Origin of the sequence: Thermoactinospora rubra (assembly GCF_002093975.1) — a bacterium.
Classification (GTDB): Bacteria; Actinomycetota; Actinomycetes; order Streptosporangiales; family Streptosporangiaceae; genus Nonomuraea; species Nonomuraea rubra_A.
Genome location: NZ_KZ084338.1, coordinates 1 through 55,082, shown reverse-complemented (window position 1 = coordinate 55,082; position 55,082 = coordinate 1). Strand labels below are relative to the sequence as shown.

General features: G+C 73.2%; 60 protein-coding genes and 1 pseudogene (1 of these 61 running past the window's edge). 33 read left to right on the top strand and 28 right to left on the bottom strand.

The window, feature by feature from the left end; translation table 11 throughout:
* From BSB02_RS16280 to BSB02_RS16270, 3 genes are all read right to left on the bottom strand, one after another.
* Positions 1–55, bottom strand: the 5' end (the start) of a protein-coding gene (locus BSB02_RS16280; RefSeq protein ID WP_084959726.1) for a prenyltransferase/squalene oxidase repeat-containing protein. 1,481 nt of this gene lie to the left of the window's left edge; 55 of the gene's 1,536 nt are visible here — the first part of the coding sequence; it begins with the start codon at positions 53–55; the stop codon falls past the left edge of the window.
* A 62-nt stretch (positions 56–117) separates the two neighbouring features.
* Entirely contained in the window at positions 118–963 is an 846-nt protein-coding gene (locus BSB02_RS16275) for a terpene synthase family protein (RefSeq protein ID WP_084959724.1), read from the bottom strand.
* Positions 960–2,339, bottom strand: coding sequence for a cytochrome P450 (locus BSB02_RS16270; protein ID WP_143590750.1), 1,380 nt, complete (start codon positions 2,337–2,339; stop codon positions 960–962). Before BSB02_RS16270 ends, BSB02_RS16275 begins: the two co-directional genes overlap by 4 nt.
* 317 nt (positions 2,340–2,656) lie before the next feature.
* Here BSB02_RS16270 and BSB02_RS16265 point away from each other — a divergent pair, with 317 nt between their 5' ends.
* Positions 2,657–3,301 carry a TetR/AcrR family transcriptional regulator gene (locus BSB02_RS16265; RefSeq protein WP_158088648.1) on the top strand — a complete coding sequence of 215 codons (645 nt, stop codon included), beginning with the start codon at positions 2,657–2,659 and terminating at the stop codon, positions 3,299–3,301.
* Positions 3,302–3,305: 4 nt separating this feature from the next.
* On the opposite strand, the gene BSB02_RS16260 is transcribed toward BSB02_RS16265, so the two are convergent.
* Positions 3,306–3,734: a hypothetical protein gene (locus BSB02_RS16260; RefSeq protein WP_084959718.1), complete on the bottom strand. Its 429-nt coding sequence runs from the start codon at positions 3,732–3,734 to the stop codon at positions 3,306–3,308.
* A 99-nt stretch (positions 3,735–3,833) separates the two neighbouring features.
* Between BSB02_RS16260 and BSB02_RS16255 the strand changes: the two genes are divergently transcribed.
* Entirely contained in the window at positions 3,834–4,799 is a 966-nt protein-coding gene (locus BSB02_RS16255) for a GlxA family transcriptional regulator (protein WP_084959716.1), read from the top strand.
* Positions 4,800–4,816: 17 nt separating this feature from the next.
* On the opposite strand, the gene BSB02_RS16250 is transcribed toward BSB02_RS16255, so the two are convergent.
* From BSB02_RS16250 to BSB02_RS16240, 3 genes are read right to left on the bottom strand one after another with little or no spacing between them, the layout of a single operon-like run.
* Positions 4,817–5,587 carry an ABC transporter permease gene (locus tag BSB02_RS16250; RefSeq protein WP_084959714.1) on the bottom strand — a complete coding sequence of 257 codons (771 nt, stop codon included), beginning with the start codon at positions 5,585–5,587 and terminating at the stop codon, positions 4,817–4,819.
* Positions 5,584–7,161, bottom strand: a complete 1,578-nt coding sequence (locus BSB02_RS16245; protein ID WP_084959712.1) for a DUF1349 domain-containing protein — start codon at positions 7,159–7,161, stop codon at positions 5,584–5,586. Before BSB02_RS16245 ends, BSB02_RS16250 begins: the two co-directional genes overlap by 4 nt.
* Entirely contained in the window at positions 7,158–8,087 is a 930-nt protein-coding gene (locus tag BSB02_RS16240; RefSeq protein ID WP_084959710.1) for an ATP-binding cassette domain-containing protein, read from the bottom strand. Before BSB02_RS16240 ends, BSB02_RS16245 begins: the two co-directional genes overlap by 4 nt.
* A 140-nt stretch (positions 8,088–8,227) precedes the next feature.
* On the opposite strand from BSB02_RS16240, the gene BSB02_RS16235 reads away from it, so the two are divergent.
* From BSB02_RS16235 to BSB02_RS16215, 5 genes are all read left to right on the top strand, one after another.
* Positions 8,228–9,406, top strand: a complete 1,179-nt coding sequence (locus tag BSB02_RS16235) for a sensor histidine kinase (RefSeq protein ID WP_206184727.1) — start codon at positions 8,228–8,230, stop codon at positions 9,404–9,406.
* Between the two features lie 141 nt (positions 9,407–9,547).
* A complete protein-coding gene (locus BSB02_RS16230; RefSeq protein ID WP_084959708.1) occupies positions 9,548–10,213 on the top strand; it encodes a response regulator in 666 nt (221 codons plus the stop codon).
* A 112-nt stretch (positions 10,214–10,325) separates the two neighbouring features.
* On the top strand, positions 10,326–10,994 hold the full coding sequence (locus BSB02_RS16225) for a DedA family protein (RefSeq protein ID WP_084959706.1): 669 nt from the start codon (positions 10,326–10,328) through the stop codon (positions 10,992–10,994).
* A complete protein-coding gene (locus BSB02_RS16220; RefSeq protein ID WP_084959776.1) occupies positions 10,978–12,078 on the top strand; it encodes a sensor histidine kinase in 1,101 nt (366 codons plus the stop codon). Before BSB02_RS16225 ends, BSB02_RS16220 begins: the two co-directional genes overlap by 17 nt.
* Positions 12,069–12,713 (top strand): response regulator, encoded by a 645-nt coding sequence (locus tag BSB02_RS16215; RefSeq protein WP_084959704.1) that lies wholly within the window; start codon positions 12,069–12,071, stop codon positions 12,711–12,713. The genes BSB02_RS16220 and BSB02_RS16215 overlap by 10 nt, the downstream gene beginning before the upstream one ends.
* Positions 12,714–12,741: 28 nt before the next feature.
* On the opposite strand, the gene BSB02_RS16210 is transcribed toward BSB02_RS16215, so the two are convergent.
* Positions 12,742–13,059, bottom strand: coding sequence for an oxidoreductase (locus tag BSB02_RS16210; protein ID WP_143590746.1), 318 nt, complete (start codon positions 13,057–13,059; stop codon positions 12,742–12,744).
* On the opposite strand from BSB02_RS16210, the gene BSB02_RS16205 reads away from it, so the two are divergent.
* Positions 13,036–13,284, top strand: coding sequence for a hypothetical protein (locus BSB02_RS16205; protein ID WP_084959700.1), 249 nt, complete (start codon positions 13,036–13,038; stop codon positions 13,282–13,284). The two genes, BSB02_RS16210 and BSB02_RS16205, sit on opposite strands and share 24 nt — an antisense overlap.
* Before the next feature lie 9 nt (positions 13,285–13,293).
* On the opposite strand, the gene BSB02_RS16200 is transcribed toward BSB02_RS16205, so the two are convergent.
* A complete protein-coding gene (locus tag BSB02_RS16200) occupies positions 13,294–13,614 on the bottom strand; it encodes a GYD domain-containing protein (RefSeq protein WP_084959774.1) in 321 nt (106 codons plus the stop codon).
* Between the two features lie 252 nt (positions 13,615–13,866).
* On the opposite strand from BSB02_RS16200, the gene BSB02_RS16195 reads away from it, so the two are divergent.
* Positions 13,867–14,661, top strand: coding sequence for a winged helix DNA-binding domain-containing protein (locus tag BSB02_RS16195; protein WP_240506459.1), 795 nt, complete (start codon positions 13,867–13,869; stop codon positions 14,659–14,661).
* Positions 14,658–15,098, top strand: coding sequence for an SRPBCC family protein (locus tag BSB02_RS16190; protein WP_206184725.1), 441 nt, complete (start codon positions 14,658–14,660; stop codon positions 15,096–15,098). The genes BSB02_RS16195 and BSB02_RS16190 overlap by 4 nt, the downstream gene beginning before the upstream one ends.
* Here BSB02_RS16190 and BSB02_RS16185 read toward each other — a convergent pair.
* A complete protein-coding gene (locus BSB02_RS16185; protein ID WP_143590744.1) occupies positions 15,095–16,141 on the bottom strand; it encodes a CE1 family esterase in 1,047 nt (348 codons plus the stop codon). The two genes, BSB02_RS16190 and BSB02_RS16185, sit on opposite strands and share 4 nt — an antisense overlap.
* 236 nt (positions 16,142–16,377) lie before the next feature.
* On the opposite strand from BSB02_RS16185, the gene BSB02_RS16180 reads away from it, so the two are divergent.
* Both BSB02_RS16180 and recD2 read left to right on the top strand, forming a co-directional pair.
* The gene (locus tag BSB02_RS16180) at positions 16,378–17,037 is read left to right on the top strand and encodes a hypothetical protein (RefSeq protein WP_240506458.1); all 660 of its coding nucleotides are present in this window, start codon (positions 16,378–16,380) and stop codon (positions 17,035–17,037) included.
* Between the two features lie 144 nt (positions 17,038–17,181).
* Positions 17,182–19,350 (top strand): SF1B family DNA helicase RecD2, encoded by a 2,169-nt coding sequence (gene recD2 / locus BSB02_RS16175; protein WP_338064343.1) that lies wholly within the window; start codon positions 17,182–17,184, stop codon positions 19,348–19,350.
* A 41-nt stretch (positions 19,351–19,391) separates the two neighbouring features.
* Here the strand turns inward: recD2 and BSB02_RS16170 are convergent, their stop codons facing one another.
* Genes BSB02_RS16170 through BSB02_RS16150 form a run of 5 tightly spaced genes read right to left on the bottom strand, consistent with a single transcriptional unit; the run spans position 19,392 to position 23,036 of the window.
* Positions 19,392–19,877 (bottom strand): S26 family signal peptidase, encoded by a 486-nt coding sequence (locus BSB02_RS16170; protein ID WP_084959694.1) that lies wholly within the window; start codon positions 19,875–19,877, stop codon positions 19,392–19,394.
* Positions 19,874–21,694: an ABC transporter ATP-binding protein gene (locus BSB02_RS16165; RefSeq protein ID WP_169729397.1), complete on the bottom strand. Its 1,821-nt coding sequence runs from the start codon at positions 21,692–21,694 to the stop codon at positions 19,874–19,876. The genes BSB02_RS16170 and BSB02_RS16165 overlap by 4 nt, the downstream gene beginning before the upstream one ends.
* Positions 21,695–21,703: 9 nt before the next feature.
* Entirely contained in the window at positions 21,704–22,288 is a 585-nt protein-coding gene (locus tag BSB02_RS16160) for a TlpA family protein disulfide reductase (protein ID WP_143590742.1), read from the bottom strand.
* Positions 22,197–22,838 (bottom strand): MauE/DoxX family redox-associated membrane protein, encoded by a 642-nt coding sequence (locus tag BSB02_RS16155; protein ID WP_084959692.1) that lies wholly within the window; start codon positions 22,836–22,838, stop codon positions 22,197–22,199. Before BSB02_RS16155 ends, BSB02_RS16160 begins: the two co-directional genes overlap by 92 nt.
* The gene (locus BSB02_RS16150) at positions 22,839–23,036 is read right to left on the bottom strand and encodes a hypothetical protein (protein WP_084959690.1); all 198 of its coding nucleotides are present in this window, start codon (positions 23,034–23,036) and stop codon (positions 22,839–22,841) included.
* A gap of 168 nt (positions 23,037–23,204) precedes the next feature.
* On the opposite strand from BSB02_RS16150, the gene BSB02_RS16145 reads away from it, so the two are divergent.
* The 3 genes from BSB02_RS16145 to BSB02_RS16135 all read left to right on the top strand — a co-directional run bounded on the left by BSB02_RS16145 (position 23,205) and on the right by BSB02_RS16135 (position 29,145).
* Positions 23,205–25,853 carry an ATP-binding protein gene (locus BSB02_RS16145; protein WP_158088647.1) on the top strand — a complete coding sequence of 883 codons (2,649 nt, stop codon included), beginning with the start codon at positions 23,205–23,207 and terminating at the stop codon, positions 25,851–25,853.
* 204 nt (positions 25,854–26,057) lie between these two features.
* On the top strand, positions 26,058–27,713 hold the full coding sequence (locus BSB02_RS41490; protein WP_206184724.1) for a VldE C-terminal domain-containing protein: 1,656 nt from the start codon (positions 26,058–26,060) through the stop codon (positions 27,711–27,713).
* A gap of 244 nt (positions 27,714–27,957) precedes the next feature.
* On the top strand, positions 27,958–29,145 hold the full coding sequence (locus BSB02_RS16135; protein WP_240506457.1) for a L,D-transpeptidase: 1,188 nt from the start codon (positions 27,958–27,960) through the stop codon (positions 29,143–29,145).
* A gap of 111 nt (positions 29,146–29,256) precedes the next feature.
* On the opposite strand, the gene BSB02_RS16130 is transcribed toward BSB02_RS16135, so the two are convergent.
* A complete protein-coding gene (locus tag BSB02_RS16130) occupies positions 29,257–29,766 on the bottom strand; it encodes a GNAT family N-acetyltransferase (protein ID WP_206184723.1) in 510 nt (169 codons plus the stop codon).
* Positions 29,767–29,798: 32 nt separating this feature from the next.
* On the bottom strand, positions 29,799–30,755 hold the full coding sequence (locus tag BSB02_RS16125) for a radical SAM protein (RefSeq protein ID WP_240506456.1): 957 nt from the start codon (positions 30,753–30,755) through the stop codon (positions 29,799–29,801).
* A 175-nt stretch (positions 30,756–30,930) separates the two neighbouring features.
* Between BSB02_RS16125 and BSB02_RS16120 the strand changes: the two genes are divergently transcribed.
* Genes BSB02_RS16120 through BSB02_RS16100 form a run of 6 tightly spaced genes read left to right on the top strand, consistent with a single transcriptional unit; the run spans position 30,931 to position 33,913 of the window.
* Positions 30,931–31,254 carry a DMT family transporter gene (locus tag BSB02_RS16120; protein WP_084959685.1) on the top strand — a complete coding sequence of 108 codons (324 nt, stop codon included), beginning with the start codon at positions 30,931–30,933 and terminating at the stop codon, positions 31,252–31,254.
* Positions 31,251–31,844, top strand: coding sequence for a TetR/AcrR family transcriptional regulator (locus tag BSB02_RS16115; RefSeq protein ID WP_084959683.1), 594 nt, complete (start codon positions 31,251–31,253; stop codon positions 31,842–31,844). Before BSB02_RS16120 ends, BSB02_RS16115 begins: the two co-directional genes overlap by 4 nt.
* Before the next feature lie 9 nt (positions 31,845–31,853).
* Positions 31,854–32,408 carry a GNAT family N-acetyltransferase gene (locus BSB02_RS16110; protein ID WP_084959681.1) on the top strand — a complete coding sequence of 185 codons (555 nt, stop codon included), beginning with the start codon at positions 31,854–31,856 and terminating at the stop codon, positions 32,406–32,408.
* Positions 32,409–32,418: 10 nt separating this feature from the next.
* Complete coding sequence (locus tag BSB02_RS40605; protein ID WP_158088646.1) at positions 32,419–32,595, top strand: hypothetical protein; 177 nt, start codon at positions 32,419–32,421, stop codon at positions 32,593–32,595.
* Positions 32,592–33,617, top strand: a complete 1,026-nt coding sequence (locus BSB02_RS16105) for an aminotransferase class V-fold PLP-dependent enzyme (RefSeq protein ID WP_240506455.1) — start codon at positions 32,592–32,594, stop codon at positions 33,615–33,617. Before BSB02_RS40605 ends, BSB02_RS16105 begins: the two co-directional genes overlap by 4 nt.
* Entirely contained in the window at positions 33,614–33,913 is a 300-nt protein-coding gene (locus tag BSB02_RS16100; RefSeq protein ID WP_084959680.1) for a DUF952 domain-containing protein, read from the top strand. The genes BSB02_RS16105 and BSB02_RS16100 overlap by 4 nt, the downstream gene beginning before the upstream one ends.
* Positions 33,914–33,963: 50 nt before the next feature.
* Here the strand turns inward: BSB02_RS16100 and BSB02_RS16095 are convergent, their stop codons facing one another.
* Together BSB02_RS16095 and BSB02_RS40600 are read right to left on the bottom strand one after the other, a co-directional pair.
* Positions 33,964–34,755, bottom strand: coding sequence for a MerR family transcriptional regulator (locus BSB02_RS16095; protein ID WP_240506454.1), 792 nt, complete (start codon positions 34,753–34,755; stop codon positions 33,964–33,966).
* A gap of 85 nt (positions 34,756–34,840) precedes the next feature.
* Positions 34,841–34,981 carry a hypothetical protein gene (locus tag BSB02_RS40600; protein ID WP_158088645.1) on the bottom strand — a complete coding sequence of 47 codons (141 nt, stop codon included), beginning with the start codon at positions 34,979–34,981 and terminating at the stop codon, positions 34,841–34,843.
* 187 nt (positions 34,982–35,168) lie between these two features.
* Between BSB02_RS40600 and BSB02_RS16090 the strand changes: the two genes are divergently transcribed.
* Positions 35,169–35,525, top strand: coding sequence for a response regulator (locus tag BSB02_RS16090; protein WP_240506453.1), 357 nt, complete (start codon positions 35,169–35,171; stop codon positions 35,523–35,525).
* Here the strand turns inward: BSB02_RS16090 and BSB02_RS16085 are convergent.
* Complete coding sequence (locus BSB02_RS16085) at positions 35,503–36,147, bottom strand: response regulator (protein WP_206184729.1); 645 nt, start codon at positions 36,145–36,147, stop codon at positions 35,503–35,505. The genes BSB02_RS16090 and BSB02_RS16085 overlap by 23 nt on opposite strands.
* A gap of 95 nt (positions 36,148–36,242) precedes the next feature.
* Here BSB02_RS16085 and BSB02_RS43000 point away from each other — a divergent pair, with 95 nt between their 5' ends.
* The 3 genes and pseudogenes from BSB02_RS43000 to BSB02_RS43300 form a co-directional block, all read left to right on the top strand.
* Positions 36,243–37,676 (top strand): CHASE3 domain-containing protein, encoded by a 1,434-nt coding sequence (locus BSB02_RS43000; protein ID WP_084959676.1) that lies wholly within the window; start codon positions 36,243–36,245, stop codon positions 37,674–37,676.
* A gap of 167 nt (positions 37,677–37,843) precedes the next feature.
* Positions 37,844–38,806: a PrsW family intramembrane metalloprotease gene (locus BSB02_RS16075; RefSeq protein ID WP_206184722.1), complete on the top strand. Its 963-nt coding sequence runs from the start codon at positions 37,844–37,846 to the stop codon at positions 38,804–38,806.
* A 112-nt stretch (positions 38,807–38,918) separates the two neighbouring features.
* Positions 38,919–39,206, top strand: a pseudogene (locus tag BSB02_RS43300) (MFS transporter); the annotation flags it as partial.
* A 233-nt stretch (positions 39,207–39,439) separates the two neighbouring features.
* On the opposite strand, the gene BSB02_RS42260 reads toward BSB02_RS43300, so the two are convergent.
* Genes BSB02_RS42260 through BSB02_RS16055 form a run of 3 tightly spaced genes read right to left on the bottom strand, consistent with a single transcriptional unit; the run spans position 39,440 to position 41,997 of the window.
* Positions 39,440–40,255 (bottom strand): ABC transporter permease, encoded by an 816-nt coding sequence (locus BSB02_RS42260; RefSeq protein ID WP_084959675.1) that lies wholly within the window; start codon positions 40,253–40,255, stop codon positions 39,440–39,442.
* A 39-nt stretch (positions 40,256–40,294) separates the two neighbouring features.
* Positions 40,295–41,074 carry an ABC transporter permease gene (locus BSB02_RS16060; RefSeq protein WP_084959673.1) on the bottom strand — a complete coding sequence of 260 codons (780 nt, stop codon included), beginning with the start codon at positions 41,072–41,074 and terminating at the stop codon, positions 40,295–40,297.
* A complete protein-coding gene (locus BSB02_RS16055; protein ID WP_084959671.1) occupies positions 41,074–41,997 on the bottom strand; it encodes an ABC transporter ATP-binding protein in 924 nt (307 codons plus the stop codon). Before BSB02_RS16055 ends, BSB02_RS16060 begins: the two co-directional genes overlap by 1 nt.
* 111 nt (positions 41,998–42,108) lie before the next feature.
* On the opposite strand from BSB02_RS16055, the gene BSB02_RS16050 reads away from it, so the two are divergent.
* Complete coding sequence (locus tag BSB02_RS16050; RefSeq protein ID WP_084959669.1) at positions 42,109–42,468, top strand: nuclear transport factor 2 family protein; 360 nt, start codon at positions 42,109–42,111, stop codon at positions 42,466–42,468.
* Between the two features lie 24 nt (positions 42,469–42,492).
* Here BSB02_RS16050 and BSB02_RS16045 read toward each other — a convergent pair whose 3' ends face one another.
* Complete coding sequence (locus BSB02_RS16045) at positions 42,493–42,714, bottom strand: hypothetical protein (RefSeq protein ID WP_084959667.1); 222 nt, start codon at positions 42,712–42,714, stop codon at positions 42,493–42,495.
* A gap of 758 nt (positions 42,715–43,472) precedes the next feature.
* Here BSB02_RS16045 and BSB02_RS16040 point away from each other — a divergent pair.
* Both BSB02_RS16040 and BSB02_RS16035 read left to right on the top strand, forming a co-directional pair.
* A complete protein-coding gene (locus tag BSB02_RS16040) occupies positions 43,473–44,375 on the top strand; it encodes a hypothetical protein (RefSeq protein ID WP_084959665.1) in 903 nt (300 codons plus the stop codon).
* Between the two features lie 495 nt (positions 44,376–44,870).
* A complete protein-coding gene (locus BSB02_RS16035; protein WP_084959663.1) occupies positions 44,871–45,125 on the top strand; it encodes a hypothetical protein in 255 nt (84 codons plus the stop codon).
* A gap of 1,107 nt (positions 45,126–46,232) precedes the next feature.
* Here BSB02_RS16035 and BSB02_RS43560 read toward each other — a convergent pair.
* A partial coding sequence (locus BSB02_RS43560) for an ATP-grasp domain-containing protein (protein ID WP_420855861.1) occupies positions 46,233–46,828 on the bottom strand: 596 nt, incomplete at its 3' end.
* Positions 46,829–47,221: 393 nt separating this feature from the next.
* Between BSB02_RS43560 and BSB02_RS16025 the strand changes: the two genes are divergently transcribed.
* Positions 47,222–48,748 carry a helix-turn-helix domain-containing protein gene (locus tag BSB02_RS16025; RefSeq protein WP_084959659.1) on the top strand — a complete coding sequence of 509 codons (1,527 nt, stop codon included), beginning with the start codon at positions 47,222–47,224 and terminating at the stop codon, positions 48,746–48,748.
* 15 nt (positions 48,749–48,763) lie between these two features.
* Here the strand turns inward: BSB02_RS16025 and BSB02_RS16020 are convergent, their stop codons facing one another.
* Positions 48,764–49,597: a response regulator gene (locus BSB02_RS16020; RefSeq protein WP_240506452.1), complete on the bottom strand. Its 834-nt coding sequence runs from the start codon at positions 49,595–49,597 to the stop codon at positions 48,764–48,766.
* A gap of 136 nt (positions 49,598–49,733) precedes the next feature.
* On the opposite strand from BSB02_RS16020, the gene BSB02_RS42995 reads away from it, so the two are divergent.
* Entirely contained in the window at positions 49,734–50,789 is a 1,056-nt protein-coding gene (locus tag BSB02_RS42995; protein ID WP_276206334.1) for a tyrosine-type recombinase/integrase, read from the top strand.
* Positions 50,790–50,836: 47 nt separating this feature from the next.
* On the opposite strand, the gene BSB02_RS16010 is transcribed toward BSB02_RS42995, so the two are convergent.
* Positions 50,837–51,103, bottom strand: coding sequence for a helix-turn-helix domain-containing protein (locus BSB02_RS16010; protein ID WP_084959656.1), 267 nt, complete (start codon positions 51,101–51,103; stop codon positions 50,837–50,839).
* 49 nt (positions 51,104–51,152) lie between these two features.
* Here BSB02_RS16010 and map point away from each other — a divergent pair, with 49 nt between their 5' ends.
* A complete protein-coding gene (gene map / locus BSB02_RS16005) occupies positions 51,153–51,920 on the top strand; it encodes a type I methionyl aminopeptidase (RefSeq protein WP_084959654.1) in 768 nt (255 codons plus the stop codon).
* Between the two features lie 47 nt (positions 51,921–51,967).
* The gene (locus tag BSB02_RS16000; RefSeq protein WP_084959652.1) at positions 51,968–52,741 is read left to right on the top strand and encodes a MerR family transcriptional regulator; all 774 of its coding nucleotides are present in this window, start codon (positions 51,968–51,970) and stop codon (positions 52,739–52,741) included.
* On the opposite strand, the gene BSB02_RS15995 is transcribed toward BSB02_RS16000, so the two are convergent.
* Complete coding sequence (locus BSB02_RS15995; protein WP_240506451.1) at positions 52,698–53,537, bottom strand: alpha/beta fold hydrolase; 840 nt, start codon at positions 53,535–53,537, stop codon at positions 52,698–52,700. The two genes, BSB02_RS16000 and BSB02_RS15995, sit on opposite strands and share 44 nt — an antisense overlap.
* A 125-nt stretch (positions 53,538–53,662) precedes the next feature.
* On the opposite strand from BSB02_RS15995, the gene BSB02_RS15990 reads away from it, so the two are divergent.
* Positions 53,663–55,069 (top strand): IS4 family transposase, encoded by a 1,407-nt coding sequence (locus BSB02_RS15990; protein WP_338064342.1) that lies wholly within the window; start codon positions 53,663–53,665, stop codon positions 55,067–55,069.
* The last annotated feature ends 13 nt before the right edge of the window (positions 55,070–55,082 follow it).

The window sequence follows — 55,082 nt, the reverse complement described above, 5'->3', positions numbered from 1 at the left end:
GGCGGGCGGTCTCGTAGACCGACACCGAGACCTGGCCCCACGGGCGGGCCATCATCTCCTCCAGCAGCCGGGCCGCGTGGCCGGATCGGGACGTGTCGAGGTTGGGCGGTGCGGTCGTCAGCTGGACCCCCAGTAGTCCGACCCGGCGTAGAAGCCGGTGTTGAACGCCATCTGATGTTCCAAGTAGGCGGCGGTCGCCGGGCTGCCCGCGCGGATCGGGGCCAGCAGGCCCTCGGCCCGCGCGGCGAGGTCGGCCATGGCCTCGTGCAGCTGCTCGCGGGTGATGCCGAAGCGCAGGGCGTTGGCGTCGCCCCGGCGTTCCTCGCGTTCGGCGCCGGCCAGGTCGTTGAGCAGCCGCAGGTAGCGCTGCACGTGGTCGCCGGCCTGGCGCGCCTGCTCCAGGTGGGCGAGGGTCCAGGCGTCGCCGGTGGCGATCCAGTGGCTGAGGTTGACCAGCGCCGCGCCGCAGCTGTCGGCGGCCCGCAGGTAGTCCTCCAGGGTGAGCCGGGCCTGCTCGGCGCGCCATTGCTGCTGGCGGGCCATGGCGGTCAGCGTGCGTTCCAGCTGGTCCTGCCAGGCCTCGGCGTGGCCGGGGAAGGCGGGCCGCGCGGCCAGGCCGGCGCGCAGGTCGGCGAGCATGACGGCCACGGGCGAGGCCGGCTGCCCGCCCGCCGCGGCCCGCAGGCAGTCCTCGATCACCGGCTCGGGGCGGGTGGTCTCGACGGCGTGGTCGACGGCGAACACCCACAGCGCCGCCCGGCTGACCGTCTCCAGGTCCTCCACGGTGGCGTGCGGCGATCCCGTGGCGCACACCAGGCCGAGCGCGGTGAGCATGCCGCCGTCGAAGGCGGCGCCGGGCAGGGCGGCGGCGTGGGCGCGTGCCCAGCCCGCCAGGCGGCGCCCGCATTCCACGCCGACGGCGCACATCCGGCCGAGCCGGGCGTGGGCGGTGAGCGCGCTCACGTCCGCTCGCGGGGGATCAGCGTCATCGTCAGGCCCTTGCGCGGCCGCAGCGAGGAGGCCAGCTGCGGGGTGAGCGGGCCGTCGGCGTGCACGACGGCCCGGTAGCGGCTGACGATGGCGGCGATGAGCAGCTGCGCCTCCATGAGGAACAGGTGGGAGCCCAGGCACTGGTGGGGGCCGCCGCCGAAGGGGAAGTAGGCGTAGCGGTGGCGGCGCTCCTCGCGCTCGCCGGTGAAGCGGTCGGGGTCGAAGCGCAGCGGGTCCTCCCAGAACCGGGGCAGCCGGTGCGACAGGAACGGGCTGATCACCACCGTCGCCCCGGCGGGGACGCGCACCCCGTCGATCACGTCGTCTTCCAGGGCGAGCCTGGGCAGCATCCAGCCCGGCGGGTACAGCCGCAGCAGCTCGCTGACCACCCGCGACAGGTAGCGCAGCTCGGGCAGGTGCTCGGGACCGACCGGGTCGCCGCCCACCACCCGGTCGACCTCCGCGTACAGCCGTTCGGCGACCTGGGGGTGCTGCTGCAGGATGGGCCAGATCCAGCTCAGCGCGGTCGCCGTCGTCTCGGTGCTGGCGCCGTGCATGGACACCAGGTTGTCGCGCAGCCAGCGCTCCTCGTCCTGCCACGGCTGGTCGGCGTCGCTCCGGCTGTCGGCCTCCAGCGCCCTGCACAGGGCCGACAGCACGTCGGTCCCGTCCTGGCCGGTGCTTCTGGCGGCCCGGATCCGGGGGTAGACGACGCCGTCGATGGTGGCGATCGCCCGCCGGAACCTGCGGTCGCCCGGCAGGGGGAAGCCCTGCGGCACGAAGGGCAGCACCAGGCGGATGGAGGTGGCGGTCACCCCGTCGTGGTAGGCGGGCATCAGGCGGGCGATGTCCGCGTGGGTGATCTTGTCGCCGAAGAAGAGCCGCACGATGACCGGGTGGACGATGCGGGACATGCCGTCGAGGACGTCGAAGGGCCGGCCGGGCCGTACCGTCGCCTCGATCAGCTCGGTGACCAGGCCGGCCATCCGGCCGGCCAGGGAGGCGATGTGGCGGGCGGTGAACAGCGGCTGCAGGATGCGCCGGCTGGCCGCCCACACGGGGCCGTCGGACAGGATGGCCTCGCCCAGCAGGGGCGCCAGCGGGTCCCAGAACATGCCTTGGCGCACGTAGTTGGCCTGGTTGGCGCGCAGGACGTGCTGGACGTGGTCGGGGTGGGTCACCAGGTAGGGGCGGAAGGGGCCCATGCCGAGCCTGACGAGCTCTCCGTCGGCCTGCCGGCCGGCTGTCTCGAAGGCGCGGACGGCGGCGCGGGGGTGGCGGGCCAGCAGGCGCATGAACGGGATCACGCGGGCGCCTCGGCTCGGGGCCGCCTGCACGCCGATCGACACGGAAGCCTCCACGGGCTCAGAGGTCACAAAGAGCGCTGAGCGGAGTATCACATGATCGGACAATGCCTCTCAAGATCGCCCAATTGGGGAATTGCGGTCATGAGGCGCGGAACCACCGGGTGAGGTGGCCGCGCACGGGCCCTTGGCCGCGCTCGACGACGGTGACCGGGCACCCCGGCCCGGGGCAGGACGTTGGGACCGGCGCCGGCGATGAGGACGTCCGTCGGGGTGCGCACGGCGGCCCTCCCAGCTTTGCTATCCGCTCGTATAACAAAGTTGTCCGGCCGGATAGCATGAGGCACCGAGGGAGGGCACCGATGACAGATGCGGGCAACCCCCCGCGGGGACGCCGCCCGGCGGCGGTCGCCGAGACGACGCGCCGGAGCATCCTGGAGGCGGCGCTGACGTCGTTCGCCGAGCGCGGCTATGAGGCGGTGAGCCTGCGGGACATCGCCGAGCGCGCCGGCATCGCGCACGGGCTGATCCGCCACCACTTCGGCGGCAAGGACGCCCTGTGGCGGGCGGTCGTGGACCTGGCCGACGGCCGCTTCGCCGCCCTGGCGGGCCCGGCCCTGGAAGAAGCGGCCGCCGAGCCCGATCCGGTGGCGGCGCTGGGCCACGCGGTGGAGGGGCTGGTCACCGCCTCCGCCCGGCATCCGCAGCTCGTGCGGCTGCTGCTGACCGAGTCCACGCGCGGGGGTCCCCGCCTGGAGCAGATCCTGGAGCGGATGGCGCCGCTGCGCTCGGCGCTGGCGGGGCTGCTGGCGCGGCTGCAGGGCGAAGGGCTTGTGCGCGACCAGCCGCCGGAGTGGTTCTTCCTGCACGTCCTGCTCGCGGGGGCGGCGCCGTTCGCGCTCGCGCCGCTGACCGCCGCCGTGACCGGCGCCGACCCGCTCACCGAGGAGTACGGCAGGCGGCAGGCCGAGCTGCTGATGCGCACGCTGGTCCCCGGCCGGGGGTGACCGCTCAGTGGTGGGCGTGGGCGTACTCGTCGCGGCGCCAGAGCATGGCCGCCAGCATGAGCGGGAACATCGCCACGTGCGCCACCATCATCACGGTCATCCCGTCGATCACGTCCAGCCACAGCAGCGGGAACAACGGCACGATCGGGGCGAACATGACGCCGCACATCTCCAGCGTCGGGGCCCAGCCGTGGCCGCGCAGGCGCATCCAGGCCGCCATGCCCACCGACATGTTGAACGCCATCAGCAGGTAGGCCAGCTCGGGGTCGCGGTCATAGGAGAGGTCGACCCCGAAGGCCGACCACAGCAGGTCGAGCGCGAACATCCCGACGAACATGGCGATGATCATCTCGACGTAGTGCAGGGCGAACCGTCCCCAGCGCCGGGCACCGGCCTGCGGGGTGTGCGTCGTGTCAGGCGTCGTCTGGGTCATGGCGCCAACTGTCCCAGCGGCCCGGCGAGCGCGCCAGGAAAGGAGCCGGGACAGGTCCGGAAACTTGGGCCCCCCGTCTTTCTGCCATACAGTCGCCTCATGACGACCCAACGGCGCGTGGTCGTGGTCGGCTACTACGGGGCCGAGCTGCTGGACATCGCGTGCGTGACGACGAGCCTGATCGCGGCGAACCTGCACGGCGCCGCCCCACCCTACGACGTGTGCCTGGCCACCCCCTCGGGCCTGCCCGTGACCTGCGGCAGCGGGCTGAAGGTGCAGGGACAGCAGGCCCTGGAACGCCTCACCGGGCCGCTGGACACGCTCATCGTGTCCGGCGGGATCGGGCACGAGGACGCGGCCGCCAACCGGGTGATCGTCGGCCACGTCCGCCGCCTGGCGCGCGAAAGCCGCCGCGTCGCGTCGGTGTGCACGGGCGCCACGGTGCTGGCCGCCGCCGGCCTGCTGGACGGGCGGCGCGCGACCACGCACTGGCAGTACGCCCACGACCTGGCCGCCTGCTATCCGGCCGTCATCGTCGACACCGACCCGATCTTCATCCGCGACGGCAACGTCGCCACGGCCGCCGGCGTCACCAGCGCCCTGGATTTGACCCTGGCCTTCGTCGAGGAGGACCACGGCGCGGCCGTCGCCCGAAAGACCGCCCGCTACCTGGTGACCTACCTGCAGCGGCCCGGCAACCAGGCACAGATGAGCATGTTCACCGAGGGCCCGCCGCCGGGCAACAGCCTGGTCAAGCGCGTCGTCGACCACGTCACCGCCCACCTGGACGCCGACTTGAGCACCGCCGCGCTGGCGGCACGGGCCGGGGTGAGCGAGCGCCACCTGACCCGGCTGTTCCTGAAGGACCTGGGCCAGACCCCGGGCCGGTTCGTGCGCCGGGCCCGCACCGAGGCCGCCGCCCACCTGCTGGCCTCCACGTCCCTGCCCATGGCCGCCGTCGCGGCGCGGTGCGGCTTCGGCACGGCCGAGACCCTCCGCCAGGCCTTCGTCGACCGCTACGGCATCCCGCCCTCGCGTTACCGCCTGACCCAGGCCACCGCGTAGTCCCCGGCTGGAGCGCCTCACGCATCGCGCCGGGTGAGCGCCACAGCGCCGGCCGCCAGCGCGGCCGCCGCCCACGCGGCCGGCACGCCGAGCCCCTGCCAGGGTCCCAGCGGCAGCTGGGCCAGGTCGCGGGTGGCCTGCACGGCCAGCCCGGCGTTCATCGGGGAGATCCGCCACAGCAGCCGCTGCCAGTCCGGGTCGCCCACCAGGTACGGCAGGGCGGCCGTGCCGTACAGCAGGCCGAGCGTCACCCCGATCGCGGCGGCCGAGTCGCGGACGGCGGCGCCCACCCCCAGGCCCAGCAGCCCGACCAGCGCCAGGTACAGCACCGAGCCGAGCGCGGCGCGCAGCGTCGGGCCGTCGGCGGCCAGGGTGTAGCCGTGCTCGGCGGTGAACCCGCTGCCGGGCAGGATGAGCCGCCCGGCCAGCAGCGCGCCCAGCACCGCCAGGCTGCCCGACGCCAGCGCCAGCCCGGTCACCAGCGTGGCCTTGGCGGCCAGGACGGCGATCCGGCGTGGCATCGCCGTCAGCGTGGCGCGGATCAGGCCGGTGCCGTACTCGCCGCTGATGATCAGCACCGCCAGCATGGCGATGGCGGCCTGGCCGAGCTGGACGCCGCCGAGGGCGAGCCGGGCCGGGTCGTGGCCGCAGCCCCGCCACGGGCAGCCGGCCAGCGCGTCGGCCGCCGCGCCCAGTCCCACGGTCAGCGCCACGACCGACGCCAGGAGCCACCCGGTGCCCGGCAGGGTGCGCAGCTTGGTCCACTCGGCGTGCAGCTCGCGTCTCACGTGTCCCTCCCGCGCAGCCGCCAGGCGGCCAGGCCGAGGGCGAGCGCCGCGTAGCCGGCCAGCACCGCCAGTCCCGCCCAGGGCGGCAGCGGGTAGAAGCCCTCGGCGGGGGCGTAGTGCCAGGTGACCTGCGGGTAGCGCGGCAGGCTCTGCAGGATGGCGAACCCGGCGGCCGGGGTGAGCCCCAGCAGCCACTGGGCCAGTTCCTCGGGCAGCACCGAGGCCGTGGCCAGCACGTACGGCAGGACGACGGCCGCGATGGCGGCGACCACGGCGGCGACGCTGCGCCGAAACAGCGCGCCCAGCGCCATGGCCAGTACGGCGGCCAGGCCCAGCAGCGCGCCCAGGCCGAGGGCGACCCGCGCCTGGGTCAGCTGCGGCACCGGCAGCACCACGACACCGTTGCCGCGCAGGATCGCCTGGCCGGCCGGCAGCACGACGGCGGCCGCCACCAGCCCGGCCAGCAGCGCGACCGCGCCGACGACGAGGGCCTTGGCGGCCAGCATCCGGCCGCGGCGCGGGCCGGCCAGCAGGGTGGTGCGGATCAGGCCCCGCCGGTACTCGGCGGTGACGAACAGCACGGCCACGACGATCACCACGATCAGCCCGGGCAGCGCGCCCGTCACCAGCATCTCGGTCCGCAGGCCGTCCAGGCGGGGGGCGATGTCGCCGGTTCCCGTCACGGTGATGACGCCGCCGGACTCTGCGGCCCCGTTGGCGCGGTGGAACCGTTCCCAGTCGGTCATCGCCGCCTCGTCGTCGCCGACCTCCGTGCGCTGCCAGGCGCCCGCGGTGCGCCCCTCGACGGCGAGGTGGTCGAAGACGGCGCTGGCCTGGGTGAAGCGGGCCTGGACGATGCTGCCGCCCGCACTGCCCGGCTTGACCGTCAGGTCGCCGGGCGAGGCGACGAACAGCCCCACCTCCACCGCGGCCGTCAGCCCGGCCACCTGCGCCGTGCCGATCCGGCTCCAGGACCTGCCGTCGGCCGACTCGTAGCCGGTCAGCGTGTCGCCGGCGCGGACCAGCCGCAGCCAGCGGGGCGCGTGCTGCGACACCCCGCCGGGCCGCCCGGCGACGTCCTCGGTGAAGTCGTGCTGCATCCGCACCCCGTGCCGGCCGGTGAGCATGACCGCCGCATAGGGCGCCCCCGGGCGGGCGGCCGCCTTGACCATGACCCCGGCCTTGGCCCACGGCACCAGCCCGGACACGATCCGGTCGTGGCCGGGCGGCGGGTAGGTGATGACGCCGCTCATCGCGGTCAGCCGGGCGGTGATGGCGCCGTCGCCCTCCAGCCGCCGGTGCAGGAAGAAGAACCGGTCCTCCACCGCCTGCCCGCCCGGCCCCAGCGGGGGAGCCGGACAGGCCGTCTCGACCGGCCCGGCCCCGCAGGAGCTGTGGCTGCCGGCCGCGATGACCAGCCCGAGCGCCACGGTGAGCAGCGTGGCCGCCACCGCGCCGGCCACCCAGCCGCGCACCGTCCTGAACTTCGTCCATTCGGCCCGCACCAGGTGCGCGAACCTCTCCCGCGCCGCCGGCAGCCGCGAGCGGTACGGCGCCGCCGCCCCGGCGCTCATCGCGCGGCCCCGCTGTAGTCCCCGGTGTAGTCGACGCAGTCGCGTGTGAGCTCCATGTAGGCCTCCTCCAGGCTCGCCCGGTGGGCGGCGACCTCGGAGAACGGCACGGCCTGCGCGGTCAGCAGCTCCACGATCCGCTCGGCCGCCGGCCCCGAGACGGTCAGCGTGTCCGGCCCGGTGGCCGCCACGGCGGCCCCGGCCCGCGCCAGCACCGCCATCGCCTCCTCCCGCGCCGCCGTGCGCACCCGCACCCGGCCGCGCGAGGCCTCGGCGATCAGCTGCGCCACGCCGGTGTCGGCCACGACCCGGCCGCGCCCGGCCACCACCAGGTGGCCGGCGACATCCTGCAGCTGGCTCATCAGGTGGCTGGAGACCAGCACGGCACGCCCCTCGGCGGCCAGCGACCCCAGCAGGCCGCGAATCCACACGATGCCCTCGGGGTCCAGCCCGTTGAACGGCTCGTCCAGCATGAGCACCGGCGGGTCGCCCAGCAGCGCGGCGGCGATGCCCAGCCGCTGGCGCATGCCCAGCGACAGGCCGCCGGCCCTGCGCCGCGCCGCCCCGGCCAGCCCCACCAGCTCCAGCACCTCCTCCACCCTGGCGGCCGGCAGGCCCTGGGAGTGGGCCAGCCACAGCAGGTGGTGGCGCGCCGTACGGCTGGGCTGCAGCGCGGCGGCGTCCAGCAGCGCCCCGAGGTGCCGCAGCGGGCTGCGCAGGCTCCGGTACGGCCGGCCGCCCACCAGCGCGCTGCCCTCGTCGGCGGCGTCCAGCCCGACGATGATGCGCATCGTGGTGGACTTGCCGGCGCCGTTGGGCCCGACGAAGCCGGTCACCTGCCCGGGCGTGACGGTGAAGGACATCCCGTCCAGGGCCTTGACCGGCCCGTACCGCTTGCGCAGGCCCTTGACCTCGATGGTTGCTTCCATGTCCGGCACCCTAGGCAGCCGGCGGGCGCGGGGTCGTCACGCGGGCGAGCCATCTTCGGCGTCCCTCACGCGAGGGATGCCGCACGCCGGGATGGCGGCCACAATGGACGCCGGAGGATGGACCACCCTGGAGCGCACGCATGATGGGGCCCGACAGGCACGCGCGGCAGCGCGGCAGGCGGCTGCCGGTGGTGGCCGGGGTGGTGCTGGCGCTGGGGGCGGCGATCGAGGCGCAGCTGAAGCTCGCCGCCGCGGTGTCGCCGGGCGCGCAGCCGGCGGTGATGGCGCTCGCCCTGCTGGGCGTGGCCACCACGCTGCCGGTGGGGCTGTTGTGGAGGCAGCCGGCCGCCCTGGGGCCGGTGGTGTCGGTGGCGTGCGTGCTGTCGCTTGTCGCCTTCCAGACGCTGACCGCGGCGGGCGTGGCCGCGCAGCTGGTGGCCGGGTGGCGGCTGGGACGGCACGGCCCGGCGCCGGCGGCCGTCGCGCTGGCCGTGCCGTACCCGGTGCTGGCCCTGGCCGGTACGGCGGGCGGCCGGGCCGCGGTCTACGCCCTGCTGCTGGGGTGCCTGGCCCCGGCGGCGGCGCTGGCCGGGATCGCGGCGCGGGCACGGGCGGAGGCCGCCGCGGTCACCGCCGCGCGGCAGGTCGACGCCGACACGCTGCTGGAGCACACCGCCCGCGGCGAGCGGGCCCGCATCGCCCGGGAGCTGCACGACGTGGTCGCCCACCACATCTCCATGGTCGCCGTGCAGGCCGAGACCGCCCGGCTGACCACGCCGGGGATGCCGGCGGCCGGGGCGGAGCGGCTGGCGGCCATCGGCGACACGGCTCGCGCGGCGCTGACGGAGATGCGGCGGCTGCTGGGCGTGCTGCGGGAGGACACCAAGCAGGACACCGAGCGGGGCGCCGAGCTGCGGCCCCAGCCGGGCCTGGGGCTGGGGGAGCTGAACGGGCTGGCAGACGAGGCGCGCGCGGCGAGCGGGGCCGGTGTGCGGCTCATCCTCAGCGGCTCGCCGGTGGCGCTGGATCCGGGGGTGGAGCTGGCGGCCTTCCGCATCGTGCAGGAGGCGCTGACCAACGCGCGGCGGCACGCGCCGGGGGCGGCGGTGGATGTGGAGCTGCGCTACACCGGCCGGGAGCTGCTGGTGGCCGTACGGGACAACGGGCCCGGCCCGGCCCCGGAGAGCCGTGGGCGGGAAGGGCACGGCCTGGCGGGCATGCGGGAGCGGGCCGCCGCGGTCGGCGGCCGGCTGCGCACCGGCCCGGCCGCCGGCGGCGGGTTCCTGGTGGAGGCGCGGCTGCCCGGAGCGGCCGCGTGAACGCCGGGTTCGCCGCGCGGTGCGGTCATTCGCGGGGCTGTGCCGGGGCGCGGGCAACGACGCGCGTCCGTCCTGGAGCGCGGCCATGAGTGCGGCCATGAGTGCGGCCATGAGCGCGCAGGGCTGCCTTGGGGTGCCGTCATGAGCACACCGGTCCGCATCCTCGTGGCCGACGACCACGCGGTGGTCCGCGCCGGGTTCGCCGAGCTGCTGGCGACCCAGCCCGACTTCGCCGTCGTGGGGACCGCCCGCGACGGGGCCGAGGCGGTGCGGCTGTCGCGGGAGCTGGCGCCCGACGTGGTGCTCATGGACGTGCGCATGCCGGTCATGGACGGCATCGAGGCCACCCGGCGGCTGGCCGACTCTGCGCGCGTGCTCATCTTGACGACCTTCGACCTGGACGAGTACGTCTTCGACGCGCTGCGCGCCGGTGCCAGCGGCTTCCTGCTCAAGGACGTCACCGCCGAGCGGCTCTTCGACGCGGTCCGTGTCGTCGCCGAGGGCGAGGCGCTGCTGGCCCCGGCCATCACGCGCCGCCTCATCAGCCGCTTCGCCGGGCTGCGTCCGGCCACGCAAGCCGCCCCGGCGCTGGCCGCCCTGACCCCGCGCGAGACACAGGTGCTGCGGCTCATCGCCGAGGGTCTGTCCAACCCGGAGATCGCCGCCCGGCTGACCGTCACCGAGGAGACCGTCAAGACGCACGTCAGCCGGGTGCTGGGCAAGCTGGGCCTGCGCGACAGGACGCAGGCGGTCGTGGCCGCCTACGAAAGCGGGCTCGTCGTGCCGGGCTCGCGCGACTTGTGGTAGCCCGCCGCCCCCTGTTTCCGCTCCCTGACCTGGGTGGTGGGGAAAACCACAGCAAGAGTCGGTAGGAAACCTCATCAACAGGTCAAGCCAACGCCACATAGCGTTGAGAATCATGAGCGACTCTCTCGCCGACTGGGCGACTGGACTGATGGACACCCTGGGGGCGCCCGGCGCGGGCATCGCGGTCGCGTTGGAGAACCTCTTCCCGCCCCTGCCGAGCGAGGTCATCTTGCCGCTGGCCGGCTTCACGGCCGGGCGGGGCCGCATGGACCTGCTGGACGCGCTGGTGTGGACGACGCTCGGCTCGGTGGTCGGGGCGCTGGCGCTGTACTGGATCGGCGCGTTGCTGGGCCGCGAGCGGCTGTATGCGATCGCCGAGCGGGTGCCGCTGCTGAAGGTCTCCGACATCGAACGCACCGAGGCCTTCTTCGCCCGCCACGGCGGCAAGACCGTCTTCTTCGGCCGCATGGTGCCGGTCTTCCGCAGCCTGATCTCCATCCCGGCCGGTGTCGAGCGCATGCCGCTGGGGCGGTTCCTGCTGCTGACCACCCTGGGCAGCGGGATATGGAACAGCGCCTTCGTGCTGGCCGGCTACTTCCTGGGGGAGCAGTGGGGGCTGGTGGAGGGGTATGTGAACATCGGCACCAACGTGGTGCTCGGGGTGGTGGCGGTGGCGGTGCTGGTGTTCGTGGCGGTACGGCTGGCCGAGCGGAGCAGGGGCCGGCACGCCCAGCGCGGCAGAGACGGACGCGGCGGGGGTGAGCGTGCGCTTCGCCGGTAGGGTGCTCGGCTCGGCGCTGCTGGGCGCGCTCACCGCGCCGCCGGCGCTGGCCTTGGCGGTGACGGGGTTCTGGCCGGTCAGCGGCCGGCTGGCGCGCCGCCTGGCGGGCCTGGAACTGCGGCGGCTGGGTGTGCAGGCCGCCGAGCACACCGGGGGCCAGGCGCTGCGGTACCTGGCGCTGCGCTGGCCCATCGGGCTGCTGGGCGGGATCGTGGCCGGGCTGCTGGCCCTGGGGGTGTCCACCGGCGTGCAGGTGGTCGCGGCGTGGGTGGCCGGGCGGCCCTTCGACGGGATGCTGCCGACCGTGCCGCTGCTGCTCTACCTGGCCACCCTCGGAATAGTCCTGCTCTTCTTGGACATCTGCGGACTGGTGGGGGTGTATCGGCTGGAGCGTCACCTCGCGCAGCGGCTGCTGGGCCCCCGCTCCGCCGAGGCCCTGGAACGCCGCATCGCCGAGCTCGCCCACACTCGCGCGGGCGTGCTGGCGGCGGTGGACTCCGAGCGCCGCCGCATCGAGCGGGACCTGCACGACGGCCTGCAGCAGCGGCTGGTGGCGCTGGCCATGCTGGTCGGCCGGGCGCGCCGGGGCCGCCCCGAGGCGCTGGAACAGGCTCATGAGCAGGCCCAGCGGGCGCTGACCGAGCTGCGCGAGGTGGCCTGGCGCGTCTACCCCAGCGGCCTGGACGCCCTGGGCCTGGGTGAGGCGCTGGCGGGCCTGGCCGAGCGGGCCGCCCTTCCGGTACGGCTCAGCTGCGCCCTGGAGCGCCGCCCGCCGCGGGAGGTGGAGACGGCGGCCTACTTCGTGGTGTGCGAGGCCGTCACCAATGCCGCCAAGCACGCCGGTGCCTCGCAGGTCACCGTGGAGGTCGCCGTGGAGGTCGCCGAGGCGCCGGGTCCAACCGGGGGCCCGGTGGGCAGGACCGTGCGGGTGCGCGTGGCCGACGACGGCAAGGGCGGGGCCGACCCGGCCGGCGGCGGCCTGTCCGGGCTGGCCCGCCGGGTGGCGGCGCTGGACGGCCGTTTCACGGTGACCAGCCCCGACGGCGGCCCGACCGTGGTGACCGCGGAGCTGCCATGCGCGTGATCCTGGCCGAGGACTCCACACTGCTGCGGGAGGGCCTGATGCGGCTGCTGGCCGAGGAGGGGCACGAGGTGGTCGCGGCGGTGGGGGAGGCCGTCTCGCTGCTGCGCGCGGTGGCCGAGCACCGGCCGCAGATCGTGGTGGCCGATGTGCGCATGCCGCCCACCCACACCGACGAGGGGCTGCGCGCGGCCCTGGAGATCCGCCGCCGCTGGCCCTCGGTCGCCGTGCTGGTGCTGTCGCAGTACGTGGAGAAGAAGTACGCCGCCGAGCTGATGAGCTCCGATGTCTCCGGCGTGGGCTACCTGCTGAAGGACCGCGTCGGCCAGGTGGCCGACTTCCTGGACGCGCTGGAGCGCGTGGGCACCGGGGGCGCGGCCTTCGACCCGGAGGTGGTGCGCCAGCTGCTGGCGCGCACCTCCCAGGCCGACCCGCTGGCCCGGCTGACCCCGCGCGAACGGCAGGTACTGGAGAACATGGCGCAAGGGCTGACCAACGCCTCGATCGCCCAGCGCCTGCACGTGTCGCAAAGCGCGGTGGAAAAGCACGTCAACGCCGTGTTCGACAAGCTGGGCCTGGCCCACGCCGACGGCTACAGCCGCCGCGTGCTGGCGGTGCTGCGCTTCCTGGAATCCTGACGCTTCCCGGAGTCCCGGCCCGGCCTGCTCACAGCCGGACGACCGCGTGCTCGGCCGCCGAGCGGCGGGCCGCCTCCAGCACCGCCAGCGTCGCCACCGCCCCCGCGGGATCCACCGGCGTGCCGCCGGCCGCGATCGCACGGTAGAAGTCCAGGTAGCAGCCGGGCTCGGTGGGCACGGTCTCGGTCTGCTCGCCCGCGGCGAGCACGCCCCACCGCTCCCGCGGCTCCTCGCCGAAGCCCGGCTCGTCCGGGGCGCGGCCCGCGCGCAGCCGCTCCTCCTGCACGTCCAGGCCGTCCTTGACGTAGGCGGCGGGCTGGGGGTGGCGGTCGCCTCGGCCGCCCACCAGGCGCACCTGCCGCCGCAGGGCGCGGGGCTGGCCGTGGGCATCCCGGTGGCGCTGTATGTGCTGAGCGTGTGGGCGTTGCATGCCCGCCGGTGCGGGCCGGCCTTCCCGGCGGCGGCCGTGGTGGTGGCGGGCGTCTCGCTGCTCGGCTTCGCCGTTCCGCTGATCGGGCTGGTCATGGCGGGCCTGGTGGCGGTCACGGCGGTCTGGGCGAGTCCCCGGTAGACGGCGGCGTCATGCGCCGGGCGGCTGGTACGTCACCTCCTGCCGCACGGCCTCGTCGACCTCCTCCGGCGTCAACAGCACGACGGCATTCGTCCGCACCGCACCGGTCGCCGAGATCGTCAGGCTCAGCGCGGCCGCGGTGGCGTTGCCGGGCACGTCGACGATGGCGTAGACGTCGCGCTCGCCGAAGGCGAAGTTGAAGCTCTCGATCCGGCCGCCGACACTCTCCACCGTGCGGGCCACTGCTTCGCGGCGCCGGGTTCCCCCCTCACGAAGCAGTCCCTTGAGTCCTTCCGTGCTGTAGGTCGCCTGGATGAGGTACTTGGGCATGGTCTGGTCTCCTTCGACGTCGCCGTCCACTCCGGAACGGCTGCGGACGCGGTCTCAGGCGACGTTCTCGGCATCGGGTGACGGTAATCCCATGGGCTGTTCCCGGTTCCACCTGGCATGAGTGTCGCGACCGGCGGGATGAGCCGCTCATCAGCCCTGAGAAGTCCTGAGACGCCGGCGAGGGTGCCGGCCCGCGGGGCCGGCACAGCGCGGCTCGGCGCGGCAGGCGCCGGGCAGCCTAGGCTGGCCCGTGTGGTCAGCCGTGTGATCAGCCGTCGTGTGATCAGCCGCAGAGCGCTCAACCGCGCCACCCTCGCCCGGCAGCTGCTGCTGTCACGCCACCGGATGCCGGCCATGCGGGCGGTGGAGCACCTGGTGGGCCTGCAGGCGCAGGCGCCGCAGCCGCCGTACTTCGGCCTGTGGTGCCGCCTGGCCGGGTTCCGGCCCGCCGAGCTCGCCGATTTGCTGGTGGAACGGCGGGCGGTGCGGATCGTGCTCATGCGCGGCACGGTCCACCTGGTCAGCGCCGAGGACTGCCTGACGGTGCGCCCGCTCGTGCAGCCGGTGCTGACGCGCTACCTGGCCGCCTTCGGGCCCGCCAGCGTCGCCGACCTGCAGACCTGGAGCGGCCTGACCGGGCTGCGCGAGGTCGTCGAGCGGCTGCGGCCGCGGCTGGTGTCCCTCACCGACGAGCACGGCGGCGAGCTGCTGGACCTTCCCGAGGCGCCGCGGCCGGGCGAGGACGGCCCGGCTCCGGTGCGGCTGCTGGCGCCGTTCGACAACCTGCTGCTCAGCCACGCCGACCGCACCCGCATCATCAGCGAGGAGCATCGCAGGCGTGTCATCACCGTCAACGGCCAGGTGCTGGGCACCGTCTTGGTGGACGGGTTCGTGCGGGGCGTGTGGCGGCGGGACAAGGCGAGGGTGCGCATCGAGCTGTTCGCGCCGCAGCCGCCGGCCGTGGTCGAGGAGATCGCCGCGGAGGCGGCGGCGCTGGCCGAGTTCGCCGAGCCGGGCAGGCCGCACCGGATCGAGGGGCTGGCGTGAGAGCCTATATCGGCGCGGCGGTGCAGAGCCCGGCGCCGCCCGAGCGGGTCTTCGCGGTGCTCACCGACTGGCCCCGGCATGGTGAGTGGATGGTCCTGACTGCGGCGAGGGTCACCGAAGGTGACGGGCGCAGCGTCGGCAGCCGCCTGGAGGCCTTCTCCGGCTGGGGGCGGCTGGGGTTCCTGGACACGATGGTGATCACCCGGTGGGAGCCGCCGGAGCGGGTGGAGGTCTTGCACACCGGCCGGGTGGTGCGCGGCCGGGGCGCGATCCGGGTCCGGCCGTTGCCGGGCGGGGGCAGCCGCGTCGTGTGGGCCGAGGAGCTGCGCCTGCCGCTGGGGCCGGTGGGCCGGGCCGCATGGGCGCTGGTCCGCCCCGTGATGCGGGTGCTGCTGGTCCGCTCGCTGCGCACGCTGGCCCGCCTGGCGTCGGGCTAGCGCCTGGCGGCGGCGTCGAAGGCGTCCAGGATCAGCGCGGTGGCACCCAGGGGGTCGGTACGGCCCAGCCGGCCGATCGGCACCGCGCCGGGCCAGGTGTGGCCGCCGCCGCGCACCGTGTACAGGCGCAGCACGGCCCCGCCGGCGCACGAGCGCCACTCGCGCACCCGGACCTGGCCCTGGGCGGCGGCCACATCGCGGCGGCAGCGGAAGATCTGTGCCCAGCGGCGGAAGGTGTCCTCCACCGGCGGCAGGGTGATCAGGTCGGCCAGGGCGCGCAGCCGGCCCCGCTGGTCTTGGAAGGGGTGGCCGCTGTCGTAGGGGACGATGCGGTCGGCGGTGCCGTGGAAGGCCACGATCGTGGCCGGGCCGGCCCGCTCGCACGGCGGGACGATGTTCAGCCCGGCCACCGCGGCCACGCCGGCGAGCCTGCCGTCCAGGCCGCAGATCAGGCCGGTGGCCATGCCGGCGCCCATCGACATGCCGGCGGCGAACTCGCGCCTGGTGTCGACGCACAGCCGCCGCTCCAGCTCATCGAGCAGCGCGCCGAGGAAGCCGGCGTCGTCGGGCCCGAACAGGCCGGGCAGGCCCCAGCCGATCGCCTCGGGGGAGGCCTGCGGGGTGGCCACGATGTAGCCGCGGCCGGTGCCCTGCTCGGCCAGCCGGCTGTAGGCGCTTTGCCGGGCGGGGGTGCCGCCCAGGCCGTGCAGGTCCAGTACGAGCGGCCGGGGCCCGGCGGCGCGGGGCAGGGCCAGCAGGTAGCGGCGTGGTTGCCCGTCGTGGGTGAGGGTGTGGACGCCCGGCCGGAGGGGGTCGCCGGCGTCGCATCCGCTGGAGGGGCCCAGGGCGACCGGCTCGCGGGAGGGCCGGGCCGTCTGACCCGGCTGGGCGGCCGGCGGGCTGTTCTGCAGGCTGTGCTGCGGGCTGCCCTGCGGGTGGGGCGGCGGCGTGCTGCAGCCCAGCAGCAGCGCCAGGCACGCCATGGCCTGAAGCGTCCTGGGCTGGAGCGTCCTGGGCTGGAGCGTCATCGCAACTCGCGGCACGAGCCTCTCCCCGGCGGGTCCTTTCGGGCGGTCTCCACGACCACCCTGCCACGCGCGGGCCAGTCCCCGCGGCGCACGCCATTTCGGCACGGCCTCGAACCATTGATCGTGCATCCGCATCCAACAAGAGCACAGGCCTCGGAAGGGACTCATGTGATCATCTGGTTGAACGGCTCCTTCGGCGCGGGCAAGGCGACCTTCCCCATGCCGGCCGCCGCCGTGGGCGTGTCTTCGGCATGGTGACCCGCAAGCGCGCCGCCCGCTCCGGCCAGCGCATCGACCTGACCCTCGACGTGGCCCGCCTTCCCGACGACGTCGTGGCGCTCATCGGCGCCCTCGCGCCCGGGGAGAACCTGGTCCTCGCGCGCGAGGGCGCGTCGATCGCGACGATCTCCAGCACCGTCGAAGTGGTCGACGGCGCCGTCGTCGAACGCGACACCCCAGAGGCGGCCGAGGAGCAGACGCCGATCGACTACGACGGCGTCACCGTGGTGGCCACCGCGATGAAGCTGTCGGCCGCGGCCCGGGTGGCGCTGTCGGACCAGCTCGGCCCGGACTATGTGGTGCTCGACATGCACGCGGCTCCCGCGACCGCCGATGTGCTGCTGGTGCCCGCGGTCAGCCCGCAGCTGATCGAGTCGCTCCGCGCGGCGTTCCCCAAGGCTCGCCTCATCGTCACCGAGATCGAGGACCACGAGCTAGGCGTGCAGTACCACGGCCCGGTCCGGCGACTGCTGGAGGCCGGCGCCGATGCGTACCTGCCTCCGGCGACCCTGCCGCGCCTGGCCAGGCAGCTGGACTACACCCTGCATCATGGCCGCGAGATCGCCGGCGGGGCCGCCACGCCGCTGCAGCTCGCGCCGGCCGCGCAACCGGCCGATCTCGACGGCGGATGACCCCGCCGGGCGGGGGCGCCGTGAGCCGCTGGAGCGCCGTAGGCTTTCCCGGCAGGGGGCGAGCGGTGGTTGAGTGAGATCGCCGGCAAGCTGTCGCGAGGAGTGGCCGTGGAGCAGGGTGTGTCCGGGGTTGCGACGACGACTTTGCTCGGAGTGCTTGAACGCATCACCTTCCAGTCGGAGGAGACCGGCTACACCATCGCCCGCGTGGCCACCGAACGCTCCTCCGCCGAGCTGGTCACCGCGGTCGGGCCGCTGCTGGGTGCCCAGGTCGGCGAGTCGCTGCGGCTGACCGGCCGCTGGACCTCCCATCCCCGCTACGGCCGCCAGTTCGAGGTGTGGTCGTATGCCACCGTCCTGCCGGCCACCATCCAGGGCATCCAGCGCTACCTGGGCTCGGGCCTGATCAAGGGGATCGGCCCCAAGATGGCCGAGCGGATCGTCGCCCACTTCGGCACCGACACCCTCGACATCATCGAACACCATCCCGAGCGGCTGGTGGAGGTGCCCGGCCTGGGCCCCAAACGCACCAAGATGATCGCCGCCGCCTGGGAGGAACAGAAGATCATCAAGGAGGTGATGGTGTTCCTCCAGGGCGTGGGCGTGTCCACCTCCATCGCGGTGCGCATCTTCAAGCAGTACGGCGAGGCCGCCATCACGGTGGTGCGCGGCCAGCCGTACAAGCTGGCCGACGAGGTGTGGGGGATCGGCTTCAAGACCGCCGACACCATCGCCCAGGCCGTCGGCATCCCGCACGACAGTCCTGAGCGGGTCAAGGCCGGCCTGCGCTACACCCTGTCCCAGGCGGCCGACGACGGCCACTGCTTCCTGCCCGCCCCCAACCTCGTCGCCGACGCCACCAAGATCCTGGACGTGCCGGCCGAGCTGGTCGCCTCCTGCCTGGAGCAGCTGGCGGCCGAGGAGGGTGTGGTGCGCGAGGACGTCCCCGCCGACCAGGGCAGCGTCCCGGCCGTCTACCTGGTGCCCTTCCACCGCGCCGAGACCGCCCTGGCCGCCTCCCTGCTGACGCTGCTGACCAGCCCCCACGACCGGCTCAAGGCCTTCCAGGACGTCGACTGGGCCAGGGCCGAGCAGTGGCTGGCCGCCCAGACCGGCGCCGAGCTGGCCCCCGAGCAGCGCCAGGCGGTACGGCTGGCGCTGACCCACAAAGTCGCCGTGCTGACCGGCGGGCCGGGCTGCGGCAAGAGCTTCACCGTGCGCTCGATCGTGCTCATGGCCCGCGCCCGGCGCGCCAAGGTCATCCTGGCCGCGCCCACCGGCCGGGCCGCCAAGCGCCTGGCCGAGCTGACCGGGCACGAGGCCGTCACCGTCCACCGGCTGCTGCAGCTGCGCCCGGGCGGGGATGCCACCTTCGACCGCGACAACCCCCTGGATGCGGACCTGGTGGTGGTGGACGAGGCGTCCATGCTGGATCTGCTGCTGGCCAACAAGCTCGTCAAGGCCGTCCCGCCCGGCGCGCACCTGCTGCTGGTGGGCGATGTCGACCAGCTGCCCAGCGTGGGCGCCGGGGAGGTGCTCAAGGACCTGCTGGCCGCCCCCGACATCCCCCGCGTCCGCCTCACGCAGGTCTTCCGCCAGGCCGCCCGCTCCGGCGTGGTGGTCAACGCCCACCGCGTCAACCAGGGCAGGCATCCGCTGCTGGAGGGCATGGACGACTTCTTCCTGTTCCCGTGCGAGGAGCCGGAGGAGATCGCCGCGCTGACCGTCGATGTGGTGGCCCGCCGCATCCCGCGCCGCTTCGGCCTGGACCCGCGGCGGGACGTGCAGGTGCTGGCGCCCATGCACCGCGGCGCGGCCGGGGCCGGGGCGCTCAACCAGGCCCTGCAGGAGGCCCTCACCCCCGCCCGGGAGGGCCTGCCCGAGCGCCGCTACGGCGGGCGGGGCTTCCGCGTCGGCGACAAGGTCACCCAGCTGCGCAACAACTACGACAAGAACGTCTTCAACGGCACCGTGGGCGTGGTGACCGGCCTGCAGCCGGAGGAGAGCAAGCTGACGGTCCTCACCGACGAGGAGGAGACCGTCGAGTACGCCTTCGACGAGCTCGATGAGCTGGCCCACGCCTATGCGGTGTCCATCCACCGCTCCCAGGGCAGCGAGTACCCCGCCGTGGTCATCCCGCTGGCCACCAGCGCGTGGATGATGCTGCAGCGCAACCTGCTCTACACCGCCATCACCCGCGCCAAGAAGCTGGTGGTCATCGTCGGCTCGCGGCGGGCGCTGGCCCAGGCCGTACGGGCCAAGGGCGCCGGGCGGCGGCACACCGGGCTCACCCACCGCCTGGCCCGCAGCTGACGGAAAACCCGGGCCCCGGGAGTGCCGCGGACGCCGCCGCTTCAGCGCGGTGGTGGCGGGCCGGATGACGGTTTCCCACCGCCGAGCCGGCGCAGCACCACGCCGAGCACCCGGTCGGCCGGCACGGCGCCGAAATGGCGGGAGTCCCGGCTGAAGTCGGTGTTGTCGCCCAGGACGATGACATGGCCCGGCGCGACGACACCGCCGGGCCGCCGGTCCCAGGTGGGCAGGAACGACGGCTCGGTGTCGCCCGGCACGGCGGCGACCCGTTTGATCACCCACGGGGAACGTCGGGTGCCGGCCGGGCGGGCAGGCCGGCACGGCCCCGGCTCCCGGAGCACCACGACATCGCCGCGGCGCAGCCTTTCCCCCGGCACCCGGCGCACCAGCACCCGTTCGCCGTGCCGCAGGGCCGGCATCATACTGGCTCCGCTGACCGACACCACGACGAACCTCCGGCGGAGCACGGCGAGACAGGTCGCGGCGGCGAGCAGCAGCCCGCCGGCACCGGCCAGAACGGCGATCATGCGACCTCCTCCGGTTCGGGGGCGCGGTAACCGGCCGCCTGCAGGGTGAAGAGCCGGGCGTAGGCACCGCCGAGCGCCATCAGTTCCTCGTGGGTGCCGCGCTCGGCGATCTGCCCGTCGGACAGCACGACGATCATGTCGGCTTCGCGCACCACGCCCAGCCGGTGCGAGATCAGCACGCTGGTCAGCCCGTGCCGGTGCTCACGGAGCCGGGCGTGCACCTCGTGTTCGGCCTGCGCGTCCAAGGCGGAGCTCGGCTCGTCCAGCACGAGAAGGTCGGGGCGGTCCAGCACGAGGCCACGGGCGATCGCCAGCCGCTGCCACTGCCCGCCGGACAGAACCACTCCGGTGTCCGGGTCGGCCCGGTCGGCCTCGGAGAAGAAGATGCGGGTCAGCAGCGTCTCATAGCCGCGCGGCAGGCCGACCAGGACGTCGTGTACACCGGCCTGGCGTGCCGCCTCCTCGATCCGTGGGAGATCCTGCAGGGCCGTCAGATCGCCGAGGGCGATGTTCTCCCTGGCCGTGAGGTCGTAGGAGGTCGCGTCCTGGAAGACGGCGCGGATGCGGCGTCTCAGCTCTGCGGGGTCGAGGTCGCGCAGATCGACGCCGTCCCACAGGATCGCCCCGCGGGTCGGGTCGTACAGACGGCACAGCAGCTTGATCAGCGTGGTCTTCCCGGCGCCGTTGAGCCCGACCACGGCGGTCGAGCATCCGGCCGGGAGCACGAGGTTCACCCCGCGCAGCACCCACGGCTGATCGTCGGCATAGCGGAACCACACCTCGCGCAGCTCGATACCCCTGCGCAACGGCGGCGTCGGCAGTGGCTCGGGACGGACGGGCAGGTCGGGCCCGGCGTCGACGACGGCCAGGTAGTGACCGAACAGCGCCAGTGCCTGGTGCACGGACACAGCCTCGGTGATCATGCTTGCCAGGGCGCCCTGCACCGAGCCGACCGCGGCGACCACGAGCGCCACGTCGCCGACGGTCAGCACACCACTCGCCGCGGAACGCACCGCCCACAGCAGCAGGCCGCCCGCCACCGCCGCGCCGAGCACCGCAAGCCCGCCCTGGGCGGCCAGCTGCCGCCGGTCGATCCGGCGGTGCGCGTCGTTGATCGTCCTGATCTCCGCGGCCATGCGCCGCCACAGATAGGGGCCGGCGCCGAACAGGCGCAACTCCTTGGCGGCCTGCGCGCTGGTCAGCAGGCCGGAGTAGAACATCTCCCGCCTCTCGGCCTGGCCGGTCCGGGCCACCATCGCCGCCCGCCGCCGGCTCAGCGCGAGCTCGGCCAGCAGGGCCGGTACGGCGGCCAGCAGCACCGCCCCCGCCACCCAGGGGCCGAGCAGGAACAGGGTGCCGGCGAAGGCCGTGACCGTCAGCCCTGCCTGGATCACGCCGAGCCCTCCGTCCACCACCGACCCGGGACCGGCGACCCCGCTGGACCGGGCGATCTGCAGGCGGTCCAGGAAGATCGGGTCCTCGAAACGGCCGAGCCCGACGAAACGGTCCACCGCGGCGTAAAGCCGCGAGGTGGCGAGCAGGGCTACCCGGCGGTCGGTCTCGGCCCGCAGGTAACGGACGGCATGCGGCAGCGCCGCGGTGGCGACCCCGAGGGTGGCCAGAGCGGTGGCCAGTCCCACCACCTCCACCCACCGCACCGATCCGGCCGCCAGCCGGTCGATCACGAACTTGGTGAGCCACGCGGCCGCCGGTGGGGCGAACCCTCCCAGAAGGGACAGACCCAGGTAGGCGGCGACCTGCGCCGGAGCGGCGTGCCGGGCGAGCGACAGCGCCCGCCCTGCGGCATGAAACCACATCGGCGACGGTCAGCCCGCGCTCGGCAGGGCCGCGGCGTCGCGCTCGGCGACGGACCGCAGCTCGTAGTCCGATGCGGCGACCCGGCCCTGCTGGACGAGCACGAAGGCGGGGAAACCGGTGACCGCGAACGCCTGCTGCAGCGGCCCCCCGTCAGGTTCGACGACGACGGCGGCCACCGGACGAAGCCGCGCAACCGTCTGCGCGGCCTCCTCCTGCGTGCCGACGACCACGGCCAGGACGGCGTCCGGGCCGCCCGGCCGGGCGGCCGCGTACTCGATGAAGGCGGGCAGCTGCTCCTTGCACGGCAGGCAGTGGGGAGACAGGAAGGCGACCAGCGGGCGCTCGCCGAACACCTCAAGGGCGACAGGGGCACCGTCGACGGTGACGGCGGTGAACCCGCCGATCGGCGAGCCGGCCGGGAGCGCGACCTCCTCGGGCAGGGGGGCGGGGCCGCCTTGGGCGGCGCCGCGGCCGCGCAGGGCGGCCAGCTCGGCGGTGTGCTCACGCAGCCGGCGTATCACGCCGACGGTGAACAGCAGGTTGAGGGCGGCCAGCAGGCCGATCAGGGCCACGGCCGCGACCAGGTACGCCATCGGGTCTCCTGGGGGAAGTCGATGCGGGAACGAAGAGCTCTATCAGGTCGTCCAGTACGGTGACCAGCACGCCGGCCAGGCCGCCCGCGCACAGCGCGACGATCGATCCCTCCGGCGGCGGGGAAGGCGCCGGCGCCACCAACCCCGCCAGCCCCGCCAGCCCCGCCAGCGCACCGGCGAGAAGCACGAGATTGCGGACCAGGTGCCGGCCGGCGAGCGGAGCGGCGGAGCCACCGAAGCAGCGGCACGGCTGTGCGGTGCCGCGGGCGAGCACCACCGCCACTGCGGCGGTGAGCGCCACGAGCAGCACGGCGGCGGCGGCGAAGCCGGCCTTGCGGGCGGGCGGCACCATCAGCAGCACCGGCACGGCCGCCTCCGCCACGGCGACGGCCAGGGCGACCGATCCGGCGCGGGAGCGGCCGGCCAGGCGCATCGCGATCAAAGACGCCGAGAAGGCGCGCAGGGCCGGCCCGCTGCGCAGCTTGCTCACCGAGGAGGCGAGGAAGACCACCGCGAGCAGGCCCTGACACGCCAGGACAACGAACGCCACCTAGCAGCCGGCGCCGACGTTCTTGCAGGGGCCGTACCACACCGAGCCGTCGTCGTACAGGCACACCGTCCGCTTGTACAGGTAGATCCCCCTGCAGTAGCAGAATTGCTCCCGGCAGACAGTCGCGGCACGCGCGGTCGTGCGGGGCGCGAGGGCGCCCACCAGGCGGTCGGTGAGCGCAGTGATCGCTTGAGTCATGACAAACCTCCTTGTCGCCGCTCGCCCGACGCGAGGCGGCGCAGTCATGTAAGCCGATGAAGCCTGCGGAGGACCATGACGTTCAACCCGACGTTTCACCTGACGTCCGGTCTGCCGGATGTCCGCCCGCCCGTCAGCCCGTGCCCAAGGTGCGCTAGCCTGGCGGGCGTGGTTACGGAGGAGGCTCCCGAGCCGGGGGACCTGTTCACAGTGCTGCTCCGGCGCCACCGGCTCCGCCTCCGTCTGACCCAGGAAGCGCTTGCCGAGCGGGCGGGGATCAGCTCCCGCTCGATCGCCGAGATGGAGCGGGACCGCGGACGCAGCCCGCGCCCCCGCTCGGTCGAGCAGCTCGCCGACGCGCTGGAGCTGGCCGGGGAGGAACGGGACAGATTCCTCGATGCCGGGCGCGCGCTGTTTTGGGCCAGCCGTGCGGGCCGGCCCGGCCGCAGCGCCCGGCCCGCCCAGGTCCCCCACGCCCCTGACACGCCTGACGCTCCTGACGTGTCTGACGCTCCTGACGTGTCTGACGCGCCGCGGCAGCTGCCTGCGGATCTGCCCGACTTCGTCGGCCGCGACGATGAGCTCGCCCTGCTGGGCAGCGTTGTCTCCGCCGCCACCCGCACGGCGAGGCTGGTGGTGATCTCGGGTCCGCCGGGCGTCGGCAAGACGGCCCTGGCGGTGCACGCGGGCCACCGGCTGGCCTCGCGCTTTCGGGACGGGCAGCTGTATGCCGCGCTGCGCGGCGCCTCCGGCGACCCGGCCGATCCCGCCGAGGTGCTCGCCCATCTGCTGCGTGTGCTCGGCGTGGACGGGTCGGCGCTGCCCGCCGGGGTGGAGGCGCGTGCGGGGCTGTTCCGTGCCCGGCTGGCCGGGCGGCGGGTGCTGCTCGTCCTGGACGACGCCGGCGGATACCGGCAGGTGGAGCCGCTGTTGCCGGCCACGGACGCGGCGGTGGTGGTGACCAGCCGGCTGCCGCTGACCGGGCTTCCCGGCATGACCTCCATCGACCTGCGGCCGCTGCCCGGTCCGGCCGCGGTCGAGCTGCTGTGCCAGGTGGCCGGCGGGGAGCGGGTGCAGGCCGAGCCGGAGGCCGCGGCCGAGCTGGTCTCGGCGTGCGGCGGGCTGCCGCTGGCCGTCCGGATCGCCGCGGCGCGCCTGGCCGCGCGTCCCCACTGGACGGTCGAGACGCTCAACAAGCGCCTGGCCGACGAGCGCCGCCGGCTCGATGAGCTGTGCCACGGCGACCTGGACGTGCGTCCGGGGCTGCACCTGGCCTACCAGGGGCTCACCCCCGTCGCTGCCCGGGCGTTCGCGCTGCTCGGTGAGCTGGGCCTGCCGTCGTTCCCGGAGTGGTCGGTGGCCGCGTTGCTGGGGGTCGATCCGGCCGCGGGCGCCGCCGTACTGGAGGAGCTGCTGGATGCGCGGCTGCTGGAGGCGCTCGGCTGTGACCGGGCCGGCCAGCAGCGTTACCGGTTCCACGACATCACCCGGTTGTATGCCCGGGAGCGGCGCAGAGCCGAGATCGGCCAGGCCGAGTGGACGGCCGCGCTGGCCAGGGCCGCCGCCGGCTGGCTGGCCCTGGCCCGGCGGGCTGCCGAGCGCCTGCACTGCCTGCGGTTTCATCTGGACGACCGATCGCACCCGGCGGCTGTCGCCGAGCGGCGGGTGGCCGCCGTCGCGGCCGCCCGGCCCGTGGAGTGGTTCGAAACCGAGCGGGAGGCTCTGGGGGTGCTGGTGTCGGCGTGTGCCGAGGCGGGCCTGGCCGCCATCGCGCGCTGCCTGGCCGGCTGCGGCGCCGACTTCTACGAGCTGCGCGGCTACTACGACGACTGGCAGCGGGCCATGCGGGTGGCGTATGCGGCCTGCCGGCAGGCCGGTGACCGCCTGGGTGAGGCGGCGATGCTGCGCGGGCTTGGCAGCTGCCTGGTCGAGCTGGACGATCCGGACGCCGCCGCCTCGACCCTGCGCGCCGCGCGGGCGCTGGCCGAGGAGATCGGCGACCCGGCCGGGGCCGCTCTGGCCGGAAAGGAGATCGGGTTCGTCCTGGGCCTGACCGGCCGGTTGGAGGAGGCCGAAGCCGAGCTGCGGGGGGCCGCCAAGGAGCTGGAGGAGGCCGGCCTGCCGCTTGACAGAGCCATCGCGCTCACCAGTCTCGGCTTTGTGCTGCGGCAGCGGGGCGATGCGGCCGGCGCCGTGGACGTCGTCGGCTCCGCGCTGGCCATCGCCCGGCCCTACGGCGATCCGTTCGCCGAGGCGTACGGCTTGCGCGGCCTGGCCGGCGCGCTGCTGGCGTGCGACCGGCCGCGGGAGGCCGCGTGCGCGGCACGCAGGGCCGCCAGGCTTTTCGAATGCCTCGGCGACTCGATCGGCGCCGCGCAAAGCCTGCGCGCGCTGGGCGAAGCACTCGCCCACGGGCCCCACCGGCAGGACGAGACGCCGGCTGAGGAGGCCGAGCGGCTGGCCGAGGCCGAACAGACCCTGGCCGCCGCCGCGGGGCTGTTTCGCGACAGCGGGCACCCGTGGGGTCTGGCGCTCACCGAGCTGAGCCTGGGGGAGATCGAAGCCCGCCGCGGCGATCCGCGGGCCGCCGCACGGCTGCGCCGGTCGCTGCGCTACTGGACCGGCGAGCGGGTCCCGGCCCTGCGGGCACGCGCGCTGGTGGCCCTGGCCGCCGTGGTCGAGCAGAAGAACGATCCCATCACCGCGCGACGCCTGCTGCTGCAGGCCTATCAGCTCTACCAGGCGATGGAATCGCCCGCCGCGGCCGCGCTCGCGGCACGGCTGGGGCTGGCCGAAGACGCCGCGACATCGGCCTGAGCCGCGATCGGGTACGCGGGCTCACGATCGAGCTGCTTTCCGCCCGACCGCACCGGGCGGCACCGGGCAGCACCGGGCAGCACCGGGCAGCACCGTATGTCCGGACAAATGTCGGGTTGAACGTCCTGGTCGATCATCCAGCTTAAGGATCCCATAAGACCGCTGACCGCAACGGGCGGTCGGCGGTACAGAAGGGATCCGTTGTTGAAATCCCAGTTATTCGGCCGCACCCTGCGGCCCGGCTGGCTGCGGCACCCGATGGCCGGTGCCCAGCGCCTGGCCGTGGCGGCGCTGGCGTTGGCGCTTGCCCTCATCGGCGTGGGGGCGACCGCCTCGCCGGGGTGGGCGGCTCCGGCCACACCGGACTTCGGGCCGTCCATTGACGGGTACGCGGCCTACGACGGGCAGGACACCTGTGACCCGGTCGCCAAACCGGGCGTGACGGGGTTCCGGGACCTGCTCAACGACGAGTACGGCTCGCACACCGCCTACATCACGCGCGCCTGCGGCGAGGGAGGCCGAAGCGAGCACAAGGAAGGCCGCGCGCTGGACTACATGCTCAGCGTGTACGACGCCGAGGATCGGGCCGTCGCCGACGACGTCCTGAACTGGCTGCTGGCCACCGACAAGTACGGCAACAAGCACGCCAACGCCCGCCGCCTGGGCATCATGTACATCATCTGGAACAGGCAGCAGTGGAAGGCGTATGAGGCGTCGGCGGGCTGGCAGTCCTACGGCGGCTCCAACCCGCACACCGACCACATCCACTTCAGCTTCAGCTGGGCCGGCGCCAACAAGCAGACCACCTGGTGGACCAGCACGCCGCTGGGCGGCTCGCCCGACGACGTCTCCAAGGACGGGGTGGCCGTCCTCACCGACGCACGCGTCGCGCTGTACACGGTCCGCTCCGACGGCAACGTGTGGGGCCGCAGCCAGGACACGGCGGGTGGCGCGTTCAACGACTGGCAGCAGCTGTCGACCGAAGGCGGCTTCCAGGGCCGTGTGGCCGTGCTGCGCGACGACTACAACCGGATCGCCCTGTACGTCCGGCGGGGCGGCACCGTCTACGGGGCGAGCCAGGCCACGACCGGCGGCCCGTTCAGCGCGTGGAAGCCGATGGGCACCAACGGCGCCGGCGTGGTCGGCGATCCGCTGGCGGTGTACGGCTACGCCGGCCGCATCGCGATCTACGCCCTGAACAGCAGGGGAAACATCTCCGGGGTCAGCCAGCTCTCCCGGGGCGGCGCCTTCGGCGAGTGGCAGGAGCTGACCAGCGGCGGCGGCTATGCGGGCAAGCCGACGGCGGTGGTGGACAGCATGCAGCGGATCGCGGTCTACGCCCGGCGGGGCGGCACCGTCTACGGGGCCAGCCAGGATCGGGCCGGCGGCCCGCTGGGCACCTGGTCCCCGATGGGCACCGACAGCCCGGTGATCACCGGCGACCCGGCCGCCATCTGGAGCAGCGGCGGGCGGATCGCCCTGTATGTGACCAACGACGGCGGCGACGTCTACGGGACCAACCAGGTCGAGCCGGGCAAGTCGTTCAGGCCGTGGCAGCGGCTGACCGACACCGGTGGCTACCTCGGCAAGCCCACCGTCCTGGTGGACAGCGGCAACCGGGTCGCCATCTACGCCCGGCGCGACGGCACCGTCTACGGAGCGAGCCAGGGAGAAGTCGGCGGCCCGTTCGAGAACTGGAACCCCAGGGGTACGGGCAGCCCGCTGATCACCGGCGACCCGACCGCCGTCTTCGCCGTCGGCGGCCGCATCGCGATCTACGCCGCCACCACGGGGGACGCCATCGGCGGCGTCAACCAGGAAACCGCCGGCGGCAGCTTCGGCGCCTGGGTGATCCTCTGAGACTGTCCGCCGGCTGAGGCGCGGCCCGACCGGGAGCGGGTAGCGCTGACGTCCAGCTGACGTCCAACCGGGTCGTGGGCCTCACCGGTCCACGACCCCTCCCGGCGTCGGGGGCCGCCGCTGTCTGCGGCGTGTCACCTGCAGTGATCGAAATGTGACTGAACTCTCCCCATCCATGCACCGTCACATAATTAGGGCCATTAGGGTTTATCTGCGGTTTGCGTCTAAGGGGGAGAGGATTGTCGTGAGGATTGCGCCTGGTTGGAGGAAGCCCGTCGCGGGCGTTGCGATCATCGTCGCGGCGGCGCTGACGGCTTCGTGCTCCGGCGAACCGGCGACCACGACCGGTTTGCGGGCATCCGGCCAGACCAGCGCGCCGGCCACCCCGGCGGGCCCGACGATCAAGATCAGCCCGGAGGAGGGCAGCGCCAAGGTCGCCCCGGACAAGCGCGTGGTGGTGGCCGCCTCCGGCGGGCCGCTGGATGAGGTCGTCGTGGAAAGCGAGGGCACCCGCCTGGAGGGCGCCTTCAACGCCGAGCGCACCAAGTGGGTCTCCAAGACCCCGCTCAAGCCCTCCACCCGCTACACCGTGCAGGCCAAGGCCGGCGCCAGCACGCAGGCGGCCACCTTCACCACCCGCAAGCCCGACCGGGAGCTGCGCGTGGTGGACGTCACCCCCGCCGTCAAGGGGGAGAAGGTCGGCGTGGGGGCGCCGATCATCGTCCGCTTCAACACCGCCGTCACCGACAAGAAGTCCATCGAGCGGGCCCTGCAGGTCGAGGCGGAAAAGCCGGTCGAGGGCGCCTGGCGGTGGATCGACGACACCACCGTCATCTACCGCACCGCCAAGTTCTGGCCGGCCCACCAGAAGGTCCGCTTCACCGCCGCCATCACCGGCGTGCGGGGCGGCAAGGGCCTGTACGGCGTGGCCGACACCACCAAGACCATCACCATCGGCGCCCGCCAGATCGCCACGCTGGACGTGCGCGAGAAGGTCATGTACGTCCGCCACGACGGCAAGCTGGTCAAGACCATGAAGGTCAGCGCCGGCATGGGCACCACGCGGGAGTACACCACCACCTCCGGCGTCCACCTGACCATGGAGGCGGTCAACCCGGTGTGGATGGAGTCGCCCGGCCGCAAGAAGGGCGACCCCGGCTACTACCGGGTGCTCATCAACCACGCGGTGCGCATCTCCAACTCCGGCGAGTACGTCCACGCCAAGGACAACGTCTGGGCGCAGGGCCGGCGCAACGTCAGCCACGGCTGCATCAACGCCCGCCCCGACCAGGCCAAGTGGTTCTATGAGAACAACCAGCGCGGCGATGTGGTCATCATCAAGGGCACCGACCGCAAGCTGGAGTGGAACAACGGCTGGGGCTTTTGGCAGATGCCGTTCAAGGAGTGGAAGAAGGGCAGCGCCCTGCACTGACACCCGGGCACCCGGACACCCGGGCGGGTGACCGTCGCGGCCCGCCGGCCGTTCCACCACAGGGAACGACCGGCGGGCCGCATCGTCACCGGTGCCGCCGGTGCCGGTGCCTCAGCCGGCCGGTTGGACTTGCCGCCGCAGCACCATGCCCGGCCACTGCCCTACGGTGAAGGGCGCCTCCCGCTCGAACCCCCACCGCTCGTAGTAGCGCACCAGCCGCCCGTCGTCGCCGGCGTAGCAGTCCACCCGCAGCAGCTCCACGCCGCGCCGGCGGGCCTCGGCCAGCGCCCAGTCCAGCAGCGCTCCGCCGACCCCGCGCCCGGCGAAGCGCCGGTCGGTCACCAGTGCCTGCACATACAGCTCCGGCCGCGTGGCGGGTGCCACATACGAGGGTGGCTCGCCGACGGTGACGGTGCCGGCCGGCGTGCCGTCGATCTCGGCGATGCGCATCCCGCCGCCGCTCGCCCACTGGCGCACCTGCGCCTCCCGCCTGGGGTCGCCGGTGAAGGGCCGCTCGCCCCACTGGCCGGTGCGGCCGCGCGCCACCAGCCAGGCCACGGCGCTGTCGAACATGCCCAGCACGGCCGGCACATCGGCCGGGCCGCCCTCGCGAATCCTCACCCGGCCGACCCTATAGCCCCTCCATGGCGCCGTCACACCAGGGCCAGCTGCTGCCGCCCGGCCGGCCGTACCCGGGGCGGGGCGACCGGCGGCATGCCGAAGGCGGCGGCCAGCTGGCGGATCTGCCCGGTGATGCGCGCCTCGTAGGCGGCCGAGGGCAGCCCGGCGCGGTCATACAGCTCCTCATAACGTTCCACCAGCGCCGGATGCTGCCGCGCCAGCCACTGCAGGTACCACTGGCGGGTGCCGGGCGGCAGGCGCAGCACCACCGGCTGCACCCCGGCCGCCCCGGCGGCGGCGATGCGGCGCACGGTGGCCTCCAGCTGGTCGGCGGCATCCGACAGCAGCGGCAGCACCGGCCCCATCAGCACGTGGACATCCACGCCCGCCTCGGCCAGCGCCGAGACCAGCTCCAGCCGCGCCTGGGCGCTGGGCGCGCCCGGCTCCACGGCCCGGCGGATCTTCTCGTCCACGAACGCGATCGAGATCGCCACCTGCACGCCCAGCTCGGCCAGCAGGCCGGCGTCGCGCAGCACCAGCGGGCTTTTGGTGTAGACGGTGGCCGGCACCCCGGCCCCGGCCAGCGCCCGCACGATGCCGGGCATCAGCTGGTAGGTCTGCTCGGCCTGCTGGTAGCAGTCGCCGCCCACGCCGACCGCCAGCGGCTCGGGCTGCCAGCGCTCCAGCTCCGCGCGCAGCCGCCGTACCGCGTTGGCCCGCACCACGATCCGCGTCTCGAAGTCGCGCCCGGCGTCCAGGCCCAGCCGCCGGTGCCCGCCGCGTGCCGCGCAGCCGCGGCAGGCGTGGGCGCAGCCGCGGTAGGGCGAGACCGCCCACCGCTGGGGGATGCCGGCGGCCACCGGGACCTTCTCGATGATCGTGCGGGCCTGCGTCTCGTAGAACATCCCGCGCACCACCGCGCGGCGCTCGATGGCCGGCCTGGCCGGTTGCTCCTCGGTCGCCACGAGCGGCAGCGTGTCCCACTCCACGCACCGTAGTGGAACACGTTTTCGATGCGGTTTTCAAGCGGTTCCCGATTTCGCCCCCTGCCGTCTCGTGCCGTCTCGTGCCGTACGGCAAGCCCGCACGCCCGGCCTGTTCCGGAGCGGACCGCCGGCGACTAGAGTGGGACATTCGTACCACTTTTTCTCGTCAGGGGGCGCCATGGCCTGGCTCCTGCTCGCCTTCGCCATCGCCACCGAGGTCCTGGCCACCTCGGCGCTCAAGCTCAGCAACGGCCTGAGCAACTGGTGGAGCGCCGCCGTCGTGGCCGGCTACGGCTCCTCCTTCGTCCTGCTCGCCCAGGCGCTGAAGCTGCAGCTGGAGGTCGGCGTCGCCTACGCCGTCTGGTCCGGGGCTGGCACCGCGGCCATCGCCCTCATCGGCGCGGCCTTCCTGGGGGAGAGCCTGACCCTGGCCAAGGTCGCCGGGATCGTGCTCATCATCGGCGGCGTCGTGGTGCTCAACCTCGCGGGCGGCACCCCTTGACCTCCCGCTTCACCTCCCGCGACGGGGCAGCGCCACGGCAGGCCCGCGCCGTCGAAAGACGCGCCAGGCTGCTGCAGGCCGCCGTCGAGCTGCTGACCGAGGGCGGGTTCGCCGCGCTGACCCACCGCGCCGTCGCCGCCCGCGCGCGCCTGCCGCTGGCCGCCACCACCTACTACTTCGCCTCCCGCGACCAGCTGCTGACCGAGGCCTTCGCCGAACTGGTCGAACGCGACCTGGCCGACCTGCAGGCCCGGCTGGCCCGCCACGGCCCCACCGCCCTGCTGGCGACCCGCGACCGGACCTGCGACCGGATCCGCCAGCTGGGCCTGTGGGAGCTGTACGTCCACGCCGGCCGCGACCCCGCCCTGCAGCGCGTGGCCCGCCGCTGGACCGACGGCTGCCTGAGCCTGCTGGCCGCCGCCCTCGGCCGCCCCACGGGCGACCCCACGGTACGGCTGGCCTACGCCGCCCTGTCGGCGCTGTGGCTGGAACACCTGGTCGAGCAACGCCACGACGGTCCCGCCGAGGCCGCCGCGCTCCTGCACACCCTGCTGGAAATCCCCTCGAACCCCCACCAGGCCGCTCCCTAGACTGCTCGCGTGCTCAAACCCGACTATCCGCTGCTGACCGACCGGCTCGCCCTGCGCCCCTTCACCCTGGAGGACCTGCCCGCCTACCACGCCTACGGCTCCCGCCCCGACGTCGTGCGCTACCTGTACTGGCAGGTCCGCGACCTGCCCGCCTCCCGCGCCGCGCTGGAGCAGGCCATGACCCGCACCAGCCTGCAAGCCGAAGGCGACGCGCTGGAGCTGGCGGTCACCTCGCGCGCCTCCGGCGAGCTGCTGGGCAGCGTCCTGCTGTTTTGGCGCAGCCAGGAGCACCGCCAGGGCGAGATCGGCTACGTGCTGCACCCCGACCACCACGGCCACGGCTATGCCACCGAGGCCGCCCGCGTCATGCTGCACCTGGGCTTCGACCGGCTGGAACTGCACCGCGTCTACGGCCGCCTGGACGCCCGCAACACCGCCTCAGCCCGCGTGCTGGAAAAGCTCGGCATGCGCCGCGAGGCCCACCTCGTCCACAACGAGTACGTCAAGGGCGAGTGGACCGACGAGGTCATCTACGCGATGCTGCGCAGCGAGTGGCGGCCCTAAGCTGGCCCTCATGGAGGACTACCCGGCCAGGATCGGCGCCGGCCGTATCACCCTGGCCGGCGACCGCCTCATCACCACCGGCCACGGCAAGCGGCACGAACGCGTCCTGCCCCGGCAGGAGATCCCGCCCGCCTGCCGCACCCACGTCGGCATCACCGCGGGCCGCACCCCCAAGGCCGCCCCGTGACCGGCCCGGCGATCGACCCCACCTGGTGGGACGCCGAACCGGGCTGGCTCAACACCGCCAGCTACGGCCTGCCGCCCCGCGCCGCCGCCGAGCAACTGCTGGCCGTCATCGACGACTGGCGGCACGGCCGGACCAGCTGGCGGCCCTGGGACGCCGCCACAGGCCGCGCCCGCGCCGCCTTCGCCGCCCTCATCGGCGCGCCGGTGGCCGATGTGTGCGTCAGCTCCACCGCCTCCCAGATCATCTCCACCGTCGCCACCGCGCTGCCGCCCTCCGCCCGCGTGCTGGTGCCCGACATCGAGTTCACCAGCAACGTCTTCCCCTGGGCCGTGGCCGCCCACGTCGAGGTCGCCCCGCCCGACCGGCTCGCCGACGCCCTCACCTCCCGCCACGCCGCGGTCGCCTTCAGCCTCGTCCAGTCGGCCACCGGCCGGCTCGCCCCGCTGGCCGACATCCTCGCCGCCGCCCGCGCCTGCGACGCCCTGGTCGTCGCCGACGCCAGCCAGGCCTGCGGCTGGCTGCCCGTCGACGTCACCACCGGCATCGACGCGCTGGCCTGCGCCGCCTACAAGTGGCTCATGGCCCCGCGCGGCGCCGCCTTCGGCTACCTGTCGCCCCGCCTGCGCGAGCGCATGCGCCCGCTGGCCGCCAACTGGTACGCCGGGGCCGACCGCGACAGCTCCGACTACGGCATGCCGCTGCGCCTGGCGGGCGACGCCCGCGCCTTCGACCTGTCGCCGGCCTGGTTCAGCTTCGTCGGCGCCGCGCCGGCCCTGGAACTCGTCAACCGCATCGGCGTGCCCGCCATCCACGACCACGACGTCGGCCTGGCCAACCGGCTGCGCGCCGGCCTGGGCCTGGCGCCCGGCCGCTCGGCGATCGTCACCCTGGAGGAGGCCGACCCCGAGCGGCTGCGCGCCGCCGGGGTGCGCTTTGCCGTACGGGCCGGGAAGGTACGGCTGAGCTTCCACGCCTACACCACCGCCGCCGACGTCGACCGCGCCCTGGAGGCGTTGAGGTGATCTTCCATCTGGCGCTGGAGCGCGACTGGGCGGGCGCGGGGGAGACCTACCGCGTCTCCACCCGCGGCCGCACCCTGGAGGAGGTCGGGTTCATTCACTGCAGCGCCACCCGCGCCCAGCTGGATGCCGTGGCGCGCGCCTACTACGCCGACTGCCGCGAGCCGCTGGTGGTGCTGGTGATCGACCCGGCGGGGCTGGACGTGCGCGTGGAGGGCGGCTTCCCGCACCTGTACGGGCCCCTGCCCCGCACCCATGTCACCACCGTCGTGCCGTACGCCGCACGGTTCGCCGGCTGACCGCCGCCCGCGCCGTACGCGACCCGCCGAGGCCGCTCACCGCCACCGGTTCACCCATCCTCCTGGATGCGGATCATCAGCTGGGTCACCAGCCGGTCAGGCGGTGTGGAGCGGGGATCGGACACATACACCTCGCGCACCTCCCCGGCCGGCGTGTGGCCGTGCTCGCCGATCCAGGCCAGCACGGCGTGCGCGGTCAGCGAGATCTGCTCATACGGCCCGGCATGCGTGGCCACGGCGAAGCAGCCGCCGGCCAGCACCCCGCTGTCCAGGCCGGGAAGCTCGCCGGTGAGGGGCGCGGCCAGCGTGATGGCCACCTGCTCGCCCACATCCAGCGGGAACACCCCCACCAGCGGGCCCTCCGGCACACGTCCGGCCGCCGCCAGCGCGTCGTTCAGCCTGGCCGCGGCCCGGGAGGTCACCACGCCGATCTCGACGTCGGCGCCCGCGTCCCGCACCACCGCCACCTGCCGGGCCCGCTCACGGGCCAGCCGCACCTGCGGGCGGGGCATGCCGTCGGCCAGCAGCCGCTCCAGCGTCGCCAGCATGCCGCGCCGCCGTACCAGCTCGGCCTCCATCCGGTCACGCGCCGCCCCCAGCACCCCGGCCACGTCCCCGCCCGCCAGCACCCGGCCGATGTCGGCCAGGGAGATGTCCAGCGACCGCAGCAACGCGATGGCGAGCGCGTCGCGCGCCTGGGCGGCCCGGTAGTAGCGGTAGCCGGTAGCGGGGTCGACCCGCGCGGGCCGCAGCAGGCCCAGCTCGTCGTAGTGCCGCAACTGCTTGACACTCAACCGGCACAACCGGGCGAACCGCCCGATCGGCATGATCTCCTCGTCCACCCCACCAGCATGGGCCCTCCCTCCAGGGAAGAGTCCAGCCCCGCCAACTCGGGCAGGCCCAGGTCGCGCCGGCGCGCGAGGTCCCTCAGCCGAACAGGGTGATCCCCAGCTCCAGGGCGCGATGGATGGCATCGGCGCTCTCCTGCAGGCCGGCGGCGCTCCCATCCCCGCCGAACGCGGTCACCGAGATCTGCGGATCGGTCCGCCCCAGTCGTACCTGTCGCATCCCGCTCCGCCCTCCCGCCGGTGCGGCCACCACCCCGCCTCGCCCCGGGCGGGCGCCGGGCATCACCGCTGACGGCCAGATGCGCTTGCAGCTGGCCGCCATGCCGCGATACCGGCTGGCCACAGCTTGCGGGGAGGTTCCGGCTAGCGGGAATGCCGCCCGACGCCGGCGGTGGCAGCCTGAAGCCGTGGAGTTGCGATGCCTGATCGTCGACGACAGTCCACGGTTCCTGCAGGCCGCGCGCCGGCTACTGGAGCAGCAGGGCGTGCGGGTCGTCGGCGTGGCCGCGACCGGGCACGAGGCGGTGGAGCGCGCCGGGGCGTTGCGGCCGGACGTGGCGCTGGTCGACGTCGGGCTGGGCGCGGAAAACGGCTTTGAGGTGGCCTCGCGGCTGGGCCGTACCCCGGTCATCATGATCTCCACGATGGGGGAGGAGGAGCTGGCTCCGCTGCTGGCCGGCAACCGCGCGATCGGATTCCTGCCCAAGGCCGACCTGTCGGCCGCGGCCATCGCCTGGCTGCTCAGCGCGCCTGAAGGAAGGTGAGCACGGCCAGCACCCGGCGGTGGTCGTCGCCGGCCTCGGCCAGGCCCAGCTTGGTGAGGATGCTGCGGACGTGCTTTTCCACGGTACCCTCGGTCACCCACAGCCGCCGGGCGATGCCCGCGTTGGAGCGCCCCTCGGCCATCAGCGACAGCACCTCGCGCTCCCTGGCGCTGAGCCCCTCCAGCGGGTCGTTGCGGCGCCGGGCCGCCACCAGCTCCTGCACCAGCGCCGGGTCCACGACCGAGCCGCCCTTGGCGATCCGCTGCAGCGTGTCCAGGAACTCGCCCACATCCGTCACCCGGCTCTTCAGCAGGTATCCGATGCCGCCGCCGCTGGCCAGCAGCTGCATCGCGTGCTCGGCCTCGGCGTGGGCCGATAGCACCAAGATCGCGACCTGCGGCTGGCGGGCCCGGATCTCGGCGGCCGCCTCCAGACCCTCGACGGTGTTGGTGGGCGGCATGCGAATGTCGACGATCACCAGCTCGGGCCGCCTCTCGCGCACCAGGACCAGCAGCTCCTGGGCGTCGCCGGCCCGGCCCACCACCTCCAGGCCCGAACGCTCCAGCAGGCTGGCCAGCCCCTCACGCAGCAACACATCGTCGTCGGCGACCACGACCCGCATTCCGGCCATGACTCGCATTATCGGACACACAGCACCATCGGCCACACAGCGTGGCCGGACACGTGGCCGGACAGCGCGGCCGATACACTCCGGGAATGGGCCTTGGCCGAGCCCGCGGACCCCACCCCGGCGCAGGCGGCGGCCTGACCGGGCGCGCGGTGGCCGCGGGACTCCTGCTCGCCCTGGTGGTCGGCACCGCCTTCGCCGTCCTGCTGTCCTCCATCTCCGACCTGCGCCGCTCCCAGCTACGCCAGCAGCGCTCCGCCGAAGTCCTCACCATGGCCAACCGGCTGGAACGCCTGATCATCGACATGGAGACGGGCCAGCGCGGGTTCGCCCTCACCGGTCAAGAGCAGTTCCTCCAACCCTGGCAGGCCGCCATCGCCGCCTATCCGGGCCAGATCGCCACACTGGAACGCCTGGTGGCCGACGCCCCGCAGCAGCACGCCCTGGCCCGCCGGATCGCCACCGCCGGCGCCTCCTACATCCACCACTACTCCATCCCCCTGGTGGAGGCCGCCCGCCGCGACCCGGCCACGGCCAGGAGCGTGCAGGCCGCCGCGGAGGGCAAACGCCGCATGGACGGGATGCGCGCGGACTTCGACGCCCTGGTGGCGGCCCAGCAGTCCCTGGCCCGCGCCGAGCAGCGCAGCTCCGACCAGGCGGCCCGCCGCGCGAGCGCCGCGGGACTTGGGGGCCTGATCGTCTCGCTCGCCCTCATCGCGACCTACTCCGCCTACCTCACCCGCGCGATCGCCGCACCGGTGCGCCGCGTGGCCGCCACCGCCCGACGGCTGGCAGCCGGCGACCTGGCCGCCCGCGTGCCCAGCCACGGCGCCGGCGAGATCGGCCTGCTGCAGCGCAGCTTCAACACCATGGCCGCCACGCTGGCCCGCCAGCGGACCGAGCTGGCCGCCTCCCGCTCGCGCATCGTCACCTCCGCCGACCAGGCCCGCCGCCGCATCGAACGCGACCTGCACGACGGCATCCAGCAACGCCTGGTCTCCCTCGTGCTCGACATCCGCACCGCCCAAAGCACGCTGCCTGCAGACCGGCCCCAGGTCGCCGAGCAGCTGGACCGGCTGGCCGACGGGCTCGTGGAAGCAGTCGACGAGCTGCGCGAGATCTCCCGCGGCATCCACCCGGCGATCCTGAGCGAGGCCGGGCTGGGCCCGGCCCTCAAGGCGCTGGCCCGCCGCAGCCCCATCCCGGCCGAACTGGAGGTGGAGGTACCCCGGCGGCTGCCGGAGCCGGTGGAGGTGGCCGCCTACTACGTCGTCTCCGAGGCACTGGCCAACACGGCCAAACACGCCCAGGCCACGCACGTGTCGGTACGGGCGCACGCCCGCGACGGAGTGCTGCACCTGCAGGTGCGCGACGACGGCGTCGGCGGCGCATCAGCCGAGGAAGGCTCCGGCCTGGTCGGGCTCGCGGACCGGGTGGAGGCGCTGGAGGGCACCCTGACCGTGCTCAGCCCGCCCGGACAGGGCACCACGCTCCTTGCCGCCCTGCCGTACGCAGGCCGATGACCTCCCCAGGCGGCCGCAAACCCGGCCTGATTCCGGCCAGCCGGTAGTCACGATGGCCGCTGCCCGGGCAGACACCCGCCACCGCGCCCGCCCATCCTGAACCTGTGGAGCCGGATGGGAGCTCACCCGCACCCTCGGCAGCCCGCGGCGCCCGGAAGGAGCACAAGGTGACCTCACTGCCGATCGACCACGCCAACGCCGCCCCACCCGTGTGGACCCAGCCGCCCCGCACCGGCCCCAGCTGGATCCGGATCCTGCTGGGCGGCTCGGCGCTGTGGATGGCCAGCGTGGTGGTCACCTTCGCCACCCGCAACGCCAACCTGGTCCCCACCATCATCCTGGCCGGCAGCTTCCTGGTGCCGGTCACCTTCGTCGCCTACGCCTTCCGGCGCGCCGACCCCGTGGTGACCGGGCAGCGGGTCTTCGCCGCCTTCGTCTACGGCGGCGCGGTCGGCGTGCTGGGCGCCTCAGTCCTGGAATCGGTGCTGCTGGCGCACGCGTCGGGATGGGCCTACCTGCAGGTCGGACTCATCGAGGAAGCGGTCAAGCTGGCCGTGCTGTGGCTGATGGCCCGCCGCCTGCCGGCCTACACCGCGCGGGACGGCATGGTGCTCGGCGCGGCCGTCGGGTTCGGCTTCGCCGCCTTCGAAAGCGCCGGCTACGCCTTCAACGCGCTGTTCACCTCCAGCGGCCTGTCGCTGCTGAACCTGGTGGAGACCGAGGCGCTGCGCGCGGTGCTGGCCCCGCTCGGGCACGGGCTGTGGACCGCCCTGCTGGGCGGGGCGCTGTTCGCCACCGCCGCGCGCACCCGCAGCGGCCGGCCACGCCTGCGTGCCCCGGTCATCGGCTGGTATCTGCTGGTGGTGCTGCTGCACGCCTTCTGGGACGCCTCCCACACCATCGCCCTGTGGCTGATGTGGGTCCTGACCGGCACGCCGGCTCAGTGGACGGTCCTGGGGCTGGGGGAACTGCCCGATGTGACGCAGACGCAGGTGCACCTGTTCACGCTGCTGAGCTGGGGCCTGCTGGTGGCCGACGGGCTGGTCGGCCTGATGGTGCTCCTGGTGCGGTGGATTCCGGCCAACCGCAGACCGCTCGCGAGGGCACGCGCGGGCAAGGCTGTGCCATGAGGAGAACCCGCAACGACGCGACCAGCCGGCACCGCCTGCCGTGTTCGGCGACCAGCAGGCCCCCGAAGCGGCGCGGAGCCAGGCCGCGGACCCCAAATGCTGGCGGGCGCTGATGGTGACGCAACTGGCGGCGTTCATGGTGCTGCTGGATGTCAGCATCGCCAACGTCGCCCTGCCCTCCATCCAACGCGACCTCGCCGTACAGTCGGCCACCGCCCAGTGGGCGGTCTCCGGCTATGCGCTGGCGTTGGGCCTGACGCTGGGGCCCGCCGGGCGGCTGGGCGACTCCTTCGGGCGGCGGCGCATGTTCATCCTGGCCCTGGCCGCCTTCACGATCACCAGCGCGCTTACCGGCGCCGCACCCAGGACGCCTTTGCTGATCGCCGCCCGGCTGCTGCCCGGCACGGCTGTGGTGGCTGTGGGTGGCGGCGGTGCTCCTGCTGGCCGCCTTCGCCGCATGGGAGGGCCGCACCGTACGGCGGGGCCGCCCGCCGCTGCTGGACCCGCGGCTGCGGCACACCCCCTTCGCCTTTGGCGCGGCGGTTTCCGCCTTGGCCGCCAGCCGTCTGGTGGCCCGGCTGGGCCGCCCGCGCAGTCACACCCCACACCTGCGGGTGGCTACTCGCGCTGCAACTACTTGCACAGCACCCGTTCCACCCGCCGTGCCGCGAACCACAACCCCGCCGCCACCATCACCAGCAAATACGCCGCATGCCCGGCCAGCGCCCACTCCACCTGCCCCAGCGTCAGCCCCCGCACCAGCTCCACCGCGTGATACAGCGGCGTGGCCACCACCACCGCCTCCAGCACCGGCGGATAGTCCTGCACCGGCGCGAACGTGCCGGAGAACAAAAACAGCGAAAACTGCGCCGCCGTCATCACATCGAAGTCCTGCCAGCCCCGCATCAACGTCGAGGCCGCCATCCCCACCGCGCCGAAGGCCAGCCCCACCAGCAACGTCGCCGGGAACGCCGCCAGCGCCCACCACGGCCCGGCCAGCCCGAAGGCCACCATCACCCCCAAGAACACCGCCGTGTAGAAGGCGCTGCGCACCATCGCCCAGCTCAGCTCCCCAAGCGCCACCTCAAAAGGCCGCACCGGCGTCGCCAAGATCGCCTCAAAGGTCCTGGCGTAACGCAGCTTGAAGAAGAAGTTGAACGTCGTCTCCGCCAGCGCCCCGTTCATCGCCGAGGCGGCCAGCATCGCCGGCGCCACGAACACCGCATACGTCACCACCTGCCCATCACCCAGCGGGATCCGCCCGACCAGCGCCCCCACGCCCACGCCGATCGACAGCAGATACAGCAGCGGCTCGAAGAACCCCGACACCAGCACCAGCCAATACGACGGCCCCGAGCGCAGCGCCGCCACATTGCGGCCGGTCACCGCCAGCACCCGCCCCGGCGAGACCCGCCGCACCACCCACGACGCCACCGCAGTGGTCACCATCACCCAGCCCCTTTTCGCTCTTCCACTCCCACAGCGGGCTCAGTCGCGCAGCCGCCTGCGGAAAGCCGCCGAGGCCCACCACCATCCCGCGGCGGCCACCGCCACCAGCACCCCCGCATGCGCCCACACCGGCCACGGCGGCTCCTGGCCCAGCGTCGCCGCCCGGCACAACGCCACCCCGTGCCACAGCGGCGAGACATAAGCCGCCACCTTCCAGCCGCCCATCTGCTCCACCGGGAAGAACACCCCGGAGAACAACGTGGCCGGGATCATCACGAACCGAAACAGCAACGCGAAATAGCTGTCATGGTCGATGCTGGCCGCGAACGCCGTCACCGGCGCCGCCGTCGCCACCGTCAGCAAGGCCGCCACCAGCGGCGTGGCCAGCGCCCACGGCGAGGCCAGCACGCCGAACCACACCACCACGGCCATGAACACCGCCACCGCGATCACACCGCGGACCACCAGATACAGCAGCCAGCCCCGCAGCATGTCGCCGATCGACACCCGCGTGGCATACATCGCATGCGAGGACCTGGTCCACTTGAACGACCCCAGCACCCCATAGGTCGACTCGCCCACCGCCATCTGGAACGCCGTGGAGGCCAGCACGCCCGGCACGATCCACGCCGCGTACGGCACGCCCTCCAGGCTGCCCACATACTGGCCCACGCCCAGCCCGATGCTGGCCAGGAACAACAGCGGCAACGCGAAGGAGGAGAACACCGAGGCCCGCCACAGCCGCTTGTAGAGCACCATGTAGCGCTCGAACACCGCATACGTCGGATGCGCCGTCAGCGCCGTCACCCCGCCGGCCATCAGTCCACCAACGTCCGGCCGGTCAGGTGCAGGAACACATCCTCCAGCGTCGAGCGCCGCACCAGCACCGAGGAGGGCGTCAACCCCCGCCGGTGCACCTCCGCGACCGCCTCGTCCCCGTCCTTGGCATACAGCAGGATCCGGTCCGGCAGCGGGTCGACGCGGTCACCCACCCCCTCCAGCCGCGGCACATACCCGGCCAGCTCCTCCAGCCCGAAGCGCAGCTCCACCACCTCCGGCGAGGAGTAGTCCTCGATCAGCCGGCGCGGCGACCCCTCGGCCACGATCCGCCCGCCGTCCATGACCACCAGCCGGTCGCACAGCTGCTCGGCCTCGTCCATGTAGTGCGTCGTCAGCACCAGCGTCACCCCCTGCTGCTTGAGCCGGAACAACCGCTCCCACAGCAGGTGACGCGCCTGCGGATCCAGCCCCGTCGTCGGCTCGTCCAGCAGCACCAGCTCCGGATCGTTGACCATCGCCCGCGCGATCGTCAGCCGCCGCTTCATCCCGCCCGACAACGGCTCCACCAGGCTGGAGGCCTTCTCGGTCAGCTGCGCGAACTCCAGCAGCTCACCCGCCTTCCGCCGCGCCTCCGCCCGCGACAACCCGAAATACCGGGCATAGGTCGTCAGGTTCTCCCACACCGTCAAATCCGGGTCGAGGTTGTCCAGCTGCGGGCACACCCCCAGCCGCGCCCGGATCGCCGGCCCCTCACGCACCGGATCACGCCCCAGGATCCGCAGCTCACCCGCCGACGGCATGGACACACAACTGATCATCCGCATCGTCGAGGACTTGCCCGCACCGTTGGGCCCCAGGAACCCGAACGCCTCCCCGGGTTGCACCTCCAGGTCGATCCCGTCCACCGCCGTGAACGACCCGAAGCGTTTGACCAGCCCACGGGCATAGATAAGTGGTTGCACGCGCCCGACCCTAACCGGCGCCACCGACACTTCCGCAACCGGTTAAACCGCCACCGGGGACGGCCCAGCCGTACCGCTCAACGCCACCATGGTGAAGGCCACAATGTCCCCATGGACCCCCGAGCAGCAGCCCAGCGCTTCGCCGACACCTGGCAGCACGGCTGGGCCCGCCACGACGTCGAGACGATCCTCACCCTGTACGCCGAGGACGCCGTGCACACCTCGATGCCGTTCCGCACCCCGCACACCGGCACATCCCAGATCGCCGACTACCTGCGCCGGTCCTTCCAGACCGAGACCGATCCGCAGGTCACCTTCTCGCCCCCGCTCGTCGACGGCCCCCACGCCGCCATCGAATACCGCGTCACCACGCCCACCACCAGGCTCGCCGGCTGCGTCTTCGTCACCTTCGACGCCGACGGCCTGGCCGTGCGCACCCGCGACTACTGGCACGAAGCCCCGGCCGGCTGAAACCGGCCGGGGCGGGCAGCCCGCTCAGCGCACCACGGGAACGACCGGGCGCACCTGACCCGCCACCGGATCCGCCACGGGAGCCACCGCGGGCCCTCCCATGGGTGCGGCCATGGGACGCGCCATCGGCTGCACCTCCTCGGCCACCTCCGGCCGGTGCGGCACGCACCCGCCACGGCAGTAGCCGTTCGTCACGATCAGCCGACCGCGCAGCGGCGTGTAGGCGTCCGGACCCGATGCCGGCAAGACCCCCCGACACACCTGGCACAAGACCGCGTCGTTCCCCACGTGTGCTCCCTTATCCGGGTGTAGCTACTGCCGATCACCCTAAATGCGAACATCACTGATGCGTCACAACTTCCACTACCCGTCAAGACCCTCGTCAGGAACCCACCCCACGGCAAAGATCGCCTCCAGAACCACATCCGCATTCACCTCTCACACCGACAAACCCCACCACAATCGGCACTTCATTCCCTCACTCAGCAATTCGCCATATTCGTTACACCCCATCGCAAGCCCTCCGCACACCGAGCACACCGTGACGAACAGCACACCCCAGACCGGCAGGGCAGGGGAGAGCAAGACCACAGCCACCCGTGACACACCGTCACCAAGCGCACACCCGCCGACGCCCACCCAGGCCGACAGCAGGTGAGGAGCCCCTTGAATTCGGGACACGCAGGGAAAGCGGCCAAGGACACCACGGCGCCACGAGACGGGGGAGAGGGGACAGAGAAGATCATTCCCGATGCGCCGCCGCCACGCCGCCGCCGCACCCGGGGGAGAAGAGCACCAGACTCAACACCGCAAAGAGCCTTCGGGACGACCTTCCACCACCCGCCACCTGAACCCTCACAACCAGCCCCACGACACCCCCCGCCAACACGACCAGGCTCCCACCGCAGACCAGCGGGGGAGAGGCCCGCCCCTTGACCACACCCGGCCACCCCGTGACCGATTCCTGCAAGACACCACCCGGCCCGCCGCCCCACGATGACCCCATGACCATCGACATCACCGCCGCCGAAGCCTTCATGGCCACCCACGCCCGCCTGCTCGACCGCCGCCGCCTGGACCTGCTGCTCCACCACACCGACCCCGCCGGCACCCTGGCCGCCCTCGACGCCTACCGCAACCCCGACGGCGGCTACGGCTGGGGCCTGGAACCCGACCTGCGCTCCCCGGAAAGCCAGCCCGGCGCCGCCCTGCACGCCTTCGAAACCTTCCACGACATCGCCCCGGCCACCGCACCCCAGGCCACCGCCCTGTGCGACTGGCTGGAGTCCATCACCCTGCCCGACGGCGGCCTGCCCTTCGCCCTCCCGCTGACCACCACCGCCGGCACCGCCCCCTGGTGGCAGGGCGCCGACCCCGCCGCCTCCGCCCTGCAGATCACCGCCGTCACCGCGGCCGCCGCCTGGCGCCTCGCCGCCCACGACCCGGCCGTGGCCGCCCACCCCTGGCTGGAGCGCGCCACCCGCTACTGCCTGCGCGCCATCGACGCCATCGACCGGCGCCCCGCCGCCTACGTCCTGGCCTTCGCCATCGGCTTCCTGGACGCCCACCTGACATCCGCCGCCACCGCCCACCCCCAGGCCACCGGCCTGCTCGAGCGCCTGGGCGCCTACCTGCCGCCCGACGGCCGCCTCCCGGTCGAAGGCGGCACCGAACACGAGGCGCTCCACCCGCTGGACTTCGCGCCCGAGCCCGGCCGTCCCGCGCGCACCCTGCTGAAGCAGCAGCTGATCGACGCCGACCTGGAACGGCTGGCCGGACTGCAGCAAGACGACGGCGGCTGGGTCGTCGACTACGCCAGGATCTCGCCGGCCGGGGCACTGGAGTGGAGGGGCTATGCCACCGTCCGGGCGATCACGATCCTGCGCGCCAACCGCTACTTGACATAATGTACATTATCGAGCAAAAAGACGATCATGTACGGCGCAGCACCCGCACCTGTGATGCAACCCGCGAGGCTCGCAGTACGGCAAGAGCACCGCAACCACCGGCCCACACCGCCCACACGGCCGCATCGCCACGCGGCCCGCATCGCCACGCGGCCCGGCCTGGCCACCCGAGCCCGCGCACCCAACGCCGTCGGCCACACAGGCCAGGCCGTCGACGTCGTCCGCGGCGAACCGGAATGGGCTGCCGGCAGGCCGAATCGTTCGTCCGCAGCCTGTGACGCTCCCATGCCGCCACCTGCCTATACCGCCATCCGAAACCCGCCACACCGCCCGCAACTCCCGCCTGCGGCAACCCGGCACCCACACCCGCGAAAAAACCGGCGAAAACACCCCCGACAAAGCCGCCGCGAAAACCTCGGAAACGCCGCAACCGCGCCGCAAACCGCCGGAAATGCCCTCTGACTGCCGGCCGTCCCACAGCGCTACCATCGAGGCATGCCGAGCCTGGCGATCAACACCACAGGCCTGATCCTGCTCACCATCCTCGTCACGGCCCTGATCATCGCGGTGATCATCGGGGCCGTGCGGTTCACCCAGCATCCCCGCAACCATCTCACCCCCAACCCCGACGTCCTCGACCAGGCTCGCGAGCTGAAAGCCAACGGCCAGATCCAGGACGCGGTGTTCTTGGTGCGCGGCGAAACCGGTATGAGCCATCGGGCCGCCGTCCGTTTTGTCCGCCGCCTCTGACCCGTCACCGTGCGAAATATCCCATACCAGACAGAAGGTGAATTCTGTCTGGTATGGGATTAACGCGACTTTCCCTGCCGCATCGGGCACTCGCGGGCCGCCTCACCCCCGCGGAAAACCCTGCACTCCCGGCGACCCGAGCCGGCGCGACCTTGATCGCATCCCATACCGCATCCCATACCGGGCCGCCGGGAATGCGCCTGGGCGATGCCGCCGGCCCTCCCCCCCGCCCCGCCGTACACCTCGGGCGTCCGGCGCGCGGGCGGCACGGCCGGTCGGTTTCAGAAGGTGAGCTCGGCGGCCTGCCGGATGCGGTGCAGCCGTTCCTGGCACAGGCTCGTGTCGGTGCCGCTCACGACCGCGTATCCGGCGGGCAGGTGCGCCTGGGCAGGGTCGGGGCGGGCGGGGTCTGTGGGTGGGCGCCATACCAGGCGGTCGAGGCCGGGCATGGCGCCGATTTCCTGTTCGACTTCCTCGGCGGTGCGCAGCGGGGGGTAGAGCAGTCCGGCGGCGGCGACGCGGCAGCGCAGCTGGGACAGTTCGAAGGGGCTGGCGGTGAGGACGGTGAGGACGGCGCGGGTCAGGTCCATGCCGGTGGCCGATTCCACCAGGTGGCACAGCAGGTCGGTGCCGCAGCTGGGGTCGGCGTCGAGGACGTGGAGGGGGCCGCCGGGCGGCAGGTGGAGGGTGATGTGGGTCAGGCCGTTTTCCAGGCCGATGGCGGTGGCGGCGCGGGTGAGCAGGGTTTGGACGTTCTTGTCGCGGACCCAGGGGTCGTCGCCGTCGACGATGTAGGTGCCGGGCATGCCGGGGTGGTGGGGGTGGGGCAGGATGCGGGCCAGGGCGAGGAGCATGGTGCGGCCTTGGCAGGTCAGGCAGAGGGCGATGGCGCGGTGTCCGGGTGGCAGGGGTTCGAGGAGGACCTGGCCGGAGCCGACGCGGTCGGCGGCTTGGGCGGCGGCGAGGGCTTGGGGGATGTGGGCGGGGGTGGTGGCGATGGGTGGCAGGAAGCCGTGGTGGGGGCAGCGGGGGCTGATGAGCAGGGGGAAGCCGATGGTGGCGGCGGCTGCGGCGGCGGCTGCCGGGGTGGCGGCGGGGATGAGGGGNGGGGTGGTGGCGATGGGTGGCAGGAAGCCGTGGTGGGGGCGGGGGGGGCTGATGAGCAGGGGGAAGCCGATGGTGGCGGCGGCTGCGGCGGCGGCTGCCGGGGTGGCGGCGGGGATGAGGGGTGTGGTGGGGGCGATGCCGGCGGTGCGCAGGGCGTCGATGAGGCGCCAGCGGTCGCGCATGACGGCTAGGGCGGTGACGCCGTGTCCGGGCAGGCCGAGGGTTTTGGCGACGGCGGCGACGAGGGGGGTGAGCTGGTCGTCGAAGGTGGTGATGCCGGCGAGGGGTTCGTCGTGGCGGATGGTGTCGAGGGCGGCCAGGGCGGCTTGGGTGGTGAGTTCGGGGACGACGAGGCGTTGGATGAGGTGGCGGGAGGGGCTGGGGGTTTGGCCGTCGTCGAGGAGGATGAGGGGGCGGGTCAGGGCGAGTTGGTCGATCTGGTCGCCGGTGTCGATGGGTGGGGGGAAGCGCCAGGGGGTGCCGGGGTGGCCTCCGATCAGCACGACGGTGTCGGTCGTCGTCAGCTGGTGCCCGTGGCCGGGTTGGGCTCGGGTGGAGCCCAGGCGGGCGGGTGGCGGCTCGGGGGGAACCGGCATGTATGGGGTGGCCTTTCTTTGTGGTGTCCGGCGCGGGTGAATGTGGGGTTTGTTCGCTTTGTGTGCGTGGTGCGGTCAGAGCCTAAGGATGGATGTCGGTTGTTGTCAGCCGTCTGGCGGTAAATGGGTTGCTTGCTTTGGTTGGTGGGGTCTTTTGCGCTGGTGGGCTGTGGGAATAGGGGCGGCCGCAATCGGGTGTGGCGGGGGTGACGGCCAGATGGGCGGTGCCGAATTGCGTTCCATTCGGGTGGTGGTGAACGGCTTATTTTCCCGATGGCGGAGGAATGGATGGCGTCGTGGCGGGAAGAGGGCCCGCTCGGTGGGTCTCCGGTGGCTGCGGCTCCCCCACCCGCCTGACCTGGCGATCTCATATGTGAGATATGGTTGCTCGCTATGGGGGACGACTACCTGGGCCGGATCGGCCGGTTGATCCGTGACGCCCGCCAGCATCGCGGGTGGACGCAGCTGCAGCTCGCCGAGGCGTTGGGCACCAGCCAGAGCGCGGTCAACCGGATCGAGCGGGGCAACCAGAACATCAGCCTTGAGATGATCGCCCGTATCGGTGAGGCGCTGGACAGTGAGATCGTGTCGCTGGGGTATCCGGGGCCGATGCATCTGCGGGTGGTGGGCGGGCGTCGCCTGTCGGGCAGCATCGACGTGCGCACCTCCAAGAACGCGTGTGTGGCGTTGTTGTGCGCGTCGCTGCTGAACGCGGGCCGGACGATCCTGCGGGGTGTGGCGCGCATCGAGGAGGTCTACCGCATCCTGGAGGTTCTGGCGTCGATCGGGGTGAAGGCGCGGTGGATCAACGGGGGCGATCTGGAGATCGTGCCGCCGTCGCGGCTGGAGCTGGAGGCGATGGACACCGCGGCGGCTCGCCGTACCCGCAGCGTGCTGATGTTCCTGGGGCCGCTCATGCACCGCACCGACGCCTTCACCATCCCGTACGCCGGGGGCTGTGATCTGGGCACGCGCACGGTGCAGCCGCACATGACGGCGTTGCGGCATTTCGGGCTGGAGGTGACGGCCACCGGCGGGTTCTATCACGCGATGGTGCGGCGGGGGGTGTCTCCTTCGCGGGCGATCGTGCTGACCGAGCGGGGCGACACGGTGACGGAGAACGCGCTGATGGCGGCGGCGCGGCACGACGGGGTGACGGTGATCCGCAACGCCTCCTCCAACTACATGGTGCAGGATCTGTGCTTCTTCCTGGAGGAGCTGGGGGTGCGGGTGGAGGGCATCGGCACCACGACGCTGACGGTGTACGGGGTGCCGCACATCGACCGGGATGTGGACTACTCCCCCAGTGAGGATCCGGTGGAGGCGATGAGCCTGGTGGCGGCGGCGGTGGTGACCTCCTCGGAGCTGACGGTGTGCCGGGTGCCGGTGGAGTTTTTGGAGATCGAGCTGGCGGTGCTGGAGGAGATGGGGCTGGAGTGCGACCGGGGGCCGGAGTATGCGGCGGCCAACGGCCGTACCCGGCTGGTGGATCTGACGGTGCGGCCCTCCAAGCTGCGCTCCCCCATCGACAAGATCCATCCGATGCCGTTTCCGGGGCTCAACATCGACAATGTGCCGTTTTTCGCGGCGATCGCGGCTTCGGCGGAGGGGTCGACGCTGATCCACGACTGGGTGTATGACAATCGGGCGATCTATCTGACGGAGCTGACGCGGCTGGGGGCGTCGGTCAAGCTGCTGGATCCGCATCGGGTGCTGGTGGAGGGGCCGACGCGGTGGCGGTCGGCGGAGATGATGTGCCCGCCGGCGTTGCGTCCGGCGGTGGTGGTGCTGCTGGCGATGCTGGCGGCGGAGGGCACCTCGGTGTTGCGGAACGTGTATGTGATCAATCGGGGGTATGAGGATCTGGCCGAGCGGCTCAACGCCGTGGGGGCGCGGATCGAGACGTTCCGCGACATCTAGCCGTCGGGGCCGGCGCTACCCGTGGTGGGTGGTGTGGGTGGTGATCGTGCGGGGCGTCTGGTTTTCGGTGCCGGGCGCCACGATCACGAATTGCCCCATCATGCCGGAGTCTTCGTGCCGCAGGATGTGGCAGTGGTACATGTACGGCGTGGCCGGGTCGGTGAAGCGGCCGAACTGGACGGCCAGCCGTACGGTGCTCTTGGGCGGCACGTAGACGGTGTCCTTGTGGCCGCTCGCGTAGGCGGGCGGCTTGTTCCCGTTCACGTCGAGCACCTGGAAGGCCACCTCGTGGATGTGGAAGTTGTGGGCGGTGCCCGCCGACAAAAACAGCGCCTGGGCGATCTGCTCGATGTCCTGGCCGTCGGAGAACCTCCTGAGCACCTCCAGCTCGCGTGGCTTGAGCGGGCTGTCGGCCGCCCCGAGTGCCGCCACGGCGAGCTGGGGGTCGATCACTTGTTCGCCGGCCGCGACCTTCCTGATCGCGTCGGCCAGCTGGTCGGGCGGGGCGTGCTTGACCAGGAACCCGGACGCCTGGGCGGCGAAGGCCCTGCGGACGTTGGCGGGGCGGGCGAAGCTCGTCACGACCAGCACCCGGCATCGCGGCAGCCGCCTGCGCAGCTCGGCTGTGGCGGTGAGCCCGTCGAGGCCGGGCAGTTCGACGTCGATCACCGCCACGTCGGGCTCATGCTCCAGCGCCGCCGGCAGGATCTGGTCGCCGGCCGCCGCCTGCGCGACCACCGTGATGTCGGGTTCGAGCTCCAGCAGCGCGACCAGTGCGCCGCGGACCATGTGCATGTCCTCGGCGAGCAGCACCCGGATCATCGACCGCCCCCACTCCCCCGACGTCACGTGCGTCCCATTTCTACCATCTCGGGAGATCCTCATTGTGGATCATGAAGGGTTCGCGCACGGGGCTGGATGGCGGGCGGGCGGAAAGTGTCGGCGGGGGCCGCTAGCGTGATCGCATCCGTGTGAGGGTGCGAGCGTGAAGGGGGTTGGGGTGCGGCCCGCGGAGCTGAAGCGGCTGACGGTGGCCGAGGCTGCCGACCGGTATGGGGAGTTGGTGCGGGCCAAGGTGGTCACGGGGGCGTTGTCGCCGGCCACGGCGGAGGTGTATGCGCGGGATGTGGCGACCTTCGTGGCGCTGGCCGGTCCGGATACGGTGCTGGACGACCTGACCGGGGAGGACGTTGATGCGATCTTGCTGGCGTTCGCGCGCAAGCCCGACGGCCGGCGGGCGGCGCCACAGACCGGGACGCAGGCAGGGTCACAGGTGGGGGCGCAGGCGCAGAGCGCGGCCTCGCAGGCGCGTTTTCGCCGGTCGGTCTCGGCGTTGTTCAAGCATGCGACGCTGGCGGGGTGGGTGCAGCTCAACCCGATGGCGCTGGCGACGGTGACGGCCCGGGAGCGGGGCGGGCTGCGGGCGGAGCGGCGGGCGCTGACGCGGGAGCAGGCGCGGGGGTTGCTGGAGGCGGCCAGGGCGCTGGAGCCGGAGCCGGGCCGGCGGCGTGACCAGCGCACCGAGATGCGCGATGCGCTGATCGTGGTGTTGCTGACCGTGGTGGGGCCGCGGGTGTCGGAGCTGGTGCGGGCCAACGTGGAGGACTTCTACGTCAACGACGGGGTGCGCTATTGGCGGATCTTCGGCAAGGGCGGGCGCACGCGGGATGTGCCCCTCCCCCAGGATGTGGCGGCGATGCTGGACGCCTATCTGGCGCGGGGGCGGCCGCGGACGCGTGAGAAGGCGTTGCTGCTGTCGTGGCGGGGGCGGCGGCTGGCGCGCGGCGATGTGCAGGCGGTGATCGACCGGGTGGTGCGGCGGGTGGATCCGGCGCGGCGGCGGTCGGTGACGCCGCACGGGCTGCGGCACACCACGGCGACGCATCTGCTGGCCGATGCGGTCGACATGGACGCGGTGCGCCGGGTGCTGGGGCACGGGGATCTGTCGACGCTGGGCCGTTACCGCGATGAGCTGCCGGGTGAGCTGGAGGTGGCGATGCGGTCCCATCCGCTGCTGCGCCCCGCCCGCCCGGCCGAATGAGCTTGCGGCCCGCCGCGGATCACCGTCACCGGGCCGTCACCGGGCCGTCACCGGGCCGTCACCGGGTGGTCGGCGGGGGCCAGGCGCAGGGCCAGGTGGTCCAGGGAGACGTCCAGCACCTCGGCCAGGGCGGCGATGGTGAAGAAAGCCGGGGTGGCGATGCGCCCGGTTTCGATCTTGCGGAGGGTTTCGGCCGACATGCCGGCGGCGGCGGCGACCTCGGCGATGCTGCGCTCGCCGCGGGCCTGGCGCAGCAGGCGGCCCAGTTGCTGGCCGCGGTGCCGTTCCTGCGGGGTCATCGGGGGTCGCACCATGGCCCCCAGTCTAGCCGTCCGGTATAAAAATACCGGTATAGTGATCGGCATGGTGGAGCTGAAGACGACCGGCGAGATCCAGGCGATGCGCGCGGCCGGCCAGGTGGTGGCCCGCGCCCTGGCCGCCGTCCGCGACCAGGCCCGGATCGGCACGACGCTGTTGCAGCTGGACGACGTGGCCCGCACGGTGATCGCCGAGGCGGGCGCGACCTCGGCGTTCCTGCACTACCAGCCGCATTTCGCGCCCGTGCCGTTCCCCGCGGTGGTATGCGCCTCGGTCAACGACGCCATCGTGCACGGTGTCCCCACCGGCTACCGCCTGCGCGACGGCGACCTGGTCAGCGTCGACTTCGGCGTCTACCTGGACGGCTGGGCCGCCGACGCCGCCGTCAGCTTCACCGTCGGCACGCCCCGCCCGGGCGACCGCCGGCTGATCGGCGACACCCTGGCGGCCCTGCACGCCGCCCTGGAGGCGGCCGTACCGGGAGCCCGCCTGGGCGATGTGTCCCACGCCATCGGCCAGGCCGCCGCGGCCGGCGGGTACGGCGTGCCGCCGGACTTCGGCGGCCACGGCATCGGCCGCCACATGCACGAGGACCCCCAGGTGCCCAACCGGGGCCGGCCCGGCCGCGGCCTGGTGCTGCGCCCCGGCCTGGTGCTGGCGATCGAGCCGATGTTCACCGCCGGCGGCTCGGGCCGCTACCGCGTGGACGCCGACGGCTGGACGCTGCGCACCGGCGACGGCAGCCGCGCCGCCCACTGGGAGCACACCGTGGCCGTCACCGACGACGGCCCCCTGCTGCTCACCACCCCTTGACCGGCCGGCTTGCGCCTCACGCGACGTGAGGGTGCAGGGTGGAAGGCATGAGCTTTTCGGTCGGGCAGGTCTCCAGGCTGGCCGGGATCACCGTGCGCACCCTGCACCACTACGACGAGATCGGGCTGCTGGTGCCCAGCGAGCGCACCCGCTCGGGCTACCGCCGCTACACCGACGCCGACCTGCTGCGGCTGCAGCAGATCCTGTTCTACCGCGAGCTGGACTTCGGCCTGGAGGAGATCGCCGTCATCCTGGACGACCCGGCCACCGACGAGCTGACCCACCTGCGCCGCCAGCACGAGCTGCTCACCGGCAAGGCCCGGCGGATCGAGCGCCTGCTGCAGGCGGTGGAGGCCGCCATGCAGGCCCGCCAGCTGCACATCAGCCTCACCCCCGAGGAACGCTTTGAGGTCTTCGGCGACTTTCGTCCCGAGGACCACGATCCGGAGGTACGGCGCCGCTGGGGCCACGGCTCCCGCTACGCCGACAGCATGCGCCGCGTCGCCTCCTACACCAAGGGCGACTGGCTGCAGCTCAAGGCCGAGGCCCAGGGCATCACCGCCGATCTGGTGGCCGCGCTGAAGGCCGGGCTGCCGGCCGACGACGCGCGCGTGATGGACCTGGCCGAACGGCACCGCGCCCACATCACCCGCTGGTTCTACGACTGCGGCTACGACATCCACCAGGGGCTGGGCGAGTTGTATGTGACCGATCCCCGCTTCACCGCCACGCTGGACGCCGCCGCGCCGGGCCTGGCCGCCTACCTGCGCCAGGCGATCATCGCCAATGCCGGGCGAGCCAGTCGCGCAGCAGGGCGGTGACCTGCCCGGGGCGTTCCACGGGCGGCAGGTGGCCGGTGTCGGGCAGGTCGATGAGGACCGCGCCGGGGATGCCGGCGGCCAGCAGGCCCGAGACCTCCTGGATGCCCGGCACGTCCTCCAGCCCATTGATCACCAGGGTGGGGGCGGTGATCTCGCCCAGCCGCCCGGCGGCCGGCAGGGCCTGCTCGGGTACCGGCGGGCGGCTCCACTCGCGGGCGAACACCCCGCGCAGCATGTCGACCGCCAGCTCCCACACCGCCGCCTCCAGGTCGGCCTCGCCGCGGCCGGGGCCGGCCACCTGCCAGCGGGCGTGGGCCCGGGCGAAGGCCTCCACATCGGCCGGGTCGACCACGGCGGCGCCGCCGGTGCGGTAGGCGGCCAGCCGTTCGGCCGGGATGCTGGCGTGGACGCGCTCGCGCGCCTGGGCGATCATCTCCTCCGGCCAGCGGTGTCCCGACAGGCCCGAGCAGATCAGCACCAGGGCGGCCACCCGGTCCGGCGCGGCCAGCGCCGCCTCCAGCGCATACGAGCCGCCCATCGAGCAGCCCACCAGCGCCGCCCGCGCCACGCCCAGGCCGTCCATGAGCCGCAGCAGGTCCCGATGGTGGCACACCGGCCCCGCCGGATCCTCAGACTCGCCCCGGCCGCGCCAGTCGTAGCGGATCACCCGGTGCGTGGCCGCCAGGGCGGCCATCTGGTGGTCCCACATGCGCCGGTCGGCGATGCCGGCGTGGACGAACACCACCGCCGGGCCCTGCCCGGCCTCCTCGTAGGCCAGTCCGTCGATCTTTCCCACGGGCCCGACCCTAGCCCCAATGCCGGGTAGTTAAGAGAGGCTGTGGGCTGTCAAGCAGAACGGAGATCCGGTAGAACGGGTGATCTTCCACAACCATCCGTCTGAAACTGGATCTCCGTTGAGTACTGAGTCTGCCAGCTCCGCACTGTCCTCGGCTATCTGCGTGTCCACCCGGCAGGTGTTATCGGCTATCGGCGGCCGGGCCGTTTGCCCCCGGCCATGTCGGCGAGTTGACCAGGTTCCTGCCGTTCGAACTGGTCGATGCGGTGCTGGAGGAGACGCGGGCGGTCCAGCGGCGGCTTCGCAGGCTCCCATCCCGGGTCGGGGTCTACTTCCTGCTGGCCCTGGCCTTGTTTCCCGATCTGGGATACCGGCGCGTGTGGGACAAGCTGGTGGCTGGTTTGCCGGCGGGGGCGCCGGCTCCCTCGGCCAAGGCCTTGCGCGACGTGCGGCGCCGTGTCGGGGTCCCCGCGATGCGGGAGCTGTTCCAGATCGTCGCCGGGCCGCTGGCCCAGCCACGGACGCCGGGGACGCGGTTCGGGCGATGGCGGACGGTGTCGTTTGATGGGTGCTCCTCCATCAAGGCACCCGACACCGCCTCCAACATCGGCTGGCTGCGTAAGGCCAAGGCCGCACGCGGTGTGACCGGCTATCCGATGGTGCAGCTGATGACGCTGGTCGAGACCGGCACGCGCGGCCTGATCGGCGCGGTGCTCGGACCGGTCACCGGGGAAGCCGTGCGCGCTAAACACCTGGTCGGCCTGCTGGGCGGGGACATGCTGGTGCTGGCCGATCGGGCCTTCGACGACACCGATCTGATGGAGAAGGTGAAGGCCGCCGGGGCGGGCTTTTTGATCCGGCTGAGTTCCACCCGCAAGCCCCCGCACCTGCTGCCCCTCGACGATGGCACCCACCTGGCCCGCATCGGCACCCTCACGGTCCGGATCATCACCGCTGAGCTGACGGTGACCTGCAGTGACGGCACCGCCTGGACCGGCCGCTATCGATGGGCGACCACCCTGCTCGACCATCGCCGCTACCCTGCCCGCGCGTTGATCCACCTGTACCACGAACGGTGGGAACACGAGGTTGCCTACCTCGCCCTGCGCCACACCCTCCTGCACGGGCGGGTCCTGCGCTCGGGCGATCCAACCGGTCTGGAGCAGGAAATCTGGGCGCTGCTGACCACCTACCAACTCCTGCGCACGGCGATGGTGAACGCCGTCGAACAGGCCGGCGGCATCAACCCCGACCGGGCCGGCTTCACCGTCGCCCTGACCACCGCCCAAAATCTGCTGATCAACGCCGGGAACATCATCGACGACCTCGACCCCATCGGCCAGATCGGCCGTGCCGTCCTGGACGGCCTGGCCCCGCCTCGGCGTCTGCGTGTGAGCACCCGCAAGGTCAAGTCCGCCCTGTCCCGCTACAACAAGGCCGACCCCGACCGGCCCGCCCGGGCTACCACCGTCCAGGCCATCGCCATCGTCCTCATCGGCTGCCCCGACTTGACAACACGCGGTGGGCCTTAACTACCCGGCATTG

Coding starts and splice junctions, on each gene's coding strand:
- BSB02_RS16265 (WP_158088648.1), top strand. CDS start 2,657: ATGACAGATGCGGGCAACCCCCCGCGGGGACGCCGCCCGGCGGCGGTC.
- BSB02_RS16260 (WP_084959718.1), bottom strand. CDS start 3,734: ATGACCCAGACGACGCCTGACACGACGCACACCCCGCAGGCCGGTGCC.
- BSB02_RS16255 (WP_084959716.1), top strand. CDS start 3,834: ATGACGACCCAACGGCGCGTGGTCGTGGTCGGCTACTACGGGGCCGAG.
- BSB02_RS16245 (WP_084959712.1), bottom strand. CDS start 7,161: ATGAGCGCCGGGGCGGCGGCGCCGTACCGCTCGCGGCTGCCGGCGGCG.
- BSB02_RS16240 (WP_084959710.1), bottom strand. CDS start 8,087: ATGGAAGCAACCATCGAGGTCAAGGGCCTGCGCAAGCGGTACGGGCCG.
- BSB02_RS16235 (WP_206184727.1), top strand. CDS start 8,228: ATGATGGGGCCCGACAGGCACGCGCGGCAGCGCGGCAGGCGGCTGCCG.
- BSB02_RS16230 (WP_084959708.1), top strand. CDS start 9,548: ATGAGCACACCGGTCCGCATCCTCGTGGCCGACGACCACGCGGTGGTC.
- BSB02_RS16225 (WP_084959706.1), top strand. CDS start 10,326: ATGAGCGACTCTCTCGCCGACTGGGCGACTGGACTGATGGACACCCTG.
- BSB02_RS16215 (WP_084959704.1), top strand. CDS start 12,069: ATGCGCGTGATCCTGGCCGAGGACTCCACACTGCTGCGGGAGGGCCTG.
- BSB02_RS16200 (WP_084959774.1), bottom strand. CDS start 13,614: ATGCCCAAGTACCTCATCCAGGCGACCTACAGCACGGAAGGACTCAAG.
- BSB02_RS16180 (WP_240506458.1), top strand. CDS start 16,378: ATGGTGACCCGCAAGCGCGCCGCCCGCTCCGGCCAGCGCATCGACCTG.
- BSB02_RS16170 (WP_084959694.1), bottom strand. CDS start 19,877: ATGATCGCCGTTCTGGCCGGTGCCGGCGGGCTGCTGCTCGCCGCCGCG.
- BSB02_RS16165 (WP_169729397.1), bottom strand. CDS start 21,694: ATGTGGTTTCATGCCGCAGGGCGGGCGCTGTCGCTCGCCCGGCACGCC.
- BSB02_RS16160 (WP_143590742.1), bottom strand. CDS start 22,288: ATGGCGTACCTGGTCGCGGCCGTGGCCCTGATCGGCCTGCTGGCCGCC.
- BSB02_RS16150 (WP_084959690.1), bottom strand. CDS start 23,036: ATGACTCAAGCGATCACTGCGCTCACCGACCGCCTGGTGGGCGCCCTC.
- BSB02_RS16120 (WP_084959685.1), top strand. CDS start 30,931: ATGGCCTGGCTCCTGCTCGCCTTCGCCATCGCCACCGAGGTCCTGGCC.
- BSB02_RS40605 (WP_158088646.1), top strand. CDS start 32,419: ATGGAGGACTACCCGGCCAGGATCGGCGCCGGCCGTATCACCCTGGCC.
- BSB02_RS40600 (WP_158088645.1), bottom strand. CDS start 34,981: ATGCGACAGGTACGACTGGGGCGGACCGATCCGCAGATCTCGGTGACC.
- BSB02_RS16085 (WP_206184729.1), bottom strand. CDS start 36,147: ATGCGGGTCGTGGTCGCCGACGACGATGTGTTGCTGCGTGAGGGGCTG.
- BSB02_RS43000 (WP_084959676.1), top strand. CDS start 36,243: ATGGGCCTTGGCCGAGCCCGCGGACCCCACCCCGGCGCAGGCGGCGGC.
- BSB02_RS42260 (WP_084959675.1), bottom strand. CDS start 40,255: ATGGTGACCACTGCGGTGGCGTCGTGGGTGGTGCGGCGGGTCTCGCCG.
- BSB02_RS16060 (WP_084959673.1), bottom strand. CDS start 41,074: ATGGCCGGCGGGGTGACGGCGCTGACGGCGCATCCGACGTATGCGGTG.
- BSB02_RS16050 (WP_084959669.1), top strand. CDS start 42,109: ATGGACCCCCGAGCAGCAGCCCAGCGCTTCGCCGACACCTGGCAGCAC.
- BSB02_RS16040 (WP_084959665.1), top strand. CDS start 43,473: ATGACCATCGACATCACCGCCGCCGAAGCCTTCATGGCCACCCACGCC.
- BSB02_RS16035 (WP_084959663.1), top strand. CDS start 44,871: ATGCCGAGCCTGGCGATCAACACCACAGGCCTGATCCTGCTCACCATC.
- BSB02_RS16025 (WP_084959659.1), top strand. CDS start 47,222: ATGGGGGACGACTACCTGGGCCGGATCGGCCGGTTGATCCGTGACGCC.
- BSB02_RS16010 (WP_084959656.1), bottom strand. CDS start 51,103: ATGGTGCGACCCCCGATGACCCCGCAGGAACGGCACCGCGGCCAGCAA.
- map (WP_084959654.1), top strand. CDS start 51,153: ATGGTGGAGCTGAAGACGACCGGCGAGATCCAGGCGATGCGCGCGGCC.
- BSB02_RS16000 (WP_084959652.1), top strand. CDS start 51,968: ATGAGCTTTTCGGTCGGGCAGGTCTCCAGGCTGGCCGGGATCACCGTG.